Raw genomic sequence first — 56386 nt, forward strand, 5'->3', positions numbered from 1 at the left:
CCCGTCCGGCGTTTGAGGACGAGCGCGTTCAGCGCGATACGGGGGTTCGGGGGCGGAGCCCCCGAGGATGGGACGGGTAGGGGCGGCGGGGGCGAAGAAACTCAGCCCGTGCCGAGCACCTCGGTCAGGCGGTCGCCCAGCACAGGGGCGAGCGCCTCGGCGTAGGCGTCGGAGATGTGGCTGTCGTCGCGGTACACCACCGTATTGCCCACCAGCACAGGACACTCACCCCCACCCGTGCACAACCACGGCACGGGATCAATCACCACCGCCCCCGACGCCCTCGCCGCAGCAAGCGCCGCCGCCCTCCGCGAGCCATCCCGAATCGCCCCCGGCAGCCGATTCCCGCACCGGTCCAGCCGAAGCGAGTACAGCCCCGCACAATCCACCGCATCCGTCCGAGGCCACGGAGTGTCCAACAGCGCGACAACCTTCGCCCCCGAAACCCCGAGCGCCCGGTACGTCGTACGGAAACCGTCCGTCCACTGCTGGGCGACATCCCGCTCCGGCCGCAGCGGATCCCCCGCATCCGAGGACGAGACAATCACCAGGTCCGGCCTCAACGCAGCGATCCTCTCGATCGCCCGCGCCCGCCAGACATCACACTCCGCATACGGCCCGTCGAACCGCCGCAGCGTCACCTTCGCCGCCTTGCACGACGACTTCGTCCACGACACCAGCTTCCAACCCCGCTCCCGGGCAAGCCGGTTGAGCGCCGGGAACCACTGGGCCGCGTGGGAGTCGCCGAACAGGACGACGACCTTGTCGGAGGCCGGGTCGCCGTACTCGCACGGCGGCATGCTCGTGCTGTCGTACGCCACATGACAGCCGTCCCGATAGACCGCCGACCGCGCCGACTTGATCTCGGTGAGGGGCGGGGCGAGGTTGCTCGGCAGGCGATTCGACCGCGCCTCCAGGAGTTGACGCAGGCGTACTTGGGGGTCCGGTGCTTTCGCCACCTCCTCCCTCAACTCAACTGCCGCCTTACCCGAGTTGATCGGCGGCGGAAACGCGTACGCCGTCATCGCGATCACCGCAGCCCCCGCCGACAGCACCGCCCCGAGCCGCAACGCACGCCCCGGTCGGCCCCGGAACACCGAGTGGAAACGTACGGGGTTCTCCACCAGCCGCAGGGTCATCCACGCCAGCAGCAGAGCGATCGCACAGAACAGCAGGGCGAGCCAGACGCTCGTACTCTCCGGGAGTCTGCCCAGCGCCACGGGCCCGATCAGCAGCAGCGGCCAGTGCCACAGGTACCAGCCGTACGACAGGCCTCCCAGCCACACCAACGGCCGTCTGGCGAGGAGTAGTTGGGCGTCCCAGCGGGACGGGGCGCAGCCGCCCGCCAGGACCAGGACCGACCCGATCACCGGCAGGAGCGCGTAATAGCCGGGGAACGGGGTCGAGTTGCCGTAGAGGATCGCCGCCACGAGGATGCAGGCCAGGCCCGTCCAGGCCATCGGTGCCGCCAACTTCGGCGGCAGGCCGCGCAGTTGATCGGCGGACAGGGCGAGCAGCGCACCCGCACCCAGTTCCCAGAAGCGGGTGTGCGAACCGAAGTACGCCCAGGACGGGGCACTTTCCGTCACGGTCACACTCAGCCCGAACGACAGCAGACACAGCACCGCGAGCGGCACCGCCACCAGTGCGCGCCGCCGGCGCGCGAGCCGCCAACTCACCAGGAGCAGCAGCGGCCAGAGAAGGTAGAACTGCTCCTCCACCGCCAGCGACCAGAAGTGCTGGAAGGGGGACGGCGGGCTCCCCTCCGCCAGGTAGTCCGTGCCGCCCGCCGCCAACCGGAGGTTCACCGCGTAGAGCGCGCTGCTCAGCGCGTCCCCGGCGTACTCCTCGAAGCGGACCCTCGACAGGAACAGCCAGGAACCGGCGAGGGTGACGAGGACGACGAGCGTCGACGCGGGGAGGAGGCGGAGCGCGCGGCGGGCGTAGAACCTGCGGATCGATATCGCGTTGCTCGCGGCCAACTCGCGTACCAGCAGCGAGGTGATGAGGAAGCCCGAGATGACGAAGAAGACGTCGACACCGACATAGCCCCCGGCGAACCCGCGCACCCCGGCATGCCCGAGGACGACGAGCGACACGGCCACGGCCCGCAGGCCTTGGATGTCGAGCCGTAGGCCGGGGTTCTCGCTCGGCTGCGGGGTGGCCGGTCGCGTGGTCGGTCGTGTAGCTGGTCGGGTCTTCACGCTCATCAGAGACGGTCGGTCCACTCGAACGGTTGTGGCCGTTTCCGTTCGGTCACCAGAAATTTTCCGCCCGGCCGCAAGCCTGGTCCGCGAGAACATGACATAGGGGGACCCGCGGGAATTGGCCGGTCCGGCGCGTTTGCTACGCTCGCCGACGCGTCCCCTGGGGGAAGTCCGGTGAGACTCCGGCGCTGACCCGCAACGGTATGCACTCCCCCGGCAGGTGGGCGTGCGAGCCCGATTACCCAAGGTGCGCGTGCCCATGTGACCGCTCGCCGCGGACTGCGAGCCGAGGCGAAGGACGCCGCCCGTGCGCCGAATACCCGTCGTGCCGTTGGCCGTTGGGCTGATACTGCTTCTGCTCCTCTCCCTGCTGTGCGGGGTCGGTCTTGGCGCCTCCGGGATCGGCTGGGGGCAGGTCTTCCGGTTCCTCGGCGACGGGCTCACCGGGGGCACGATCCGCGCCGAGGACGTCGCCGCGTACACCATCGTCTGGGAGCTGCGGCTGCCCCGCGTGGTGCTCGCCGCGGTGGTCGGCGCCGGGCTCGCGGCCGTCGGGGTGGCCGTGCAGGCCATGGTCCGCAACGCGCTCGCCGATCCGTTCGTGCTGGGGATCTCGTCCGGTGCGGCCGTCGGCGCCAACGCCGTGATCCTGCTGGGGGCCTTCGCCGGGCTCGGCGTCTGGGCGCTGTCCGTGTCCGCCTTCGCCTCCGCGCTCGCCGCCATGGTCCTCGTGTACGCCGTCGCCCGGTCGGCCACTCACGGGCTCACGCCGCTGCGGCTGATCCTCACCGGTACGGCACTGGCGTACGGCTTCGAGGCCGTCACCACCGTGATGGTGTTCGGGGCCGCCCGGGGCGAGGCGGCGCGCTCGGCGATGATGTGGCTGCTCGGGAGCCTGGGCGGGGCGACCTGGGCGCAGGTGCCGATCGCCGCCGTGACCGTCCTCGCCGGGTGGGCGTGGCTCGCGCGGCGCGCCGAGTCGCTCAACGCCCTCGCCATGGGCGACGAGACCGCCGCCGCGCTCGGGGTCCAACCGACGCGGCTCCGGCGGGAGTTGTTCCTCGTCACCGCCGCCGTGACCGGCACGGTCGTCGCCGTCAGCGGGGCCATCGGCTTCGTCGGGCTGATGGTCCCGCATGTCGTACGGATGCTCGTCGGCGCCGATCACCGGCGGGTGCTGGCGATCGCGCCGCTCGCCGGGGCCGTACTGCTGGTGTGGGCCGACGTACTGTCCCGGCTGCTGCTCGCCCCGGCCGAACTGCCCGTAGGGGTGATCACCGCCGTGGTCGGCGTACCGGCGTTCCTGCTGCTGATGCGGCGCGGCGGCTACGCGTTCGGGGGGCGGTGACGGCATGCGGCTCGATGTGGAGGGTGTGTCGGTCGACGCGGGGGCGGTCCGGCTCGTCGAGGACATCACGATGCGGGTGGACAGCGGGGCCTTCGTGGGGCTCGTCGGGCCCAACGGGAGCGGGAAGTCGACCCTGTTGCGATGCGTGTACCGGGCGCTGCGGCCGACGGGGGGTGTGGTTCGGCTCGACGGGGACGATGTTCATGCCATGGATCCCCGGGGCGCCGCCCGGGTGCTGGCCGCGCTGCCCCAGGAGTCGTCCTCCGAGTTCGACTTCACCGTCGCGGAGGTGGTCGCGATGGGGCGGCTGCCGCATCAGGGGCGTACGGCGGCCGGGGACCGGGAGATCTGCGGCGCCGCCCTGGAGCGGACCGGCATCGCGCATCTCGCCGACCGCGGGTTCCTCGCCCTGTCCGGCGGCGAGAAGCAACGCGTGCTCATCGCACGGGCGTTGGCCCAGCGGCCCCGGGTCCTCGTCCTCGACGAACCCACCAACCACCTGGACATCGCCCACCAGTTGGACGTCCTGTCCCTGGTCCGGACGAGCGGCCTGACCGTACTGGCCGCCCTGCACGACCTCAACCTCGCCGCAGCCCACTGCGATCTGCTGTACGTCGTCGCCGGGGGCCGCCTCGTCGCGTCGGGCCCGCCGCACGAGGTGCTCCAACCGGCGCTGCTGGCGGAGGTGTTCGGGGTGCGCGCCCATCCGGTGCGGCATCCGGAGACGGGTGCAGTGCAGCTGCTCTTCGATCTGCTCCCCAAGCCGTCCTGAGCCCTGAGTCCTGAGTCCTGAGAACCTGAGGAACTACCCCCATGCGCAAGCCAGTTGTCGCCGTCGCACTCATGCCCGTACTCATGTCCCTCCTCGCCACCGGATGCGGTGCGACCGTCGAGAAGCCCTCGGCGAAGGCCACGCCGTCCTCCGCCGCCGTCACCCTCACCAACTGCGGCCAGAAGGTGACGTACGACAAGGTGCCCGAGCGGGTCGTCACCAACGACGTCGGGATCACCGAGCTGATGTTCGCGCTCGGTCTGGAGGACCGGATGGCCGGGTTCGCCATGCCCGACGACAAGGGCGATCTGACCGACGTGCCCTGGAAGGACGGCTACGCAAAGGTGAAGTGGCTGTCCAAGGACCAGCTCACCAAGGAGAACGTCCTGGACGTGCGCGGCGACTGGGTCTTCGCCGGCTGGAACTACGGCTTCCGCGACGACAACGGCTTCACCCCGGACGCGCTGAAGAAGCTCGGCATCCCCTCGTACGTCCTCACCGAGTCCTGCCGCAACGGCCGTACGAAGACCTCCCGGGGCATCATGCCGCCGCTGGACGCCCTCTACACCGACCTCACCAACCTCGGAAAGCTCTTCGGCGTCGAGCGGCGCGCGGCCACCCTGATCGCGGACTTCAAGAAGCAGGTCGCGGCGGTGGCGGCGAAGGCGCCGACGGGGAGCGCGCGTCCGAAGGTGTTCCTCTACGACAGCGGCACGGACTCGCCCTTCACCTCCGGCCGGTACGCGGCGCCCGAGGAGGTCATCGGCAAGGCCGGCGGCGTCAACATCATGAACGACCTCGCCGACTCCTGGACGACGGTCGGCTGGGAGACGGTGGTCGAGCGCGACCCCGACGTCATCGTGATCTGCGACTACGGGGACGTCAGCGCGGAACAGAAGCGCGAGTTCCTGCTGTCGTACGCCCCGCTGAGGAACGTGTCGGCCGTCAAGCACAAGCGGATCTTCGTCCTGGACTACGTGGACCTCGTCGAGAGCCCGCGCAACCCGTCGGCGATAGCGCGCCTGGGGGCATATCTGCGCTCGGTGGCAGCCGGACCCGCGTGAGATACGTGAACGCCGTCCAGGCACCCGGCGGGACGCGCTTGAGGAGGGGCGGCGGGTTGGCGGGCATGTGCCGATCGTAGGGCTGCTGTTGGCGTCGGGCATCGCCCCGGGGGATACCCCCCGGACCCCCAACAGAAAAGCGGGTTGGCGGGAGTGACCGGCACGAATGCTGCGAGGCGAGCCCAGGCCCCCTCCAGCCCGTCCGGCGCTTGAAGACAATCGCGCGGAGCCCACCCCTTCCCACCCAGCCCCCACCCAGCCCGTCCGGCGTTTGAGGACGAGCGCGTGGCGCCCACCCCTTCCCACCCAGCCCCCACCCAGCCCGTCCGGCGTTTGAGGACGAGCGCGTTCAGCGCGACAAAGGGGGTCTGGGGGCGCAGCCCCCAGGGATGGGACGGGTAGGGGCGGCGGGGGCGAGAACAATGGGTCCGCAAGACGAGAGCGGGCTTCACGGACGCAGCCGTGGACCGGCATTCGGAGGTGCGGGGGGCTACGCTTCCGGGCGCGCAGGCCGTCGTAACACCCGCACGTGCGTCCGCGCAGAGGCAGGCAAGACGGGCCACAACTTACCGACGAACCCGCCCAGTTGTGATGCATCATGACCGTCTACACCACCTTGACCTTGCCTTTGAGCTGAACGAAACGGACGGACATGGCTGCATGGTCCACCCGGGCGGCCTCCCCTGCCGATCTGCCCCGACTCCGCTCCCTGCTGGCCGATTCCTTCGAAGCGGCGGCCGTTCCGTCGTCGTCAGCGTTCCTCTCCGATGCCATCGAACGCGACCTGGTCCGAGTGGCCGAGTCCGAGGGCGAGTTGGTGGGCTGCGTCGCCGCGGAGATGCCGTCACCGGGGCACGCGCGTCTGTCGGTGATCGCGGTCCGGGCGGACGCACGTCGGCAGGGCGTGGCCTCGCGACTCCTGGCCGAGATGGTGAAGGAGCTTCCCCGGAGGTCGAGTGAGGCGCCCCTGATATCCGCCGTGGCGAGGACGGAGGAACTGGCGGTGACCCGCCTCCTGCTGGCCTGCGGCTTCATAGGAACCCGGGTCATGCGCACCGGCGGCACCGGCAGCACCCGCGACGACGCTCTCCACATCCACTATCAGCACAAGGCGCGAGTCGAGTACGTGGATCCGGACGCACGGCATCTGGTACCCGCCCACGCCCGGGAGCAGCTCACGGAGTCCCTGACGCCGTCCGACCAAGCCGTGACCGCGCTGGTGACCCTGGGCGGCAAACCCGCCTTCGAGATCGCCCGGTTCGAGCAGGACGACCCCGCGACCCTCCAGTCCGGCGAGGCCGCCGCCGGCATTGCCTTCTCCGGCTCCGTACTCGCGGCGATCACCTTCCTCCTGGGTTTCGCCTTCTCGTCGTCCCGGTTCCCCAACGACGTACGGCTGCTCCTCATCGGAGCGACGTTCAGCACCGTCCTCTCCCTGATCATCTACGCGAGCGCCTCCGGCGAGCTGGCCCGGATCCGCTCGAACGCATTCGGCAAGATCATGAAGTGGGGAAACGTACTGTCCGAGTACGGCGGTGTGTTCCCCTTCCTGATCTCGCTCCCCGTCACCTACGCACAGGCCAGCGGCGATCCGTGGTCCACGATGATCCTGGCCGTCGTGCTCAGCGCCGCCATCGGCTGGTACGAGCACTCCGAGTTCTCGATAGCCCACCGGTTCCGGCGGTCCCGGCCCGAACTCGCCCTGATGGTGCTCACGGCGGTTTCGCCGGCGGTCGGCGCGGCGCTGGTGGCGGCGGATGCCACCAGTTGGCCGTGGACCACCGCCCTGACCGCCACCCTCGCGGCCCGGACCTGGCTCTATCTCTTTCGCCGAGGCGCGGAGGCCGACATCGAGGAGCGCCGGCAGTGGCAGATCAGGGAGTAGATCCGGTAGATCCCACCGCCGTACGGATCCGCTCCGCGATCTCTCGGGCGCACCCCCACGACAGCGTCAGTCCGGCTCCGCCATGACCGTAGTTGTGCAGCAGCAGCGTGCCCGTGTCCCCGCGTCGCTCCTGCTCAAGCCTGACCTGCTTCCGTACCGGCCGCAGCCCCACCCGCTGTTCGATCACCCGGGCTCCGGCGATCGACGGCTCGATGGCGGCACAGCGGCGGATGATCTCCTGGGCCGCCGTCTCGTCGGGCCGACGTTCCCAGTTGCCCCGGTCCGCTGTTCCTCCCAGGACCAGCCAGTCGGCGTGCGGATAGATGTAGGTGAGGTCCTCGGCGCCCGGGGTGTCGTCGCAGAAGAAGGACCGGATTCCGGGATTCTCCACCACGACCAACTGCCCGCGCACCGCCTCGACCGAGGCGTCGGCCGCCAGTGAACGGGCTCCGGAACCCGTGCAGTTGACGACGACCGGCGCTTCCCGCATCGCCTCCTCAAGCGTGTCGTAACGGTGCCGGCGGATCGATCCGCCGGCCTGTTCGAGCCGTCGGACGAGGTAGTCGAGGTATCGGGGCATGTCGACGAGGGGTGCGCGGTAGTGCCACCCGGCCACGAACCCCTGCCGGAGTTCGTCCGGTGCGCACATACGCGCGCCCACCAGGCTGCCCCAAGTCGGCATGTCGCAGGGAAGTCTGGACTCCTGGGTACCTTCCACCAGCCGGATTCCGGTGTCCGCATCGGTGCTCAGCGCGGTCAGCACTGCCAGAGTCTCCCGGCTCCATCGCTCGACCAGGTGGCGGGGCTCGGCCAGATAGGGATCCCACATCGCGCCGGCGGCCGCCGAGGTCGTCGCACCGGGGAACTGATCGGCGTCCACCCGGACGTCCATTCCGGACTCCGCGAGGCACACCGCCGTGGTGAGCCCTGACACTCCGGCACCGATCACCACCGCACTGGCCGACACACTCGCCTCCGCAACGTTGTCATCCGGGACTTTCGAGGCTAGCCGAACCGGCAACCGACGAAAGACCCACCGCGTCGATCACAGGAGAGATCGTCTACGGACGTCAACGGACGTCAACGGACAGAGATCATCGACGGACACCGAACGAAAGAGAGCACAACCGTGAGATTCGAGCCGCGTCGCCGCACGGTGCTCGCGACAGCCGCCGCCACACTCGTCGCCACGGCCACCCCGGCCGCCGCCAACTCCACCGCATCCACGGTCTCCACCGTCACCGCACGCCTGCGCGCACTGGAGGAGCGGTATGGAGCGCGCTTAGGTGTGTTCGCCCACCACCTCACCACCCGGCGAACCGTCCGGCACCGCGCCGACGAACTGTTCCCGATGTGCTCCCTGTTCAAGACGCTCGCGTCCGCGGCCGTCCTGCGCGACCTCGACCGGAACGGCGAGTTCCTGGCCCGCCGTATCCACTACACGGAGGCCGACCTGCCGGCGACGGGTTCCGACCGGACCAGGGAACACCTGGCCGAGGGCATGACCGTCGCCGAACTCGCCGAGGTGGCCATCACCTACAGCGACAACGGCGCGGGCAACCTCCTTCTGCGTGAACTCGGCGGCCCCACCGCGATCACCCGCTTCGCCCACTCCCTCGGCGACCGGGTGACCCGCCTCGACCGCTGGGAGACCGACCTCAACTCGGCCGAGCCGTGGCGGAAGACGGACACGACGAGCCCGCGCGCGATCGGCCGCACCTATGCCCGTCTCGTCCTCGGCGACGCGCTGCACCGGCGCGACCGCGAACTCCTCGCCCACTGGCTGCTGAACAACACCACCAGCGGCAAACGCTTCCGCGCGGGTCTCCCGCCGACCTGGACCCTCGCCGACAAGACGGGCTCCGGCTCCTACGGCACCGCCAACGACGTGGGCATCGCCTGGACCGACACCGGCGCCCCCGTCGTCCTGTCCGTGCTCTCCACGATGCCCGACCAGGACGCGGTACGGGACGACGCACTGATCGCGGAGACGGCGGCACTACTCGCGGAAACCCTCAACTGACCGGGAGGCACCGCCTCACCGCCTCACCCGAACCCCCGCACATACCGCCGCTGCCAAGGCGTCTCCACCGCCCGCCGGTCATAGTGCCGGCGGACATACCCGACCGCCTCCCCCGCAGGCACCCCGTCCAGCACCGCAAGACACGCCAACGCCGTCCCCGTACGCCCCCGCCCACCCCCGCACGCGACCTCCACCCGCTCCCCCGCCGCCCGCTCCCACACCTCGACCAGGACCGCGCGAGCCTCCACGTGGTCCTTGGGGAGGCGGAAGTCGGGCCAGGGAAGCCAGCGGAACTCCCAAGGAACTTGCGGGGGTTGGCTACCGAGGAGATAGACGGCGTACGAGGGGACCGGCGCCGTCGGGTCGAGGGGGCGGCGCAGGCCGCGTCCCCTGATCAGGCGGCCGGAGGGCAGCCGCAGTACACCCTGGGCCCGCTCGTCCCATGACCCAGCCACCGGCTCGTCCACCCATCCATTCGAACCCGGTCCCGCCCGCCGGGCAACCGATTCCGGGGAAACGGTGGTCTGGTGGGCGAGGGGGTGCTTGATGCAGGCCGAACTAGAGGCCCAGTTCCATGATTTCGTCAGAGCGCGGTGGTCCCATCTGGTGCGTACCGCGTATCTGCTGACCGGCGACGCCCATCATGCCGAGGACCTCACGCAGACGGCGCTGGCGAAGGCGTACCGCTCCTGGCGGCGGGTCTCGCGCAGCGACAGTCCGGAGGCGTACGTCCGTCGGATGCTGGTCAGTTGCAACAGCGACCGGTTCCGCAAGCGGCGTGTCCGGGAGTCGCTCACCGACGCGCCGCCCGAGACGGCGGGCCGCGACGAGGCCGTCTCCTGGGCCGACGAGCGCAGCGCGCTGCTCGGCGCGCTCGCCCAGCTGCCGCCCAAGCAAAGGGCGGTGGTCGTTCTGCGCTACTGGGAGGACCTGTCCGAGGGAGAGGTCGCCGACACGCTCGGCTGCTCCCAGGGCACGGTCAAGAGCCAGGCTTCCAAGGGGCTGGCGAAGTTGCGTACGTATCCGGGGCTGGCGCAGGTCGTGGGCCGCCCCGAACCCAGTCACACGGCACACGTTCGGGGAGGCCTCGGATGACCGGGGAACAGCGGGAACCTGAGAAGGGATTTGAGGAGCAGTTGCGCGAGTTGATGGCTGAAGACGCCTACACGATCCGGCCCTCGGCGGTGCCGTATCCGACGATCCGCCGCCGGGGCACGATGGAACGCCGGCGGCGGGTGGCGGCGGCCGGTGCGGTCCTGGTCGCGCTGGCGGCGGCGCCCGTGGGGGCGTACGCGGTGAGCGGCAACGGAGGCACGGAACTGGCGGCGCCGCTGCCCTCCGTCAGCGCCTCGCAGCCGCCTGTGACGCCAACTCCCGTGCAGTCGACGCCCGTTGGACCGGCCGGTCCTGCGACGCCGGGGCAGCTGCTCGACGGGATCACCCTGGCGCAGGCCTCGGACGGGCTGGAGAAGTGCCTCGCGTACGACCGCGAGATGCAGAAGCACCAGAAGCCCGCGACGCGGACCGATCTGGGTGACGCCGTCGACTACCGGATCATCCTGGCGCAGAACAGCACCGGCGACTCCAACGCGCCCGGTGACGGCATCTACGTCGTCGCGGTCAAGGAACAGCCGCAGCAACCGCAGCTGACCCGGCTGATCTGCAATATCAAGGACGGCGAGGCCTCAGGCCTCAACTCCAGTGTCGGCGGCCTGACGTTCGACAACGGCGGCCCGGTGATGGCGGACGACAACGGCGGCAAGCTGTACCAGCAATCCGTTATCGACAAGGGCAACTGGAAGCTTCCGTTCCGCTGGAGCACCATCGGCCGGTTCGAGCCCTCGGTGACCAAAGTGACCGTCTCGTACGGCGGCGACACCAGCGAAGCCGCCCTGGACCACGGCTGGTTCGTGGCCTCCGGCACCCTGAACCAGCAGGTCACCCTGGCCCCGCACATCAAGGGGTACGACAGCACGGGCGCGGTCGTCTACGACTCGGACAACGACTCCGGGTACGAGAAGACGCTGCCGTAGGACAGGCCGCGACGGGGAGGTGAGCGGGGGCGCCGCACAGGGGACGGCGCCCCCGTTCACGTACACCCACCCCTCACCCCACCCCCCGGGACTCCTGCGCCGCCCGCGCCTCGATCCCCCGGAAGTGCACCGCCAGTGCCCGCTGCGCGCCCTCCACGTCATGGGCGCGCAACGCCGTGACGATGTCCCGGTGGCGGCGGGCCGTCAGTTCCGGTGCCGGGTCGTCGTGCCAGCCACGGGCGCCCGAGACACGGCGGAACACCGTCCAGAAGGCGGCGAGCAGCTGCGGCACGAGGGCGTTGCCGAGGGGGCCGTACAGCGCCTCGTGGAACTCGCGGTCGAGTTCGGGGAAGCGCCGGCCCGCGCGGCCCGCCTCCTCCATCCGGGTGACGACCGAATCCAGCCGGTCCAGTTCCGCGTCGGACAGCACGGCCGCGACCCGCCGGATCATCCCGTCCTCCAGCACCTCCCTGACCTGGAGTATCTCGGCGAGCGCGGCGCCGTCCCCGTCGTGCCGGGCGAGCGTACGGAACGTCAGTCCGTCAACCAGCGGGGTCAACGAGGCCTGTCCGACGTACGTCCCGTAGCCGTGTCTGATCTCCACGATGTCGAGGGCCTGGAGCGCCTTGAGGGCCTCGCGGACGGAGTTGCGGCTGACCCCGAGGGACGCCATCAGCTCGACCTCGGTGGGCAGCGGTGCGCCCGCCCGGAGTTTGCGGTCGAGAATCAACTGCATGACCTCGCGCTGGACCTGGCCGCTCACCCGCCGCTCGGGCCGGCGCCGCTTCCCGGACTCCTGAGACATGCGGCGCATCGTACGCTCGCCGGACATCCCACGTCCCACCTCCAGGCATATCAAAATCGAACCACCTGGAACTACTCGGAATTCGCAGCCCCCTTGATACACCGTCGGGTGAATTTCATATCGTCATTGGTCGCACCTCTGGCAGATACGCCATTCGTGTGCGATCTCTTGACCGGCCCCACCGCCCCTCTTATGGTCACGCTGCCCCCTATGACGTAGGACGTCGTATCTCCTCACCTTTTCGGACCCCACCCCGCAGGAGGAATCGTGCGCGACGTGACCCGCGGCACTGCCCGCGACGTATCGACCGCCCCACACCGTCGGTCGTTCCTGAAGTACACCGGCGCGCTGGGTGCCGCCGCCGCCATTTCCTCCTCACTGTCGGCCTGTTCCTCCGGGCCGGAGTCCACGAACGACACCGGGGGCGGCACCGGGGGCGCGAACAGCACGCTCACGGCCGTGATCGGCTACGGAAACGACGGCAGCTGGGACCCCACGCAGACGGCCTCCGCCTTCTCCATGGCCGCCAACAACCACATCTACGAGGGTCTGCTCGACACGGATCCCATCTCCCGTGAGCCGTACGCTGCGCTCGCCACAGCGGTCCCCGGGGATCTCAACAGCACCTCCTGGAAGTTCACGTTGCGGGCCGGGGCGACCTTCCACGACGGAAAGCCGGTCACCGCCGACGACGTGGTCTTCGTATTCGATCGAATCCTTGATCCGAACACGCAGACGCTCGCCAAAGGGTTTTTCGCCAGTTGGCTGAAAGAAGTGAAAAAGGTCGACGCGCAGAATGTCGAGCTGGTGCTGAAGTTCCCCTTCCCGGAAGGCGTTTCCCGGCTGACGCTCGCGAAGATCATGCCGAAGCACGTCTTCTCCCAGCCGGGTGGCTGGGACGACGCGATCAAGGGAAAGGCGATCGGCTCGGGGCCGTACCGGCAGACCGCGCACCACCCGAAGTCGAACACGACGTTCGAGGCGTTCGCGGCCTACAACGGTCCGCGCAAAGCGGCGTTCAAGAAGATGAACTGGATGACGATAGTGGATGCCGCGCCCCGCGTCGCCAAGATCTCGGGGTCCAGTGCCGGCGCGCAGATCGCCGACAACATCCCGTACGCCAATATCGAGCAGCTCAGGAGCGGGGGGATGGACGTCCAGGGCGGGGCGGGGATGAACAACCTGTTCCTGATGTTCAACACCAAGCGCAAGCCCTTCGACGACGTACGGGTCCGGCAGGCGCTGCACTACGCCATCGACACCGGGAAGATGGTCGAGGTCGCCCTCAAGGGCCACGGCAAGCCGTCCTCGTCCTTCCTCAACGAGGCCAACCCCAGCTACCGCGCGGCGAAGGTCGTCTACGACTACGACCCGGAGAAGGCGAAGGCCCTCCTCAAGGCCGCCGGGGTCAAGGGGCTGAAGATCGAGATCCTGTCCGTGAACGTCAGCTGGATCGTCGACTGCCTGCCCACCATCAAGGCGTCCTGGGACGCGATCGGCGTCGAGACGACTCTCAACCCGCAGGAAACCACCGCGGTGTTCACGAAGATGGACCAGAAGCAGGACTACCAGGTCGTGTCGGCCGCCTCGAACCCCAACCAGTTCGGCCTCGACGCGGACCTGATCATGCACTACAACTACGGCCCGCAGAACCTCTGGATGGGCTACGCCCGTTGGGCCGACAACTCCGTGGCCAAGCAGCTCTTCAAGGACATGGACCGGGCGACGCAGGAGCCGGACCCGGAGAAGAAGAAGGCGATGATCCAGGACTACATCGACATCGTCGCCGAGGAGGCCGTGCTCTATCCGGTCGTCCACAACGAGCTGATGACCGCCTGGGACCCGAAGAAGCTCGCCGGCATAAGGGCTCAGCCGTACCCGGGCATCAACCTCCTCCAGGCCAAGTGGGTCTAGCCATAGCCGCCACCAAACACCGCTAGCTGTACGGGAGTTCGTACGTGGTCGCCATCGCCAGAATCCTGGCCCGCAGGATCCTCCTGCTCGTCCCGCTGATGCTCGGCATCGTGCTGTTCGTGTTCCTCGTCATGCGGTTCTCGGACGTCGACCCGGCCTCCGCGTTCTTCCAGGGCGCCAACCCGACCCCGCAGCAGCTGCACGACTTCCGTGAACAGAATGGCCTGTTGGACCCCTTCCCCGTCCGCTACTTCCACTTCATCGGCGACCTGCTCCAGGGCGACATGGGCACCAGCGCGCTGACCCGCGCGGCAGTGCTCGACCAGGTCGCCACCGCCCTGCCGCTCACCGTCCAGCTCACCTTTCTGGGCCTGACCATCGCGGTGGTCCTGTCCCTCCTGGGCGGTGTCACGGCGGCCATCTACCGCGACCGTCTCCCCGACCAGATCATCCGCGTCGTGTCACTCACCGGGGTCGCGGCGCCCGGCTTCTGGCTGGCGCTGCTGATGATCCAGTACCTGGCCGTCGACCTGGGCTGGTTCCCGACGGGTGGCTACATCAACCCGGCCGACTCCTTCACCGGCTGGCTGAAGACGATGACGCTCCCGGCCCTCGCGCTCTCCCTCCCGGTCGCGGCGCAGCTCACGCGCATCGTCCGTACGGCGGTGGTCGAGGAGCTGGACAAGGACTACGTCCGTACGGCGATCGGCAGCGGTCTGCCGCCGAGGGTGGTGGTGGGCCGGAACGTGCTCCGCAACGCGCTCATCAACCCGCTCACGGTGCTGGGCCTGCGCGTCGGTTATCTGCTCGGCGGCGCGGTCGTCATCGAGACGATCTTCTCGCTCCCCGGGATGGGCAAGCTGATGATCGACGCTGTGAAGAACGGCGACCCGGCCGTCGTCCAGGGAGTGGTCCTGACGACGGCGACCGGTTTCGTGGTCGTGAACCTGGTCATCGACATCCTCTATCTCCTGGTCAACCCGCGATTGAGGGATGCGGCCTGATGTTCCTCCTGTTCACGTCCACGCGAACGAAGGGTGCGGCCGGATGTTCATGATGTTCGAGCGGGGGCGCCTGGCCGCCCTCCTCTCCCGCCCCGGCATCCGGCTGCGCGGCTGGCGCCGCCTCCCGGTCCTCTCCCGGATCGCGGTCTGCTTCCTGGCGCTGGTGGTGTTCGTGGCGGTCTTCGCCCCGTACATCGCCCCCCACGACCCGCTGGACCAACAGCCCCTGGTCGGCGGCACGGGAGCCCCCTCCGCCGAGCACTGGATGGGCCAGGACAGCCTCGGCCGCGACATCATGAGCCGGCTGATGTACGGCGCCCGCTGGTCCCTGGCGATCGGCCTCGGCGCGACCGCACTCGCCCTGACCGTGGGCGCGTTGATCGGCGCGATCGCTGCGACGTCCCGCAAGGCGGTCGACGAGACGCTGATGCGCTGCCTGGACGTGGTGATGGCGTTCCCGGGCATCGCGCTGGCCGCCGTACTCGTCGCGGTCTTCGGCGGCGGCATCACGGTCCTGATCTGCGCGATCGCGTTCCTGTTCACCCCGCCGGTGGCGCGGGTGGTGCGGGCGAACGTCCTGGACCAGTACGGCGAGGACTATGTGACGGCGGAACGGGTGATCGGCGCCAGAACGCCACACATCGTTCTTCGCCACGTCGCAATCAACTGCGCAGCACCCGTCCTGGTGTTCTGCACGGTCCAGGTGGCGGAGGCGATCGTCTTCGAGGCGTCGCTGTCGTTCATCGGCGCGGGCGTACGGCCGCCGGACCCGTCCTGGGGAAGCGTCATCGCGGACGGCAAGAACATGGTCCTGACGGGCGGTTGGTGGGCGACGGTCTTCCCGGGCCTGCTGATGCTGATCACGGTGTTGTCGCTGAACGTCCTCTCGGAGGGCGTGTCGGACGCCTGGGCGGCACCGGCGGCGAGAGACGTGGAGGTCCGTGAGGACGAGGACCCCCTGGAGGCCCCCGAGCCGGGCACGGGCAAGGTCCTGGAGCTGCCGGGCCTGACGGAGGCGGCGCAACGCCTTCGCTCGCGGGCCCGCCCGGTCCCAACCGGCCTGCCGATACTGGCGGTCGAGAACTTGACGATCGGCTTCGCCGCACGTCACTCGGGCGTGGACATCGTCGACGGCATCAGCTTCGAGGTCCACCCGGGCGAAGTACTGGGCCTGGTGGGCGAGTCGGGCTGCGGCAAGTCGCTGACCGCACTGACGGTGATGGGCCTGGAGCCGAAGGGCGCGCGGGTGTCCGGCCAAGTCCGCTTCAACCAGCGGGACTTGCTGACGGAGCCGATGCGCGTACGGCGCAAGCTGCTCGGCCACGAGATGGCGATGATCTACCAGGACGCGTTGTCGTCCCTGAACCCGGCGATGACGATCCGCTCGCAGCTGAAGCAGGTCGTACGACGGGGAGGCCACCGCACACCGGAGGAACTCCTGGGTCTGGTGGGCCTGGACCCCGAACGCACCCTCCGCAGCTACCCGCACGAGTTGTCGGGCGGCCAGCGCCAACGCGTGTTGATCGCGATGGCCCTGTCCCGGGACCCGAAGCTGATCGTGGCGGACGAGCCGACGACGGCGTTGGACGTGACGGTACAAGCCCAGATCATCGAGCTACTGCTGCGCCTGCGCTCGGAGCTGGACTTCGCCCTGATCCTGGTCTCGCACGACCTGGCCCTGGTGGCGGACGTGACGGACCGGGTGGTCGTGATGTACGGCGGCCAGATCGTCGAAACGGGCGTGACGGCGGACCTGGTCGGCTCCCCCTCACACCACTACACCCGGGGCCTGCTGGGCAGCGTGCTGTCGCTGGAGTCGGCGGCGATCCGCATGACCCAGATCAAGGGCACGGTCCCCTCCCCCGCCGACTTCCCCAAGGGCTGCCGTTTCGCGGACCGTTGCCCGATGGCGACGGAGGTGTGCCGCACGACGGCCCCCGATCTCCTGGGCGTACCCACGCACTTGGCGGCCTGCCACCACCCGGCGATCGACCTGACGACGCCGGAGCCGACGGGAAGCGAGATCGTGCAGTGAGCACCAGTACAGCTACGACTGTTACGTCCGTGTCGACTCCGTTGGTGGAACTGTCGGACACGCACGTGGTCCACAAGGCCCGCAGCGGCGGCCTGTTCACCCGCGACCGCGTGTACGCCCTGACAGGAGCCGACTTCAGGGTCGCGCCCGGCGAAACGGTGGGCGTGGTGGGCGAGTCGGGCTGCGGGAAGTCGACGCTGGCGAAGGTGCTGGTGGGCGTACAGCCACCGACGTACGGCCAAGTCTCCTTCCGCGGCGCCGACTTGTGGACGATGAAGCCGGCGGAGCGCAGATCAGCCATCGGCACAGGCACGGGCATGATCTTCCAGGACCCGTCGACGGCCCTGAACCGCCGCCTGACGATCCGCCAGATCCTCCGCGACCCGCTGGACGTGCACAGGCGGGGCACGCCGAAGGAACGGGAGGAGCGGGTAAGGGAGTTGATGGGCCTGGTGGGCCTGCCGAGGGCGCTGGCGGACGGCTTGCCGGGCCAACTGTCGGGCGGCCAACGCCAAAGGGTCGCCATCGCGCGGGCATTGGCACTGAACCCGGACCTCGTGGTGGCCGACGAGCCGACAAGCGCGCTCGACGTATCGGTCCGGGCCCAGATCCTGAACCTGCTCCTGGACCTGAAGGAGCGGCTGGGCCTGGCGCTCGTCTTCGTCTCGCACGACATCCAGACGGTACGGCGGATGAGCGACCGGGTGATCACGATGTACCTGGGCCGGATCGTGGAGGAGTCCCCGGCGGACGAGGTGACGGACAGGGCGCGTCACCCGTACACAAGGGCACTCTTCTCGGCGACACCGGGCCTGCTGGACCCGATCGACCCGATCCCACTGGTGGGTCCCGTCCCCTCAGCGACGCACCCCCCGTCCGGCTGCCCGTTCCGCACGCGCTGCTGGAAGGCGACGGAGGTCTGCTCGGAGGGGATGCCGGAGTTCACGGCCGCGTCAATCCCGGGACACCGTTTCCGTTGCCATCACCCTGTGGAGGAAGGCCGGGCGACAAGGGAACTGGTCGCCCAGGCGGCAACCGCCGTGCCCGAAATGGCCTCTGACACTGCCTCTCACATGGCCTCTGACGTGCAGGAAACCCCCGTAGAACCACCGAACACCCCGAAAGATCCCAGGGAGCCCTGATGACCTACCCCACCCCCCTGACCGGTGTCGTCCCTCCCGTCTGCACTCCCCTGACACCGGACCGCGGGGTGGACGTACGCTCGCTCGTCAGGCTGGTCGACCACCTGGTGGAGGCGGGCGTGGACGGCCTGTTCGTGCTCGGTTCGTCGTCGGAGGCGGCATATCTGACGGACGACCAGCGCAGGCTGGTGGTGGAGACGGTGGTGGGCCATGTCGCCGGGGCGCTACCGGTCCTGGCGGGCGCGATCGACATGACGACACCCCGGGTACTGGACCACGTACGGTCGGTCTCGGCGGCGGGCGCGGACGCGGTGGTGGTGACGGCCCCCTTCTACACGCGCACCCACCCCTCGGAGATCGCCCGCCACTTCCGCCTGGTGGCGTCGGGCAGCCCGGTCCCTGTGGTGGCGTACGACCTCCCGGCCTCGGTCCACAGCAAGCTGCCGGCCGGCCTGGTGCTGGAACTGGCGGCGGACCGTGTCCTGGCGGGCCTGAAGGATTCGAGCGGCGACATGGCGTCGTTCAGGGCGGTGGTGACGGGCGCCCGCGAACACCCCGGGATCACCGGCTTCAGCGTCCTGACGGGCAGCGAACTGCTGGTGGACTCGGCGCTGGCGATGGGGGCGGACGGGGCGGTACCGGGTCTCGCGAACGTCGACCCGGACGGGTACGTCCGCCTGTACCGGTTCTGCCGGGCCGGTGACTGGGAGCGGGCCAGGGCCGAGCAGGAACGGTTGTGCGTGCTGTTCGGGATGGTGGGGGCGGGGGATCCGGTGCGGATGGGGGGCAGCTCGGCGGGGCTGGGGGCGTTCAAGGCGGCGCTGTATTTGCGGGGGGTGATCGACTGCCCGGTTACCGCTGATCCGCAGATTCCGTTGTCGGAGGACGAGGTGGAGCGGGTGGGGAAGTTCTTGGCGGGGGCGGGGTTGTTGTAACCGCGCGGCCCCCGGGGCCGAAGCACGGGCATGCCCCGCTGCCCAGCAAGATGTCAGTCGGCGCTTCCGGCAGGGACTACCCAGTGCGTCGGCTGGCCGGTCACGCTCGTGATCATGTCGTAGTCGCCGTCGTAGTGCAGGACGGTCACGCCATTGCGTTCGGCGGTCGCCGCGATGACCAGGTCGGCGACAGACAGGGCTTTCCAATTACCGGCCGCGATGAGCCGTGTCTGTACGTCGAGTGCGCGGTCCCACGCCTCGTCGGGCGTGGGGAGCCAGTCGAAGCCCCGCATCTCGTCGCGGATGCGTTCCGCGTCCGCCTTGGAGCGGGCGCTGTGCAGAACCTCAAGCTCGACCGCTCCGCACACGGCCAGCAGACCGGCGTTGTGCAGCGGATCGATCACGGCCCGGACAGCAGGCTTCGGGTAGCGGGCAAGGGCGGACTTGTCGATGAGGAAGCGCTCGCTCATGCGGCCTGGTGCGGGTCGTCCGCGGAATGGTCGGAGTCGTCCGTGGTCTCGACCGGGCCGGTCAGATCAGGCAGGCCGCCTTCCGCGAGCCAGCCCAGGAACGACGCGCGTTTCCGGCGCTTGATCGCGTCCTCCAGGGCCGCGTTCACCGTGGCGACCTTGGTCGTGGTACCGAAGATCTCCGCGGCCTCCGCGAGCATCTCATCGTCGACATCGATGACGGTTCGTGTCATGCGTCCCTCCTCGATCCGGTTGGACTGCGATACGGCCACGATATCAAGATCGGCACCTTCCGATATCATCCGTCAACTGCTTTCGTCACTCCACATGGCCGAAGTCCTTCTTCAAGCACCCCCCGCCACGCAAGAATGCTGCGCCGAGACAGGTCATGTGCGGCGGATTGAGGCGGGGGCGGCTGGCGGGATGACGGCGACGGATGGTGCGGCGGCGGGGCGGTTCGGTGGGCGGCGGCGGTTCATGGTGCTGGGGGCGGGGGGACTCGCGGCGGTGGCCGGCGGGGTGGGGGCCTGGCAGCTCTTCGGCGGCGACGCGGAGCAGTGGCCATGGGAGGAGGTCTGGGCCCAACCGCTGGACGGGGTGTATCCCTCGGCGCTGAACGCACACGCCGGAGTCCTGTACCTGTCGGGTTTCGGCGGGGTGACCGCGCTGGACCAGTCCCGCGGCGCCAAGCGGTGGCAGGCGTTGTCGGACCTCGACAGCCAGTCCGTCCCGGCCTTCGGCGCGGGCGTCGTCTGCATCACCGGCGTCCGCACGGCCGGGCGGACGGTCGTGAACGGTGTCGAGGCGTCCTCCGGCCGCGTGCTCTGGGAGCACGAGGTCGAGGGTCTGACCGAGCACCCCCCGACACCGGCGGCCGGCGACATCATGCTCGTCGTCATCGGCAAGGACTCCGTCGCCTCGGACACCGTCGTCCACGCGTTCGACGCCAGGTCCGGCCAGGTCAGGTGGAGCACCCGGCTGCCCGCGAAGACCGTGGGACCGTCCGCGCCGGTGACCGGGAACGGCCTGGTGCACCTGACCACCGGGGTGTTCAGCGAGGGCTCGATGGCCTGGACGCTGGACCTGGAGACCGGCGCGCTGCGCTGGAAGTCCCCCTCCGAAGGCTTCCTGGGCGCCCCGGTCCTGGCCGGACGCGAACTCCACATGACCGCCAGTCCCAGCAGCGGCAGCGCCGACCAACAGCACAACGCGTTCGTCACGCTCGACGCCGTTTCCGGGAAGGACCTGCGGCGGGCGGGGAAGCTGCCGGTCGGCACCGAGCTGAGGGTCCAGCGGGTGGGCGGCACGGTGTACGCGGCGGTCCGCCGTTACGGGGACGAGTACCGCACCACCCTCGCCGCCGTCGACGTGTCGACCGGCCGCCTGCGCTGGCAGGCGGACACCGGCATCGACATCGTACGAACCTTCCGCGTCTCCGGTGACACCGTCCTGGCCGGGGGCAACGAGCCCCCGGAGACGACCGGTTCCTGTCTCGTCCAGGTCTTCGACGCCGACACGGGCCGGCGCCGCTGGACCCGCGACATGGGGACCTACGTCGGCTCGGAGGGCCCCGTCCTGGCCGGCGGCACGGTCTGTGTCCCCACCCGCGCCACGAAGGCCGGCGACCGGGGCACGCTCCACTTCCTGGACCCCGCGTCCGGCACCACCCGCTGGCGCCACTCCCTGTCCGCCAACGGCAACGCCATCACATGCCCGGACGGCCGCACGCTCTACGTCCTGGCCATGCCGTTCCCGGATCCTCCCGAGAAGACGCCGGGAGAGCGAAAAGCCCCCACGCTGTACGCGTTACGACGCGGGGATCGTGGGGATTCCGATTCCTGACTACACCGTCCCCACACCCACCCGCCGGAACTCGATCGACTCGTACGTCCCGTCGGTCCCCGTCTCGTACAGCACCCCCAGCACCCGCCGGTCCACCGGCACCAGGTCCGAGTAGGCCGCCCGACGGTTCGACAACGTCAGCACCTTGGTGAACGTCTCTCCCCCGTCCCCGCTCCGCCAGATCGCCATCGACCGCCGCGCCGTGGGCTCCGAAGGCCCCGAGAACAGCAACGCGCCCGATGCGCCCCGGAGTTGAAGCACACTCCCCTGCACGATCGGGACGTCGTTCAGGGTGGGCTGGACCGTGTACGGGCGGTCCAAGGACTCCCCGCCGTCACTGGAATAGGAATCCAGGCGATTCCCGGGCGCCACCCCGCTCTGGTCCCTCGACGAGAAGTACAGCCTGCCGTCCGGGAGTTGGGCCGCGCTCGTCTCGTTGGCGTTCTCGACACCGTCGTACGAATCGTCCACGAAGCCCAAGTGCCAGGTGCGGCCCGCGTTGTCGCTGTAGATCGCGTGGCCGCCGTAGTACTTGGACTCCTGGCCCGTGTCCGTCGAACCCGTCGGCGGGGCCACCGAGTGGTTGGACGGGATCACGATCCTGCCCGCGTGAGGGCCGCGAGTCAGATACACCGCATGGCCCGGGCCCGTCGCGTACCAACGCCAGTTCGGGAGCTTCGTCTGGGCTGTGATGTCTCTCGGGCGCGTGAAGCGGCGGCCGTCGCTCGCGCCGGTGCTCGTCTGGACGAAGACCCTGCGGCTCTGCTCCGGCGTCGCCTCGCCCCGCATGATCTGGGCCTCCGTCACCGCGCCGGAGTTGTACGACGTCACCAGCACGATCCGGCCCGTCCGTTGGTCCACCACCGGCGCCGGATTGCCCCGCGTGTCACCGTTCCCGGCCGCGACCACCGACAGCGGGCCCCAGGTGCAGCCGCCGTCCGTGGAGCGGCGCAGGACCACGTCGATGTCGCCGCTGTCCCCCGCGCCGTCGTGTCTGCCCTCGGCGAAGGCCAGGAGGGTGCCCTTGCGGGTCGTGACCGTCGCCGGGATGCGGTAGGTGTCGTAGCCGCCCTTGCCCGCGGTGTAGGGCACCGATGACGTGCAGTACGAACGGGCGGCCGCCGCCCGGGCCTTCGTCGCGGTGAGGCCGGTGCCGATTCCGGTGCCGATGATCAGGGCCGCGCCGGTGGTCGCGGCGAGCAGCGTACGGCTCAGGGGCCTCATCGCTCTCCCTTGCGGAGTGAAGTGGAGTGGGGTCGGAGCATGCGGATACCGACGTGCCGACAGTGTCGACGTGCCGGTACCACGACAACAGGAGGTGACAGTAACCCCGCTGACGATCCGTCACCACTCGTAGCACGTACGGAACATACGTACCCGCACGCCCACCACTCCCCTTTGCGCCACTCCCCGCTACGTCACTCCCCCCGGCGTCACCAACCCCGACTCGTACGCCACGATCACCAGCTGCGCCCGGTCCCGCGCGCCCAGCTTCCCCATGATCCGGCTGACGTGGGTCTTCGCGGTCAGCGGGCTCAGGCCCAGGGTCTCCGCGATCTCCGTGTTGTTGAGGCCCCGGGCGACCAGCCTCAGCACCCCGCGTTCCCGTTCGGACAGGCATTCGGGGCCGCCCGTCGTCGTCGGCGCCTCGGCGCTGCGCAGCAGACGGGCGATCAGGCTCGCCGTCGGGCCCGGGGAGAGCAGGGCCTCGCCTGCCGCCACCGTGCGGATCGCGTCCAGGAGTTCCGCCGGTTTCGTGTCCTTGACGAGGAAGCCCGACGCGCCCGCGCGCAGCGCCTCCACGACGTGCTCGTCCGTGTCGTACGTCGTCAGGACCAGCACCTTCACGCCCGCCAGATCCTCGTCGGCGGCGATCAGCCGGGTCGCCTCGATACCGTCCAGGTCGGGCATCCGGATGTCCATGACGACCAGATCGGCGCGGGCGCTGCGGGCCAGTTCGACGGCCTGCCGGCCCGTACCCGCCTGTCCTACGACCTCCATGCCCGGCGCCGACTCGACGAGCATCGCGAAGGCCGCCCGTACGAGAGTCTGGTCGTCCGCGAGCAGTACACGGATCGCGGTCATCCGGTCCCCTCCCGGTCTTCCCTGTTCACCGGCAACGGCAGTACCGCGTTCACCCTGAACCCCCCGTCCTCCCCCGGGCCGGCATCCAGCGTGCCGCCCACACTCCGCGCCCGTTCCCGCATCCCCACCAGCCCGAACCCGCGGCCTTCCCCAGGCGGGCCCACTCCAACCCCGTCGTCCGTCACCTCCACCCGCAGGGCGCCCTCACCCCCGTACAGCCGCACCCGTACCGTCAGATCCTCCCGGCTTCCGTGCCGTACGGCGTTCGTGAGCGCCTCCTGGACTATGCGGTAGGCCGCCGCGCCCACCGCCGGGGGTACGGAGTCCGCCCGTACCTCCAGTTCGACCTTCGCGCCCGCCACCCGCGCCGTCTCCGCCAGGTCGGGCAGTCCGGCCAGGCCCGGCAGCGGGCCGCGGGCGTCTCCCGCGCCCTGGCCCTCCCGCAGTACCTCCAGCGTCGTACGCAGCTCACCGCGGGCCGTTCGGCAGGTCTCGGCGATGTCGTCCAGGGCCTTGGCGACCGCCGTCCGGTCCAGGCGGTCCGGATCAGCGGCCAGGACATGGGCGGCCACCGAGGTCTGGACGCCCACCAGGGTGATGGTGTGGGCCAGCAGATCGTGCAGGTCACGGGCCACGCGGAGGCGTTCCTCCGCGACCCGGCGGCGGGCCTCCTCCTCGCGGGTTCGTTCGGCCCGTTCCGCACGCTCGACGATGGCGGACACGTACTCGCGGTAGAAGCGGAGGTCGATGCCGACGAACAGGACGGCGATGATCCAGCCGAAGATGCGCAGGAGTTCGATCGCCTGTTTGGTGTCAACGGTCAGCATGACCGACATGGAGATGGCGAGGACCGTGATGCCGGTCAGCAGCGTGCGCAGGGGGCGGCCGGTGACCGCGACCGTGTACAGGGCCACGAAGGCCGCCGGGGTCGGCGCCGAGTGGTTGTTGTCCAGGGCGTGGTAGGGCACCACCAGCGCCACCACCACCGCGAGGACCAGCATCGGGCGGCGCCTGCGCCACACCAGCGGCACCTGGAGGGCCAGCAGCAGGACCCAGCCCAGTGCGTCGGGGCGGCGGCCGTCGTCGACGAGCAGGGCCACGGCCGTACCGACGACGGCGGTCGTCAGCGCCAGCAGCGCGTCGTTGCGGGTCGCGTGCGGGGCGCTGCGCGGGTCGCGGATGATCGCCGCCATGATCCGCTCGCCCCATCCAACACGGGCCGCTCTTCCGGTAGTCGGCTGCACGGGTTCATCCTCCGCCAACGGGCGCCCCTCCGGCAGGGAGGGGCGCCCGCTCGCTCGTACGACGGACCTCATACGGGTTCCGGCTGGCGTTCCTGTCGTACGGCGTCCGGGTCCGGCTTCCGGGACAGCGCCCCCGGCCACCACACCCGCCTCCCCAGCGCCACGCTCGCGCTCGTCACCAGGTACGTCCGGACGAGGAAGGTGTCGAGGAGCACGCCGACCGCGATCACGAAGCCCAGTTCTACGAGTTGGACGAGCCCCATGTTCGTCAGCACCGCGAAGGTCGCCGCGAGGACCAGTCCGGCGGAGGCGATGACCCCGCCCGTCGTCCGCAGCGCGGTGAGCGCCGCCGCCACCGGTTCCGCGCCCCGCAGCGCCTCCTCGCGCATCCGGTGCATGAGGAAGATGCCGTAGTCGACGCCCAGCGCGACCAGGAACACGAAGGACAGCAGCCCGAGCCCGGGATCGGTGCCCTCGAAGCCGAGCAGCGGCCCGAACACCAGTCCCCCGATGCCGAGCGAGGCCCCCCACACCGCGACCACGGCGGCCACCAGCATCAGCGGCGCGACGAGCGAGCGCAGCAGCGCGACCAGGATCAGCAGCACGGACAGGAGCACGATCGGTACGACGACCCACCGGTCCCGCGCGTTGGTGTCGACCAGGTCGATCTGCTGGGCGCTCGGCCCGCCGACGTACGAGCCCTTCAGCTCGTCCCGCAGCCGCTCGATGGTCGCGGTCTCGGCGGCCGACTGGGGCGCGTCCTTCGCGAAGACGGTGATCTCGGTCCAGCCGTCTCCCGTACGTCCCTTCTGCGCGTCGCTGATCCCGTCGGCGGCCCGGATCGTCGTGAGCGTCCGGTCCGCCCGGCCGGCCGGGGTGATGACGCTGATGGGCTGGGTGCCCCGGTCGGGGTAGGCCTTCGCCAGGGTCTGCATCGCGGCGACGGCCTCCGGTTTGTCGACGAAGGCGTCCTCCTGCTTGACCGGTCCGGGCAGGTTCAGCGCGCCCAGGGCGAGCGCGCCGAGCAGGACGGCACCGCTCGCGAGGACCACCAGGGGCCGGCGCCCGGCGGAGCTGCCCATCGCGGCGAAGAGCGAGCGGCGCCGCACCTTGGGCGTGCTGCCGTACGCGGGGACGAGCGGCCAGAACACCCGGCGGCCGAGGAGTACGAGGATCGCGGGGAGCAGCGTGAGCATCGCGACCAGTGCGCACAACACGCCCACCGTGCCCAACGGGCCCATGCTGCGGCTGGAGTTGAGGTCGGCGGCGAGCAGGCACAGCACCCCGGCGGCGACCGTGCCGGAGGAGGCGAGGACGGCGGGCCCGCAGCCGCGCAGGGCGGCGAGCATCGCGTCGTACGGCCGCTCGATCCGCCGTAGTTCCTCGCGGTAGCGGGAGACGAGGAGGAGTGCGTAGTCCGTGCCCGCGCCGAAGACGAGGATCGTCATGATGCCCGAGCTCTGGCCCGAGACCGTGGTGCCGAAGGCCTGGTTGAGGCCGTAGGCGACGCCCATCGACAGGAAGTCGGCGATGCCCGCGACGACCAGCGGCACCAGCCACAGCACCGGGCTGCGGTAGATGAGGATCAGCAGGACGGCGACCACGCCGACGGTGGTGTAGAGCAGCGGTCCGCCGAGCGAGTTGTAGACCTCGGAGGCGTCCGTGGCGAGCGCGCCGGGACCGCCGACCTCGACGTCCAACCCGCCCTCGGTGTGGGCGATTTCGCGTACGTCGTTGACGAGGGCGTCCCGCTTGTCCTCGTCGGTGCCGGGCTCGTTGCTGCTCACCGGGTACATGAGGGTGGCGCCATCGGCGGACGGTACGCCCTGCGGGGCGGCCGTCAGGACGTGCTCGCCGGCGATCCGGTCGACCTGTGCGGCGGCCGTCGCCCTGTCGGCGGCGGTGAGTCCGCCGTCGCGGTGGTAGACGAGGACCAGCTGGGTGGTCTCGCCGCCGGGCAACTGGTCCTGGATCCTGGCGACTTGGGTCGAATCGGCGTTCGCCGGCAGATAGTCGGTGATCCGGTCGTGCTGCACCTCGGAGAGCTTCGCCGCGAACGGCCCCACGATCGCGAGCACCCCGACCCACAGCCCGAGCACGAGCCAGGGCACGGTTCGTCGGCGCCGGGCCCTCGTCACTGTCTTTGCGGCCTCCATGTCGAGACCCTCCCCTCGTCCGGACTTCTGGCTGACGTTCACCAGAATTCCGTCGTACGGGGGCCGATTCGTCGCGCGGGAGGGCGAGTTCGGGGCTACTGCCGGGGGTGACACGGGGGCCGGACTACTCCCCCGGGAGTACGAACCGAGCGATGGGGCACCCGGGGTCTACCCTTTGAGAGGAACCGTCCCATGCTTGGTATAGCCGCAGCAGTACTGTTCTTCGTCGCGTTCCTGATCAACGCGGCCGAGATCTCGACGAACGACGCCTTCACTTCCACGAACGTCATGCTGCTCGGCCTGATGGTCCTGGCCCTGCACGTCGCGGGGATCGGAAGTGGCTGGTCCGGCCGGTCCAGCCGCAGGCGCTGACGGAACCGGTCTTCCGCGGCACGCTTCAGGACGGCGTACGCGCCGCCGCCAGCAGCCGGGTCACATCCTCCCCGCAGATCGTCAGCGCCGCGCCGACCGTCGTCAGGACGTCGCGTTCCGCCGGGGTGTACGGGCCGTCGGCCAGGGCGATGCGGGCGCCCTGGAGCAGGATCGATTCTCGGCCGGGGGCAGCCAGGTGCGGGGCCAGTGGGTCCAGCGCCTCGTGCAGTTCTATGGCGAGGCCGGGACCGCACGGGGGCCCGAAGAGACGGCCCGTGTCGGCGGCGAGGGCCTCCACCAGGGCCGCGAGCTGGTCCTCCGTACAGTCGTCGAAGCCGGCCGCGCGGACGCCCGTCACCGCTGTCTCCAGGGTGTGGCGGGCGTGGGTGCCGCCGGCGGCGAGGACCGCGAGGGCGACCGTGTGGACCGCGTCGCGGAGCATCGCGGAGAAGCGGGTCGTGGTGGGGTGGTCGAGGACGTCCGTCCCGAAGTGCCGTTGGCAGGCCGCGCATTCGACGACCGGGCCGGTCTCGCCGCGTGGCAGGACCGGTACGCCGAGGAGTGTGAAGCGGCGGCGGCCGGTCAGACGCTGGTAGTTGCGGTCCCCGCCGCAGCCGGGGCAGAAGAACTCGCCGTCACCGACGCCTGTCCAGACCGTTCGGGAGCCCAGGACGCGTGCTGTCCGGCCTCTGCGCACGACGCGTACGCCACGACCGTCTCGGCTGCCTCGTCCCTGTCCTGGGAGCACGTCGCACCTCCGGTAGCTACCCCCCACTGCCTGTTGCAGGGCGCGGGAGGTACCCCCACCGGCAACACTGCCGCGCAGGCGTGATGTTAGCCACATTGTTGATGCGGAGTCAGTACCCAGGACCAGACCTGCCCATGACCCACCCTTGGTTTGGCCGGTATACGACGGCGGCCCCGCCCGCCACGGAGGGCGGACGGGGCCTGAAACCAACCGGTCGGGTGAGTCAGCGGCCGGCGCGGTTGACGGCGGAGACGACCGCCTTCAGGGAGGCGCGGGTCGTGTTGGCGTCGATGCCGATGCCCCACAGGACCTTGTCGTCGATGGCGACCTCGATGTAGGAGGCGGCCTGCGCGGAGGCGCCCTCGCTCATCGTGTGCTCGGAGTAGTCCAGGAGCCGCGCGTCGATGCCCAGGCCCTGCAGGGCGTGGAAGAACGCCGAGATCGGGCCGTTGCCCGTGCCCACCAGGGTGGTCTCGACACCGTCGACCTCGGCCTCGACGGTGAGGGTGTCCACGCCGTCCTTGTCGGTGGTCGACTGGTTGGTGCTGACCTGGATACGGCCCCAGGGGTTCTCGGGGTTGGGCAGGTACTCGTCCCGGAAGACCGTCCAGATGTCGGCGCCGGTGACCTCGCCGCCCTCGGCGTCCGTCTTCGCCTGGATGATCTTCGAGAACTCGATCTGCATCCGGCGCGGCAGGTCCAGCTTGTGGTCGTTCTTCAGGACGTACGCGATGCCGCCCTTGCCCGACTGGGAGTTGACCCGGATCACGGCCTCGTAGGACCGGCCGACGTCCTTCGGGTCGATCGGCAGGTACGGGACCGCCCACTCGATGTCGTCGACGGTGACGCCCTTGGCCTTCGCGTCGGCCTCCATGGCGTCGAAGCCCTTCTTGATGGCGTCCTGGTGGGAGCCGGAGAAGGACGTGTAGACCAGGTCGCCCACGTACGGGTGGCGCGGGTGGACCTCCATCTGGTTGCAGTACTCCCACGTACGACGGATCTCGTCGATGTCGGAGAAGTCGATCTGAGGGTCGACGCCCTGCGAGAACAGGTTCATGCCCAGGGTGACCAGGTCGACGTTGCCGGTGCGCTCGCCCTGGCCGAACAGACAGCCCTCGACGCGGTCGGCGCCGGCCATCAGGGCCAGTTCGGCGGCGGCGACGGCCGTACCGCGGTCGTTGTGCGGGTGGATGGAGAGGACGACGTGCTCACGGCGGGTCAGGTTGCGGCCCATCCACTCGAAGCGGTCCGCGTGCGTCGACGGGGTCGAACGCTCCACCGTGGCGGGCAGGTTGAGGATGATCTCGCGGCCCGGGCCGGGCTGCCAGACGTCCATGACCGCCTCGCAGACCTCCAGCGCGAAGTCCAGCTCGGTGTCGGTGAAGATCTCGGGGCTGTACTGGTAGCCGAACTCCGTCTCGGGGCCCAGCAGTTTCTCGGCGTACTCCATGACCAGGCGGGTGCCGTCGACGGCGATCTGCTTGATCTGGTCCTTGGAGCCGCGGAAGACGACACGGCGGAAGACGGGCGCGGTCGCGTTGTAGAGGTGGACGTTGGCGCGCTTGGCGCCCTTCAGCGACTCCACGGTCCGCTCGATCAGGTCCTCGCGGGCCTGGGTCAGTACGGAGATGGTGACGTCGTCGGGGATGACCCCCGGCTCCTCGATGATGGAGCGGACGAAGTCGAAGTCGGTCTGTCCCGAGGCCGGGAAGCCGACCTCGATCTCCTTGTAGCCCATCTTGACCAGCTGGTCGAACATCCGGCGCTTGCGCTCGGGCGACATCGGGTCGATCAGGGACTGGTTGCCGTCGCGCAGGTCGGTGGAGAGCCAGCGAGGAGCGACGGTGATCCGGTTGTCCGGCCAGGTGCGGTCGGGGATGTCGACCTGCTCGTACTCGCCGTACTTGTGGATCGGCATGGAACTGGGCTGCTGGCGATTGGCGCGGCTCTGACTGCTTGCCATGATGCGTGGGCTCCTCGTGGTGTCCTGAAGGACGGCCGACGGCGCAACGCCAGACTCCGCGGGGAGGGGGTCGGCCTCGACTTACAGGCCCTCGCCGCGGCAGCTAAGGAGGAGCAGCCCGATACGCATGATGCGAAGCATGCTAGCCGAGCCGCGCCGGGGGCGCGGGCCTGTATCACTATGCGGGACTGTCAGTATGCGGGAGCGGAGGAACGAAAGGGGCAAAAAGTGCGCCATACCACTCTGTCACCGAATCGTGGGCTCCTTATCCCGGTATTTCACCAATCATGGTTGCGGGTAGTGACAGCCCCATGACGTGGTGCAAGGGTGCCGGGCATGACGACCAACGGGGGCTTTGAGCCCGTCTTCTGCACGATCATCCCGCCGCACGTCCTCGACAAGGTGGCCCAGGCCGACGACCCGGTGCTCGCCGGTCCCGCCCGCCGCACCCTGGAGCGCGACGCCTACCAGCGCACCCACCGCCGCCTGACCACGGTCCTGGGCGCACCCGCCGTGGCCGCGGCGCCCCTGGCGGACGAGAAGCCGCTGCGGTCCATCTACGACGCCGAGCACCGCCAGGACCTGCCCGGCACGCTGGTCCGCTCCGAGGGTTCCGACCCGGGCCAGGACGCCACCGTGAACCGCGCCTACGCCGGCCTCGGTGCCACCTTCGACCTCTTCCTGAAGGTGTACGGCCGCAACTCGATCAACGGTGAGGGTCTGCCGCTGGACGCCACCGTCCACTTCGACGAGGACTACGGCAACGCCTTCTGGAACGGCGAGCAGATGGTGTTCGGCGACGGCGACGGCGAGATCTTCCTCGACTTCACCCTCCCCATCGACGTCATCGGCCACGAGCTGACCCACGGCGTCACGCAGTACACGGCCAACCTGACGTACTTCGGCCAGCCGGGCGCGCTCAACGAGTCCATGTCGGACGTCTTCGGCTCGCTCATCAAGCAGTACTCGCTCGGCCAGTCCGCCGACCAGGCCGACTGGCTGATCGGCGCGGGCCTGCTCGCCCCGCGCGTCACCGGCGAGGCCCTGCGCTCGATGAAGGCTCCGGGCACGGCGTACGACGACGACGTGCTCGGCAAGGACCCGCAGCCCGCGACGATGGACGACTACGTCCGCACCGGCCGCGACAACGGCGGTGTCCACATCAACAGCGGCATCCCCAACCACGCCTTCTACCTCGCGGCCACCACCCTCGGCGGCAACGCCTGGGAGAAGGCCGGCCAGATCTGGTACGACGTGCTGACCGGCGGCGAGCTGTACGCGCAGGCCAGTTTCGCGGACTTCGCCAAGCTGACGGTCGCGGCGGCCAAGGACCGCTTCAACGACGGCGAGGAACTCCAGGCCGTACTGAAGGCATGGGAGCAGGTCGGGGTGCCGACCCGGTAGGCCCGGCGACGGTTCCGTACTAGAAAAGAGCCATGCGTATTCAGGTACGACGCACAGGCGGATTCGCGGGCATCGAGCGGCGCGCCCAGGTGGACACCTCGGGTCGCCCCGATGCCCACGAGTGGCACGCCCTGGCCGAGAAGGCGGTCTCCGCCGGCCGGGGCGTCCGCCCGATCGGGGTGCCGGACGGCTTCAGCTACGAACTCACGGTGGACGGGAAGACGGTGTACTGCGCCGATCCCCGGCTCACGGAGGAGCAACGGAAGCTGATCTCAAGGGTGTTGAAGGAAGGGGCGTAAGGGGCGTAACGGGTGTCGAGGGTACCGGCGAGCGGCGCGTAACCGCGTGTTCACTCCCGGCCGTTGACACCCCTTACCCCCGGTACCCATGATCCGGCGCATGGCGACCAACCCGATACCCCAGTTCCCGGCCGGCTTCCTGTGGGGCGTGTCCACCTCCGCGCATCAGATCGAGGGGGCGGTGGACCAGCGTGAAGCGTCCGTGTGGGACGCCTTCACGGCCGAGCCCGGGCGTGTGAAGGACGGCTCGACGGCCGCGGTGGCCTGCGACCACTTCCACCGCTATCCCGAGGACGTGGCCCTGCTGGCCGGCCTCGGCGTGGACGCGTACCGCTTCTCCATCTCCTGGCCCCGGGTGAACTCCCCCGGCGGCCTGGACTTCTACGACCGGCTGGTGGACGAGCTGGTCGCGGCGGGCGTACGTCCCGTCCCGACCCTCTTCCACTGGGACCTGCCGACGAGCCTGGACTGGCTGGAGCGGGACACGGCGTCCCGGTTCGCCGAGTACGTGTCCGTCGTCGCGGAACGGCTCGGCGACCGCGTGAAGAAGTGGATCACGATCAACGAGCCCGCCGAACACACCCTGTTCGGGCACGCGTTGGGCGCGCACGCGCCGGGCAAGCAGCTGATGTTCGACGCGCTGCCGGCCGCCCACCACCAACTCCTGGGCCACGGTCTGGCGGTACGGGCACTGCGCGCCGCCGGTGCCACGGACATCGGGATCGCCAACTCGCACGGGCCGACCTGGCCGGCCTCGCAGGACCAACCGGACCTGGAGGCGGCCGAGTTCTACGACCTGCTCCTCAACCGGCTGTTCGCCGACCCGGTGCTGCTGGGCCAATACCCGGACGGGATCGGCGACTTGATGCCGGGCGACGTGGAGTCGGACCTCAAGATCATCGGGGAACCGCTCGACTTCTACGGCGTCAACTACTACTCGCCGACCAAGGTGGGCGCACCTCAGGGCGCCGACATCGAGTTCGGCGGGCTGACGATCCCGGCCGAACTCCCCTTCTCCGTCCAGGAGATCGAGGGCGTGCCGGTGACGGACTTCGGCTGGCCCGTCGTACCGGAGGGCCTGACCGAGCTGCTCACCACCTTCCGGGACCGCTACGGCGACCGGCTGCCGCCCGTAGTCATCACCGAGAACGGCTGCTCGTACGAGGGGCTCGACGACCAGGAGCGGATCGCGTACCTGGACGGTCATGTCCGGGCGCTGCACCGGGCGGTGGAGGCGGGCGTGGATGTGCGCGGCTACTTCGTGTGGTCGCTGCTGGACAACTTCGAGTGGGCGGAGGGGTATGCGCGGCGGTTCGGGCTGGTGCACGTGGACTTCGAGAACCCTGAGACTCTCACCCGGACGCCCAAGGCGTCGTACGCCTGGTTCAGGGACCTGTTGCGAGCGCAGAGATGACTGAGGTCTCCCCCTCCCCGGGCGCCCTCGCCGAGCCCGTCGAGCGGGTCGGGCGGGGGTGGACCGCCTCGCTGTCGCTCGCCAACGGGGCTGTCTGGGTGGGCTGGTTCGGGCCGCTGCAGATCCTGCTCGCCTCCCAGGCCGAGGACTTCGCGCCCGGCACCGGGATGTCGAAGGAGACCCTGCTGGCGTGGGTGGCGGGGGCGGGTGCCCTGGTGTCGCTGGTGGCGAACCCGTTCTTCGGTGCGCTGTCGGACCGTACGACCTCGCGGTGGGGGCGCCGTACGCCGTGGATCGTGGGCGGGGCGGCGGGCGGGGCGGTGTCGTTGCTGCTGCTCGCGGGTGCGGGCGGGCTGTGGACGATGGTGGCCGGCTGGTGTCTGGTCCAGCTGACCCTGAACGCGGCCTTCGCCGCCGTCACGGCCGCCGTCCCCGACCGGGTGCCCCGGCTCCAACGGGGCTCTGTGGGCGGCTGGTTGGGCGCGGCCCAGATTCTGGGGGTGGTGGGCGGTACGGGTCTGGCGACGGCGGCCGGAGGCGTGGGCGCGGGATATACGGCGTGCGCGGCGTTCACGCTGCTGGGTGTGCTGCCGTACGTGCTCCGGCACGGGGATCTGCGGCTCGCGGTCGAGGACCGGCCGGTGTGGGCTTGGCGGACCTTTCTCGCCGGGTTCTGGCTGAGCCCGCGTCGCTATCCGGACCTGGGCTGGGCCTGGCTGACCCGGTTCCTGATCAATCTGAGCAACGCGCTGGTGCTGCTGTACCTCCTGTACTACCTGCGCGACCGCCTCGACTACTCCGACCCCGAGCAGGGCGTGCTCATCCTGACGGCGGTGAACAGCGTGACGCTGCTCGCCACGGTCGTCGTCGGCGGGGTCTGGTCGGACCGGGTGGGCCGTCGCAAACCGTTCGTGATCTGGTCGGGAGTGCTGATGGCGGTGGCGACGGCCGCGCTGGCCGGCTGGCAGACCTGGCCGGGGGCGATCGTCGCGGCGGCGGTCCTCGGGATCGGCTTCGGGGTGTTCACGTCGGTCGACTTCGCCCTGATGACGGACGTACTGCCGAAGGCCCTGGACCGGGGCAAGGACCTGGGCGTCATCAACGTGGCCAACGCCCTGCCCCAGGTCGCGGCACCCGCCCTCGCCGCGCCGATCGTCACCTACCTGGGCGGATACCGGGTGCTGTATCTGGTGGCGGCGGTGATCGGGCTGGCGGGGGCGGTGCTGGTGGGGCGGATCAGGGGGGTCGACTAGTCCGGACGGCTCTGAGCGTTCGGACGGTTCTGAGCGTCCGGACGGCTCTGAGCGTTCGGATGGTTCTGAGCGTTCGGATGGTTCAGAGCGCGCCCGCGTCCCGGGCCGCCCAGACGGTCGGGTACAGCGGGCGGTAGCCGAGGTCTCGGCGGATGCGTTCGGTGGACATGATCCCGAACCAGGGGTCGGGGTCCGTGCGGGTGTGGGCCTCGGCGGGGAGCTCGACGCCGTTGAGCTGGTGGATCTCGAGCGTCGTGACGGGGGCGTCGTCGGCGATGTTGTAGATACGGCCCGCGACTCCGGGCGCGTGCAGGAGCCGCAGCAGGCCCTGGGCGACGTCCGCGTGGTGGGCCATCTGGAGCCGCTGGGCCGCCGCCCAGTTCGCGGCCCACACCAGGGACTGGGCCAGATGCGGATCGCCCTCGCCGTAGACGAAGGGGAGCCGGCCGACGCGTACGTCCATGTCCTCGCCGTCCAAGGCGAGCAGTTCCCGTTCGGCCTCCGCCTTGGACTCGTTGTACGCGCCCCACATCATGCCGCCGGGCCGGATCTCGTCCTCCTCGACCAACGGGCGGCCCCTGCCGGTGCCGTACACCATCCCCGTGCTGACCTGCACGAACCGTCGTACGCCGGAGGCCAGCGCCGCCCGGCCCAGTTCCACGGCCGCGTCCCGGTTGACGGCCCACGCCTCCTCGTCCGGGACCCCGCGGAAGGAGGCGGCGACGTTCACGACCGCGTCCACCCCGGCCACCGCCTTGCCGAGCGCCTCCGGGTCCCGCAGGTCGCCGAGCACGACCTCGGCGCCCAGTTCCGCGAACCGCTCCGCCCGAGCCTCGTCGCGCACCAGGATCCGTACCCGCTCCCCCGGCCGGCTCTGCGCCAGCAGCCTCGGCACGAAGCGCCGGCCGACCTGTCCCGTCGTGCCTGTCACCAACGTCAGCATGATCTGCACCTCTCGCTTGTTCTCCTTGCGGTGCCATCACTCTGGGGCGGTGGCGGGGCGACCGGGAGAGACCCGTCTTTCAGGGGATCGGCGGGCCCTGGATAAGTCGGACGGGCTCGGCCACGCTGGGGAGGAGAGGTGTGAGAGGAGCGATCTGCGTGGTGACCGACGTGGTGAACCGGGGCGAACTCGCCGACTTCCTGCGCCGTGGGCGGGCCCGGCTGGATCCCGCCGCGGTGGGGCTCGCGCCCGGCGCCCGGCGTCGTACGCCCGGTCTGCGCCGCGAGGAGGTGGCGTCGCTCGCCGGGATGTCGGTGGACTACTACACCCGCCTGGAACGGTCCCGGGGCCCGCGCCCGTCCCGCCAGATGCTGGCCGCCCTGGCCCGGGCCCTGCGCCTCACCGACGACGAACGGGACCACCTGTTCCACCTGGCCGGCCAGGAACCGCCCCGGCGCGAGAGCGTGTCCGGGCACGTACGGCCGGGGCTGCTGCTGATCCTCGACCGGCTGCACGACACCCCGGCGCAGGTGATCACCGACTGCGGTGAGGTGCTGGCGCAGAACGCGATGGCGTGCGCGTTGTCGGGGGACGTGTCGGCCCGGCCGCCCCGGGAGCGGAACCTGGTACGGCGGTTCTTCCTGGACCCGGCCGGGCGGGCGCTGGTCCCACCGGAGGACTTCGCCGAGCACGCACGCAGTCATGTGGCGAATCTGCGGGCGGTCGCGGCGGCCCGGCCCGACGATCCTGTGCCTGCGGCGCTGGTGGCCGAACTGCGGGCGGGGAGTGCGGAGTTCGCTCGGCTGTGGGAGTCGCATGAGGTGGCGGTGCGGCGGGCTGCGACGAAGCGGTTCGTGCATCCGGTGGTGGGGTTGCTGGAGCTGGACTGCGAGATCCTGCTGGCGCACGATCATCGGCAGTTGCTGATCGTGCATACGGCTCGGCCGGGGACGGAGTCGTACGAGCGGTTGCGGTTGCTGCGGGTGGTGGGGGTGCAGGATCTTTCGCGGAGCGAGGGGTGAGGGGTGAGGGGGCGGTCGAAGGGTTTTTTCGCCCCCGCCGCCCCTACCCGTCCCATCCTTCTGGGGGCTGTGCCCCCAGACCCCCCTTTGTCCTCAAACGCCGGACGGGCTGAGTGGGGGTGCCGGCCGGTGCTGAAAGACCAAGCCCCGGCCCACGCCCGAGGACAACCGCGCTCAGCCCACCCCTTTTCCCCACCCACCCACCCCCACCGCACTTCAGCACCGACCCGGGCATTCCAGCCCGTCCGGCGCTTGAGGACGGGGGGCCACCCTCCAGCCCGTCCGACGCTTGAGGACGGAGGGCCCCCTCCAGCCCGTCCGACGTTTGAGGACAGAGGGCCACCCTCCAGCCCGTCCGACGCTTGAGGACGGAGGGCCCCCTCCAGCCCGTCCGACGTTTGAGGACGAGGCCGTTCAGGCCGATGGCGGGGGTCTGGGGGCGGCAGCCCCCAGAAGGATGGGAACGGGTAGGGGCGGCGGGGGCGAGGAAATGCTCTCAGAAGCCCAGTTTGCGCAGCTGGCGTGGGTCCCTTTGCCAGTCCTTCGCGACCTTTACGTGGAGGTCCAGGAAGACCGGCGTACCCAGCAGCGCCTCGATCTGCTTCCGGCTCTTGATACCGACCTGCTTCAGCCGCTGCCCCTTCGGGCCGATGATGATGCCCTTCTGGCTGGGCCGCTCGATGTAGACGAACGCGTGGATGTCGAGGAGGGGCTTGTCGGCGGGGCGGTCCTCGCGGGGCAGCATCTCCTCGACCACGACCGCGATCGAGTGGGGCAGCTCGTCCCGTACACCCTCCAGCGCCGCCTCCCGGATCAGCTCCGCGATCATCACCTGCTCCGGCTCGTCCGTGAGGTCACCCTCCGGGTAGAGCGCCGGCCCCTCGGGGAGCAGCGGGACGAGCAGGTCGGCCAACAGGTCCACCTGCTGGTCGGCCACCGCCGACACCGGCACGATCTCCGCCCACTCGAACCCCAGCTCACGCCCGAGCTGATCGATCGCGATGAGCTGCTCGGCCAGCGCCTTGCTCTCCACCAGATCCGTCTTCGTCACGATCGCGATCTTCGGCGTCTTCTTGATCGCCGCCAGTTCCTTCGCGATGAAACGGTCACCGGGACCGAGCTTCTCGTTCGCCGGGAGACAGAACCCGATGACGTCGACCTCCGCCCACGTCGTCCGCACCACGTCGTTCAGGCGTTCGCCCAGCAGCGTGCGCGGCTTGTGCAGCCCCGGGGTGTCCACCAGGATCAGCTGCGCGTCCGGGCGGTGCACGATGCCCCGTACCGTGTGCCGCGTCGTCTGCGGCTGGTCGGCGGTGATCGCCACCTTCTGGCCGACCAGAGCGTTCGTAAGGGTGGACTTGCCCGCATTCGGGCGGCCCACGAAGCAGGCGAAGCCGGCGCGGTGCGCGCCCGATGCCTTCGACGGCACGGACGGCTCGGACGGCTCGGATGACGGGGTACGAACACTCATGGCGCCCATTGTCCCTGATCCACGGAGACCCGCCGCACGCCGAGCCCCCGCACCGGCCCCGCGACGGCCTGGGAACACACCGGCATCGGCCTTACGGCACACGCCCGGACCGGCATACGATCACGGCGTCCCGGTCCCGTCCTCCGTCGTCCCTCTCCCGCGCAGAAGGTCAAAGCCAGGCATGAAGCTCATCACCGCGATCGTCAAGCCGTACCGCCTCGACGAGGTCAAGACCGCGCTCCAGGAACTCGGGGTGCACGGTCTGACCGTGACCGAGGCCAGTGGGTACGGGCGTCAGCGCGGGCACACCGAGGTGTACCGCGGTGCCGAGTACCAGGTCGACCTCGTGCCCAAGGTCCGGATCGAGGTCGCCGTCGACGACGGGGACGCCGACGCGGCCGTCGACGCGATCGTCAAGGCTGCGCGGACGGGGAAGATCGGGGACGGCAAGGTGTGGGTGTTGCCGGTCGACTCCGTCGTGCGGGTGCGGACGGGGGAGCGCGGGCCCGACGCCCTCTGAGGCGGGCGCTCAGCTGGAAGTGGCGCTGGGGGTTGTCGGTTCGGTGGTGCGCCGTTGTGTCTGGTCGCGCAGTTCCCCGCGCCCCTTTCGGGCGCGGGCCCTCACCACCAACACCGTCCCCACCGCCCCGAACACCACCAGCACCACCGCCATCAGCCACGGCAGGGCGAAGAAGGACACGCTCGCCGACTCCCTGGTGTCCTTGGCGGACGCCGTCAACGTGATGTCGCCCCAGTCGAGTTGGGGGGCGTCGTGCCAGGGTTCGGTGAGGTGGACTCGTTGGCCGGGCAGCAGCTCGGAGGGGATTTTCGTCAGGTCGCGGGTGAGCAGTGTGCGGCCGAACAGGCCCTGGGCCCGTAGCTCCACCCGGGGGTCGAGGGTGACGTTCCCGGTGTTGTGGAGGGTGTACGAGATCGTCGCCGTGCTGTCGCCGAGGCCCGGGACGAGCGGCTGGTCGTGGCTGATGCGGACCTTCTCGACGGCTAGCGCGGAGACGGCCGGACCGCTCACCCGCAGATAGAGCCGCGCCCCGACCGCCCGCCGCACCCCGAGGGCCAGCGAACCGTCGCCCGCGTCGATCCGTTCGTCGAGGGCGACCAACGCGCCCACGTGGTCGCCGGGTTCGGCCCGTTCGGGCACCCGGAGGGTGAAGGGCACGGTGACCGACTTGTGCGGGGGCACGGTGACCCGGGACTTCGCGGGCCGCGCCCAGGCGCCGACGCCGCGCTGCTTCTCGTCGAGGGTGCGTACCGCGAACCCGCCGTCGCGGGCGGTGTTGTAGGCGTCGGCCGCGTACAGCCGGAAGGTGAGCGGCTTGTCCGTCTTGTTGGCGATGGTGACCTTGTCTTCGACGGCCGTACCGGGATCGGCGGAGAGATAGAAGTACGGGCGCTGCGCCACGGCCGACGCGGCGGGGAAGACCGACCAGCTGCCGTTGTCGGCGGCGCGGGCGGGCGCGGGCGTCAGGAGTGACGTACCGAGCACCGCCATCAGGAGTGCGAGAAGGGCGTACGGCTTGCTGCGTATCGGGAGCGACATCGGGAGCAACATGGGTGCGGACCCCCCACGGACGGGACGGCCGGAGCGGTCGGGCGGGTGCGCGCCCGGCCACCGGATGACGAACAGCCGTTCAGGCGAACGTTGTTCAGGTGAGCGTGAGGGTGAGTACGCCCGAGTACGTGCCCGGCGGGGTGAACGCCGGTACGTTCAGGGACAGTCCGGCGTCGACGGTGAACTCACCGCCGGTGAGCGTGCCGTCGGGTGCGGAGGCCAGGGTGGCTCCCGAACTCCCCACGGCACCGGCGGAACCGGCCTGGCAGGTGCTCGGACTTCCGGCCTTGGTCGCACACGCCGGGGTCCAACTCAGCTTGCCCGCCTCGATCTTGGCGCCGGGACCGGTGAAGTCGGTGACCTTGCCCGTCAGCGACCAGCCCGCGGGGCCGCCGCGGAAGTCCTGGACGGTCACCGTCTGCAGGGCTCCGGTGGAGGCCCCGCCGCTGCCGAAGTTGACCGCCGACAGTTGGACGGCGTCTCCGGCCTGGGTCATGGACAGCTTGCCCGCCTTGACCGTGGTGGTGAGCTTCTGGCTGTTGTCGGGAATGGGTGTGTCGTCGATGACGACGTAGGCGGCGGGCGGGGAGCCCTTGGTGTCGCTCCACGCACTGCCCTCGTACGCCACGACCCCGGTCGTCGTCTTGTCGTTGACGGTGAGGGTGCCGCTGAAGGCGCCCGCGGAGTCGGCGGTCACCGTCGCGGTGTCGGCGGTCTGGGTGGCCCCGGACCGGCCGGCGAGCGTGACCGTGGCGCCGGGGGTGAAGTTGGCGCCGTTCACGGTGACCCCGGCGCCCGGTGCCCCGGAGGCCGAACCCAGCGTGATGGCACGGGTGTTGGTCTGGGTCCCGTCCGTGGCCGTGATCGTCTCGGAGACGGGCGCGGGCGGGGTGACGAGCGTGCACGGGATGTCCAGCTCAAGGATGTAGCTGGTGTGGATGTTGTAGTCGCCGGGCGAGAGGGTGATCGCGCCGGGCGCGGTGACCGTGAAGGTGCCGGTCATCTCGAAGGACGAGAAGGTTCCCTTACCGGGAACGGGGTCGTTCTTCTTGGGCCCCACGACGGTGAAGTCGCCTGTCTGCGCTCCGCCCAGGGTGACCTTTCCGGTGGGCGTCATGATGTCGGCGGGCAGCGGGAGATCGGTGGGGTTGCTGGCGGCCGGCTTGACCACCGTGTACTTCACGGTGACGGTGTCGCCGACCTTGGGCGTGGTGTTGTCCACCGTGATCTGCGCGGTGGTGGTGCCGTCGATCGGCGGAAGGCCCGTGATCGGCGGCGGTACGCAGTGCGTGGCGAAGTCCACGGCGGCGGACGCCGTGGTGATCGCGTCGGCCGGGACGGCCAGCGCACCGCCCGTGGTGACCGCGAGTGCGGTCGCCCCGAGCAGCGCGGCCCAGCGTCGTCTTCGGCCGGTCGAACCCATGGTTGCCTTGGTGGCCATGGTTGCCCCCTCTGAGGGATGCGGGCGCAGCGGCTCGTCTGCGCCGACCGGGGGCCATTGATGTGCAGGTTGTGTGAGAAGTCAATGCAATCTCACCAAATAACGGGCCGCCCTGGAAAGTGAACTGACGGACCATCAGTTCGCTGTCGGGCACCCGTGCGTTCCCAGTCGGAAACGGCCGACGCCGCCGCGAGGCGAGCGACGCCGGCCGCTGTGTGGAACGGTGCGGGGAGGCGGACCGTCACTCGTAGACGAACGGTCCCGGTGCCTGGTTGCCGGTCGGCGTGCAGGTCACGGTGATGCCGAAGAGCACCAGCGTGAGGGTGCCGCCGCCCGCTTCCAGGCTGTCGCCGGAGGCAACGGTGCCGGTCAGCGGGCCGACGGTGACCGTGGCACCGGTGGCCGTGGCCGGGTTCTTGTTACCGGTGAAGGCGGTGGTACCGCCGGTCGCCTTCGCCAGGGTCAGCGTGGAGGCGATCGAGTCGGCCGCGAGGGGAAGCGGCGCGGTGATACTCGAACTGACGGTGATGGTGGCCGAGGTGCCGTCCTGAGTGGCGGTGAGCACGGTCGAGCCACCGCCGAACAGACCGCAGCTGTAGGTGACCGTCGCGGAGGTGGGGGCCACTGCCGCGGCGGCGGGCGCGAACGCCAGTCCGGTGGTGGCGAGCGAGCCCGCCGCGAGTACCGCACCGATACCGAGCCGTCTGCGTGCGGACGGACGTGCTGTCTTGCTGGTCATCGATCGGATTCCCTTCCCTGGTACGGGAATTGCCATGTGGGGAATTGCGATGTGGGGGGTCGACGGGCGGGTGCGGTCAACCGCGGGGCGGGTGCGGGGCGCCGCGCGGTGGAATCTGACGGTCCGTCGGAAGAACGGGTTCCATTGATGCGTGGGTTGCTCGCGATTGCAAGAGATGCTCTACGGGTTCTTCCAAGGGGCCGTAAAAGTGGCCGAAGACAGACCCTCGGCGTCAGGCTCCGCCGAGGGCACCCCGAACTCACCTCATCCCGCGGCCACCGTCACGCGAACCACCCCGTCCGGCGCGGCCAGGTGCACCGGGGTCTCGGGCCCGCCCAAGTCCCGTACAGCGGCCAGGTCCTCCGCCGGAACGCCGTCGGCAACGCTCACGACGGCCGCCGCCTCCAGCGACTTCGCCCCGGATGCCACCGCCATGGCCACCGCGGTCCGCAGCGCGCTCAGCTTCAGCGAGTCGAGGTCGACGGTCCCGGCGACATACGTACGTCCGGTCTCGTCCCGTACGGCCGCCCCCTCGGGAACGCCGTTGCGGGCCCGGGCGGAGCGGGCGAGGGTGACGATCTTGCGGTCCTCGGGGTCGAGGTCGGGCGCGTTGCTGTCGGTCATGCCACGAGCATACTTAGGGGTTTGTCCCGACCCGGGCGTGCCTGCAACAAGGAAGTCACACAAGAAGAGGTATCAGGCACGGGCGATCAGGGCATGACCCAGGAACCGCGAGCCATGAGGAGGCGTTATGAACCGCCAGACCCGCATCCGCGTCACCCGTCGGCCCAGCGCTCCTTCGCCCCGCGACCTCCCCATCGACCGCAGGACGCCCTCGGGCCGCATCCTGCCGTACTAGGACCAGCGCTGTGCCTCGTCCCGGGCACGACCGCGCCCCCGGGCATCCGTGCAGGACGGAGACCTCGGGGGCGAGGGGATCGGGCGGGGTCGATCGGTCAGCAGCCCGGGATGCCGGGCGCCGGGTCGGCCCCCACGTTCACATTGCCGCCCCACATCCACACGTTGCTGTAGATGTGGCCGATGTCGTAGTCGATGACCGTGCCGAAGTACCAGACGTCGGTGCCGTAGTTGCCGACCTTCACGTACTGGCCGCGCGTGTAGCACTCGACGCCTGCCTCGGTCTCCCGCGTCGTGGTGCCCCAGATCCGGCTGCCGGTGTTGGGGGCGGCGCGCAGGTTGCTGTTCGCCTGCACGGTCGTCGGGTAGGCGTTGGTGCCGGTGGGTGCGGCCTCGGCGGTCCCGGCGGTGCCGAGCAGGGAGAGGGCCGCGCCGAGCGCGAGCCCGGCGGCCGCGGTCGACACACTTCGCTTGGTCATGAGTGCGCTCCTCTGTTCGGTTGCGGAATCAGCGGAATCAGCAGGGCTCGACCTCGGGGGACGGGTCGGCACCCACGTTGACGTTGCCGCCCCACATCCACACGTTGAGGTAGGCGTGCGCCGGTGACGCGTCGTCGTCGAAGGCGTTGCCGAAGTACCAGACGTTGGTGCCGTAGTTGCCGACCTTCACGTACTGGCCGCGCGTGTAGCACCTGATGTACGCCACGCTCTCGAACTGGGTGGTGCCGACGAGCCGGCTGTTCGTGGTGGCGGCCTCACGGATGTTGCTGTGGGCCTGGACCGTGGTGTTCACGGCCTGCGCGGCGGCCTCCGCACTGCCCGCGGTGCCGAGGAGGGAGAGAGCCGCGCCGAGCGCCAGCCCCGTCGCCGCCAGCCTGGTGGACCGCTTCGCCATTGTTTTCCCCTTCGCCGTGGATGTTTCCTGTTCGGCTCTACGACGGAAGGGGAGGCGCGTCCGTATGACAGTGGCGGGGGCCGCCTTCGCAAATTTCTTCGGTCAGAACTCGTAGTCACTGACGTGTGCCAGGTGCTCGTCCCCCGTGATGTACATGGACCTCCGTGAAGTCCATCGCCGCGGCCTCGACCGCGACGGGCCGCGCGTTCGCCGCACCGTGCACCTCGGCGACGGGAGGTGGTCGCCCCTCGTATGACTACCGGGCCGAATCGCTCGCCGCGCGGGCCGGCGTTTCCAGCGCCTCACGGCTGCCGAGTCGGCGGAAGCCGTCAAACGCCTCCTCTTCGAGCTCCCGCCCTGCCGCTGTCTCGCCCCGGGCCAGCGCGGCGTGGGCCAGGTCCCGCAGGGTACGGGCGCGCCACAGCGGCAGTTGGAGCTTGTCCCACAGGGCGAGAGCCTGGCGCAGGGTCTCGGTCGCGGTCTCCCAGTCGGACCCGGCGAGGTACCACTCGCCGAGGGTGCGCAGGACGAGGGCCTCGCCGAACATGTCCTGCCGCTCGCGGGTGATCTCCAGACACCGGTCGAGACGCTGCCGGGCCTCGGCCGGCCTGCCCTGCCGGATCTCGACCTTGGCGAGGGACTGGCTGGCGTACATGACGCCGAAGACGTCGTCCGTCTCCTCGAAGATGCCGAGGGCCTGCCGCAGCAGGGTCTCCGCGCCCGGCAGTTCACCCCGCGCGCGGAGGCACAGGCCCAGTGAGCGCAGCGCGAGCGCCTCGCCGTGCCGGTCCCTGGCGGTCACGTACAGACGCCGTGCGCGGGAGAGGGCTTCCCATGCCTCGTCGTCGCGGCCCTGTTCCCGGTGCACGGATCCGATGCCGTACAGCACATGGGCCATGGACGCGCTGTCCTCCGGCTCCCGGTACTGTCCGAGCGCCGAGGTCAGCAGGGTCATTGCCTCGTCGAAGCGGGCCTGTTCGCGGCGGGCCGCGCCCATACCGGCCCACGCGTCCGCGCGGCCGGTTCGTACGGACCGCTCCTCGAACAGTCGCAGTGCCGCCGCGAAGAACGCGTGGGCCTCGTCGAAGCGGTCCTGCTCCAGGCGGAGTTGGCCGAGACCGTTCAGCAGCCGGGCCTCGCCCTCGACATCCCCGCCCCGGCGCACCGCCGCCAGGGCCACGTCGTGGGAGCGGGACCAGGCGTCGAACTGGTTGTAGAGCGCCACGGAGGCGGCCATGAGGGTCGCGGCGAGTTCGCGGGCGGCGTCGAACATCCCGTGCTCCGCGCAGTGGGTGACCGCGGCCAGCAGACACTGCTGTTCGGCCGCGAACCACGCGGCCGGCTCGCCCGTCAGGTAGATCAGCGGCTCCGTCGGTGACACCGACTCGGCCGAGGCCGAGGCCTGTGCCGACCCGTCCGTCGTGTTGACCGGGAGGAACCGCGACGCGCCGCCCGGCCCGTAGGCCGCCGCGCTGCGTGCCATGCCCAGCCAGCGGTCGACCAGTCTGCGGACCGCCGTCTCCCGTTCCTCCCGGGCCTCGTCGGCCAGACAGCGCTCCCGGGCGTACTCGCGCGCCAGGTCGTGGATGCGGTAGCGCGTGCTGCCCGTCTCGTCGGTGCCCACGACCTCCACGAAGTGGCAGTCCACGAGCTGTTCGACCGCGTCCTCCGCGTCGTCCTCGCTCACGTCGAGGAGCGGCCCGGCGACCCAGGCGGCGAAGTCGGGCAGATCCATCAGGGCCAGCCGGCGCAGGGCTCGCTGCTCCTGCTTGTCCAGGTCCGCGTAGCCGAGTCCGAGGCTCGCGCGCACCTCCAGATCGCCCGCCTGAAGTTCGTCCAGGCGGCGGCGCTCGTCCCGGAGGCGCGACGCGAGCCGCGCCGGTGTCCAGTGGGGGCGGGCGGCGAGACGGGCGCCGGCGACACGGACGGCGAGCGGGAGCCGACCGCACAGCGCGACGATCTCGGCGGCCCGGTCGGGCTCGATGGCGGGCCGCGTCGGGCCGGCCACGCGGGCCAGCAGGTCCACCGCCTCCGTCTCGGACGGCACACCCAGGTCGAGGTGGGAGGCGCCCTCCAGGGCGATGAGCCGACGGCGGCCGGTGATCAGCACGGCCGAGCCGCCGCCCGGCGGGAGCAGCGGGCGCAGCAGGGCCTCGCTGACGGCGTTGTCGAGGATGAGCAGGACCCGGCGGCGCGCGATGTGCGTGCGGTACAGGCCGAGGAGGTCCTCCTCGTCGTACGCCGGGGTCTCCGGGTCCACGCCGAGGGCGCGCAGCAGCCGGGCCAGGGCGTCCGCGGTGCGTACCGGCTCGGAGTCCGAGGCACGCAGGTCCACGAAGAGCTGTCCGTCGGGGAAGAGCGCGGCGGTGCGATGGCCCACGTGGACGGCCAGGGCGGTCTTGCCGGTGCCCGAACGGCCGGAGATCACCCCGATGGGCGGCGCGGTGCGCAGCGGGTTCCGCACCTCCTCCAGCAGGGCGGTCGCCCAGGCCGTCTGTTCGGTGCGGCCGATGAAGTCGGCGACGTCGGGAGGGAGTTGGGTGGGCGCCGGACGGCCTGTGCCGTCGTGGGACCGCTCGGAAATGTGGGACTGCCCGGACCGGTGGGACTGCTCGGGACGGTGGTCGTGCGACGGCGTGTCCTCGTCCGGGCGCGAGGGAGCCGCCTCCGCGCGCGCGGGTACGGGTGTCTCCCTCGCGGGCGCGGCCCTTCGGGGAGCCGGCGCCCCCAGCACCGTCGTGTCCGCGCGGAGCAGGGCCTGGTGCAGGGCTCGCAGTTCCGGGCCGGGGTCCACGCCCAGTTCCGTACGGAGCAGCCGGCGGCCCTCGTCGTAGCAGCGCAGCGCGTCGGGCATCCGGCCGGTGCGGAACAGGGCGGTCATCAGCTGACCGCGCGGGCGCTCCCTGAGGGGGTGGGCGGCGACGTGTGCGACGAGTTCGGAGACGAGATCCGTGCGGCGGTCCAGGTCCAGCTCGGCGGAGAAACGGAACTCCTTCGCCTCCAGCCGGAGTTCCGTCAGGCGCATGGCCTCGACGCGGGCGAAGGACTGGCCGAGCCCTTCCAGGGCGTCCCGGCCACGCCACAGGCGCGACGCCGCCCGCAGGAGGTCGACGGCTTCCTCGGCCCGCCCCTCGACGGCCGCTTTCCGGCCTGCCGCGAACGCCTCCTCGAAGCGCCGTGCGTCCACGGCGGAGGGCGGGAACTCGGCGACGTAACCCGGGGAGCGGGTGCGGATGGCGTCGCCGCCCTCCGTACCGGCCAGGGCCCGGCGCAGTCCGGAGACGTGCGAGGCGACGAGCGCCCGCGCGGTGGCGGGCGGCTCCTCCTCCCACGTCAGATCGACCAGCCGCTCGGCGGACAGCACCTCACCGAGATGGACGACGAGAGCCGCGAGGATCGCCGTCGGTTTGGCGCCGTTCAACGCGATCCGGTGTCCCCCGCTCGACACCTCGACCGGACCCAGAAGGCAGACGTCCACCGTGTCCCCCGATTTTCACGTCCCCGCAGTCGGGGACAACCTACCGGCACCCGCCGACAGTCATACCCGACACCGGACCTCCCCTTTTTCACGGCAGACCGGTGTGGAGTACGGGTTGGCCGGAACCCGCCGGGTCTCCGCTGCGGGTGGCTCGTTCCGGGCGCTGCATGCGTCCTGCAGAGGATCTGCATCGATCCTGCAGAGCCCGCGTCCACGCTGTGAACGTGACGGACATCATCCTGCTTTCGGACCCCCGGGTCGCCTCCACGCATGTCACCGAGAACGGTGAACCCCTGGTCGACGCCCGGGAGGTCGCCGCGCTGCGGGTCGACACGCGGAAGGCCGACAACGACGGCTCGTACGCCCATCTGCGAGCCGACGTCCTGCGCCGGCTCCTGCTCGCGCAGGACGCGCTGCCCCCGGGCATCCGCCTGCTGATGGTGGAGGGCTTCCGGCCGCCCGCGCTGCAGCGCCGCTACTTCGAGGAGTACGCGGCGACGCTGCGCACGGCCCATCCGGACGCCGGCCCGGACCGGATACGCGAGCTGGCCAGCGCGTACATCTCGCCCCCGGAGGTCGCCCCGCACGTCAGCGGCGGCGCGGTGGACCTGACGCTGTGCACCGAGGACGGTGCCGAGCTGTTCCTCGGTACGGAGGTCAACGCCACCCCCGAGGAGAGCGAGGGCGGCTGCCGCACCGCCGCGGCCAACATCGACGCCGAGGCCCGGGCCAACCGCGCGGCGATGGGCCGGGCCATGGCGGCGGCGGGGTTCGTCAACTACCCGACCGAGTGGTGGCACTGGTCGTACGGAGACCGGTACTGGGCGCTCCTGACCAAGGCGCCGACGGCGAAGTACGGACCCGCCTCGCTGAGCCCAAGCAGAGTCTGAGACAGCCGGATCCCGGGGGGAAAACCGTGGAGAACACCTGCATCACGACATCGACGAAGATGACGAAGACGGCAAAGACGACGCTGACCACGTCGTCCAAGACCGCCGCAACCACCACCACGACTACGACCGTCTTCACCGACCACATGACCGCGGCCGAGTTCGACGAGGCCTTCACCGCCGTGATGCCGAGACTGCGGCGTCGGCTGCTGGCCCTGACCGGCAATCCGCACGACGCCGACGACCTCCTCCAGGAGACGTACCTGAGACTCTCCCGCCGGGCGCGTGCCCACACCCTGACGCGTCAGCAGCAGCCGTACGCCTACACCTGCGCGGCGGCGCTGAACCTGCTGCGCGACCTGTGGCGGCATCCGTCGCGCCAGGAGCGCTGCACCGACCGGCTGCCGGAACGCGGCTGGGACGGCGGCTTCGCGAGCCGGGAGGCCGAGGCGGTGACGGCCGCGCTGCTGCGCGGACTGTCCCCCAAGGAGGCGGCGGCCGTGATCCTGGTCGACATCGAGGGCCTGACCCACGACATGGCGGGGGAACAGCTCGGCGCGCACCGCGGCACGGTGCAGCGCAACCGGATGCGCGGTCTCGCCAAGATCCGCGCCGCACTCGACACGTAGGAACCGGCCGCCGCGCCGATCTCCTCGAAGACGGCGGCCACCGGATCCACGACGGCACGCACGACGACGGCACGAGGCAGTCCGACCAACTGCCGAATGCCGGACGCCGGACGCCGATCACCCGTAACAGCACTTGCGCACATCGCGCCGACCACACAAGGGGGAACCACATGCGTCGCACGAACCGCACACTCGCGCTCGCGGGAGGACTGCTCCTCGCCACCACGCTGACCTGTACCGGTACGGCGATGGCCGCCGCGTCGCCGACCGCCTCGGAGACCGTCGCCGCCGCCGACTGCCGTCCCCTGGCGAACGCGTCCGCCCAGGCACAGGCGATCGTCAACGCCGCGTGCTCGCAGCTCGGGGTGCCGTACTCGTGGGGCGGCGGCTCCATCCACGGGCCGACGTTCGGCCAGGACTACCCCGGCGGCGGTCCCGGCGCCCACGACAGCCAGGTGAAGGGCTTCGACTGCTCGCACCTGGTGCAGTACGCGGCCTGGCAGGGAGCGGGCATCGCCCTGCCCGAGGGGTCGTGGAACCAGGCCCAGTGGAGCGGCGCCACCGCCCGGTTCAGCCGCGCCCAGGGGATCGCTCCGTTGCAGCCGGGCGACCTGCTGCTGTGGGGGACCGACCCGGCCAACCTCGGCAGCGTCCACCACATCGCGGTCTACCTCGGCAACGGCAAGATGGTCGAGGCCCGGGAGTCCGGGACGCTCGTGATGGTCAGTGACGTACGGCTGAACTCGCAGTACGCGGGCGCCCTGCGCATCGCCGGCACCGAGCAGCCGCCCGCGGGCACAAAGCGGTTCATGACCTGGGGCACCAATGTGGCCCTCCGTCCGGATCCCGGCACCCAGCGGCCTCCCGTGACCCGGCTGCCCGGCCCCACGGCCGTGGACGTGCTCTGCCAGGTGCACGGCGAGCGGGTCAGCGCCGAGGGCTACATCAACGACGCCTGGTCCTACCTGCCGAAGTACAAGGCGTGGATCTCGAACATCTTCATCGACGACCCGGCGGCCTGGCTGCCCAGCGTGCCCAACTGCTAGTCAGCCGCTTCCCTCTCACCCCTTTCATTCCGCTCATTCCTCATTTCCCTCACACAGGAGATCTCGCCATGCGCGCACTCAAGCGCTCCAAGTCCATCGGCCTGCTCGTCGCCACGGTCGCCGCGGCCGGGCTGGTCCCGCTCGCGGCCGGCACGGCCGACGCCGCCCCGGTCGCCGCAGCCGCGGCCACCGGTTCCTGCCCGGCCGCCGGCACGGTGACCCAGTGGTGGCACTCCGGTCACGACGGCGTCGACATCGCCAACAGCCGCGGTACGGCGATCTACGCCACCGGGGCGGGCACCGTCATCGCCTCCGGCCCCGCCAGCGGCTACGGCCAGTGGATCCGCATCAAGCACGACGACGGCACCATCACCGAGTACGGCCACATGTACGAGCGTCTCGTCTCCGTGAACCAGCGGGTGAGCGCCGGTCAGCACATCGCGCGCATGGGCTCCGAGGGCGACTCCACCGGCAACCACCTGCACCTCAGGACGTACGCTTCGGCGTCCGCCAGCCGGGGCATCAACCCTGTCGACTACCTGTCGGCGCGCGGTGTGGGTCTGCCGTGCACCCCGGGCGGCGGTGGCGAAACGCCGGGGACCAACTTCACCACCTGGGGCACATCGGTCCGAGTGCGTCAGGACGCCCGGCTGAACGCGGCGGTCGTCCGCACCCTGACCGGGCCGACACCGGTCTACGTGGAGTGCCAGAAGCACGGCGACTCGGTCACCGCCGAGGGGTACACCAACGACGCCTGGTCCTACATCCCGGCGCTCGGCGGCTACATCACCAACATCTACATCGACCACCCCGCCGCCTGGCTGCCGGGGGTCCGCGAATGCTGACCGACACCCTGAGCCGTCTCCGCATCGGTACGAGAGGTGTCGCGGCGGTCGCTCTGGCCGCCGGGCTGCTCCTCTCCCCCGGCCTCACCTCGTCCGCGAAGGCCGCCGACTCGGCGCCCTGCACCCCCGACCCGGACTACCCGGGAACGTACCGGTGCCCGATCTGGGGGTCGAACGTCAATCTGCGCTCCGCCCCCAATCAGCAGGCCCCGGTCATCGCGACGTCACCCGACGACGGCTTCCTCAGAGTGCTGTGCCAGACCCAGGGCGGCCGTTCGACCTACGGCGGCTACTGGCACACCTGGTGGGTCAAGACCCCGGCGGTGGGCATGGCCCCGTCCGCGTACATGAGCGAGATCTTCCTCGTCGGAGGCGGCGACAACGAGCCGGACACGGGTCTGCCGACCTGCTGAACGACGGCTCGCGCAACGCCGGATGCCCCTGGGACCCCAACAGGCCCAGGGGCATCCGGCGCTCGGGTTCCCATACAGGTCCTCACTCGGGTCCTCATACGACACGGGACTCGCTCCCGTCCTACCAGTAGTGCGAGCGACGCACGTCCACCTCTCCCTCTACCGATCCCGAGGACGACCATGATGACCTTGAGCCGCGCACGGGGCGCGATGCGGGCGGGCGTGCTGGCCGCCGCCCTCGCCGCGCTCGTGTGCACCACCGCGACCGCCGTATCCGTCGCCTCCGCCGAGTCCCCCTCGACGCGCGCGACGGTCCAGGCCGATGTGCCGGCCGGGGTGACGGCCGGCGTCGCCGTCTTCGACCGCCAGACCGGCACGTTCACCGAACAGCTGAACAGCGCCGGGCAGTTCAGGTCCGCGTCCGTGGTGAAGCTGCTGATCGCCCTGGACGTGCTCTGGAACCGCAGCCCCGATGCCCTCCCGGCCGCCGACCGGGCCCGGATCGACACCATGCTGCGCGGCAGCGACGACACGGCGGCGAGCACCTTCTGGGCGAACAACGGCTCGGGGGCGATCGTCGACCGGATGGTCACCCGGCTCGGTCTGACGGACACCGCCCGGCCGCCGTCGACCCACCCCGGCTACTGGGGCTACACGGCTCTCTCGGCCCGTGACACCGTGAAGATCTACCGCCACCTGCTGGACTCCGCTCCGGCGGCGACCCGCGACTACGTCCTCGGCGATCTGCGGCAGTCCACCCGCTGCGCCACCGACGGCTACGACCAGCACTTCGGCATCGCCGGCTCCTTCAACCGCCCCTGGGCCGTCAAGCAGGGCTGGTCGGGCTTCAGTTCCGGCGGCTGCACGGCACCGGGCTCGGCGGTCGCGAAGACCACTATCGCGGCGAAGGAACCGGCGGGAACGGCCGTACGGACGGCGGCGGGCGTCGACGCCGTGGACCTCTCCCGTCCCGCACTGCACACGACGGGTGTGGTGGGCCAGGGCGACCGTTCCATCGTGGCGGTCTTCACCCTGCACCCCAGCGGAACGTCCTACGGCAAGGCCTACACGGACATCGGCCGGCTGACCCGTTCCCTGGACGTCCCCGGCGCCTCCCGCCCGTCCGGCACCTGGATCGGCACCTGGGGCAGCGGGGTCCGCGTCCGCACCCAGGCGACGACGGCCTCCGGCGCGATCACGACACTGCCCGCCGGCGTCGAGGTCCTGGTCGGCTGCCAGAAGCGCGGCCAGCAGGTCAGCGAGCCGCCCTACGTCAACGACTGGTGGGCCCAACTGCCGCAGTACGGCGGCTACATGACCAACATCTATCTCAGCGTGCCGGAGAACCAGGTGCCCGGGGTGCCGGTCTGCTGACCCGCCGTCCCTGGTGCAAGACGACCCTCGAAGTCGCAAGACGACCCTCGAACAAAACGGAGAACTGTGATGAACAAGCGCGCACTTGGAACCCTGGCCGCGGTGGCGGCGTTCGCCGGAGTGCTGGGGACGGCGCCGACGGCCTCGGCCGAGCCGAACCCGGCGGGCTGCGGCAAGGGCAACTTCTGCATCTACGCGGGTGAGTACTCGACGGGCCAGCTCGTCCTGAAGTCGGGCGGCAACTGGTCGGGCAGAGTGACCGGCCGGTCCATCTTCAACAACGGCACACCGCTTCCCGGCCTCGACCACATCCAGGTCGAGTTCGAGATCGACGGCGACGCCGAATCGACCTGCCTGCACTACAACCCCGGCCCGGGCAACTACGGCCTCAACAGCTTCCACCCGCTTGTCTTTACCAAGGTGACCTGGCGCGGCGAGTGCTAGAGCGGCCCTAGGACCGGTCGAGCCGCAACCGTTCCGCGCGCGGCAGGCCGGCCACCACCAGGTCGTAGGAGTCCTCGATCAGCTCGCGCACGAGCTGATCGGGCAACTCCCCGTCGACCGTCACGGTGTTCCAGTGCCGCTTGTTCATGTGGTACCCGGGGATGATCAGCCCCGGGTGCTCGGCGCGCAGCCGGATCGCGTCCTCCGGGCCGCACTTGAGATTGACCTTCAGGGGCCGGTCGTCCACCCAGGACAGGGCGAACATCTTGCCCAGCACCTTGAAGACCGAGATCTCGGGGCTGAACGGGAAGTCCTCCACAGCGGAGTTGAAGGACAGACAGAAACCACGCAGTTCCTGCGGAGTCACGCGTCCTCCCCCTGCTTCTCGTCCTCCGGTGACTTCTCGTCCTCCGGGGACCCGGCGTGGTCGGCAGGCTCGACGAGCACCGTCACGATCTTGTTCCGCCGTCCGGCCGCCGCCTCCGCCGTGAGCCGCAGTTCGCGCCCGTCGGGCAGTTCCACGACTGCCGAGGCGCCGGCGATCGGGACGCGGCCCAGCGCCTTCGCCAGCAGCCCGCCCACCGTCTCCACGTCCTCGTCGTCGTACTCCTCAAGCCCGTACAGCTCGCCGAGGTCGGTGATGTCGAGGCGGGCCGTCACGCGGTGACGTTCGTCGCCCAGCTCCTCCACGGGCGGGAGTTCACGGTCGTACTCGTCGGTGATCTCGCCGACGATCTCCTCCAGGATGTCCTCGATGGTCACGATGCCGGCCGTGCCGCCGTACTCGTCGATGACGACGGCGACATGGTTGCGGTCGCGCTGCATCTCGCGGAGCAGATCACCGGCGTTCTTCGTGTCGGGCACGAAGGCGGCGGGCCGCATCGCGGTCGACACCAGCTCGCTCTCCGCGTCCCGGCTGATGTGCGTCTTGCGGACGAGGTCCTTCAGGTACACGATCCCGACGACGTCGTCCTCGCTCTCCCCGGTGACCGGAATGCGCGAGAACCCGGAGCGCAGCGCGAGGGTGAGGGCCTGCCGGATCGTCTTGTACCGCTCGATGACGACCAGGTCCGTACGCGGGACCATGACCTCCCGTACGAGGGTGTCGCCCAGTTCGAAGACGGAGTGCACCATGCGGCGCTCGTCGTCCTCGATGAGGGACTCGGCCTCGGCCAGGTCGACCAGCGCGCGCAGCTCCGCCTCGGAGGCGAACGGCCCGCGCCGGAAGCCCTTGCCGGGCGTGAGCGCGTTGCCGATGAGGATGAGGAGCGACGGGATCGGCCCCATGATCCGGGCGAGCGGCAACAGGACGTACGCCGCCGCCGTGGCCGTGTTGAGCGGGTGCTGACGCCCGATGGTCCGCGGCGAGACCCCCACCGCGACGTACGAGACGAGCACCATGACCCCGATGGCGACGGCGAGGGCCTGCCAGGTCTTGTCGAACTCCTTGAGGCAGGCGTACGTGACGAGCGCGGCGGCGGCCATCTCGCAGGCCACGCGCACCAGGAGCGCCACGTTGAGATAGCGGGTCGGGTCGGCGGCGATCTGCGCGAGCTTGGCGCTCCCGCGCCGGCCGCTGCGTACGGCTTCCTCCGCGCGGAAGCTGGAGACGCGCGCGAGGCCCGCCTCCGCGCAGGCGGCGAGCCAGGCGACGACGACCAGCGCTATGGCACCGGTGACGAGTTGAGGGTTCATGACACGGTCGGGGCGGGTGACGGACCGGTCATCCCCTGCTCGCCGCGCCAGCCGTCGACGATGGCGGCCTGGAGGCCGAACATCTCGGCCTTCTCGTCCGCCTCCTCGTGGTCGTACCCGAGGAGATGCAGCACCCCATGGACGGTGAGGAGTTGGAGCTCCTCGTCCATGGAGTGCTGTGTCTCGGCCTCCTTGCCCTGCTTCTCGGCGACCTCGGGACAGAGCACGATGTCACCGAGAAGCCCCTGCGGCGGCTCGTCGTCGTCCTTCGACGGCGGACGCAGTTCGTCCATCGGGAAGGACATGACGTCGGTCGGACCGGGCAGGTCCATCCACTGGATGTGGAGCTGCTCCATGGCGTCGGCGTCCACGACGATCACCGAGAGTTCGGAGAGCGGGTGGATGCGCATCCGTGCGAGCGCGTAGCGGGCGATGTCGAGGATCGCCTGCTCGTCGACCTCGGTTCCGGACTCGTTGTTGACGTCGATCGACATGGTGCTGGCTTGTCTACTTCCGCTTGTTCCGGACGCCCTTGTGGGTGCCGTTCTCCGTACCGTTCTCGCTGTCGTACTTCTCGTACGCGTCGACGATACGGCCGACCAGCTTGTGCCGGACGACATCGTGGGAGGTGAGCCGTGAGAAGTGGACGTCCTCCAGGCCTTCGAGGATCTCCTGCACCTGCCGCAGACCGGACTTGGTCCCCGTCGGAAGGTCGACCTGCGTCACATCACCCGTGATCACGATCTTCGACTCGAAGCCGAGGCGGGTGAGGAACATCTTCATCTGCTCGGCGGAGGTGTTCTGAGCCTCGTCCAGAATGATGAAAGCATCATTCAAGGTCCGCCCCCGCATGTACGCCAGCGGCGCGACCTCGATCGTCCCCGAAGCCATCAGCTTCGGAATCGAGTCGGGGTCGAGCATGTCGTGCAGCGCGTCGTACAGCGGGCGCAGATACGGGTCGATCTTGTCGTACAGCGTGCCCGGGAGGAAGCCGAGCCGCTCGCCCGCCTCCACCGCGGGGCGGGTCAGGATGATCCGGCTGACCTGCTTGGCCTGGAGCGCCTGCACGGCCTTGGCCATCGCCAGATACGTCTTGCCGGTACCGGCCGGGCCGATGCCGAAGACGATGGTGTGCTTGTCGATGGCGTCGACATAGCGCTTCTGGTTGAGGGTCTTGGCCCGGATGGTGCGGCCTCGCGAGGACAGGATGTTCTGGGTGAGGACCTCGGCCGGGGTCTCCTGGCCGTCACCCTCCCCGTTCCCGCTCGCTCTGAGCATGGCGATCGAGCGTTCCACGGCGTCCTCCGTCATCGGCTGTCCGGTGCGGAGCACCAGCATCATCTCGTCGAACAGCCGCTGGACGAGGGCGACCTCGACCGCTTCGCCAACGGCGTTGACTTCATTGCCCCGGACATGGATGTCGACCGCCGGGAAGGCCTTCTCGATCACGCGCAGGAGGGAGTCGCCGGAACCGAGGACGGTCACCATGGGGTGCGCGGCCGGGACGGTGAACTGCGCTCGTGCCTGCCCCCGCGCAGGGGGCTGAGCTGTGGGTGTCTGAGTCATGGGCCGGCTCGTAGGCCTGCACGACCTCCTCAATGAGGCTCGCTTACCACGTGGGTAGCCTTCCGCTCCCAGCCTACGACGGTGCACTGACAACGCCGTAGGGGTTTTGCTCACGGTCCGGTGTACGTGTGCGAGTGCGGGTGGGTGTGGGCGCTCACGCCGATCTGCCGAAGCCGATCGTCGGCACCGCCCGCCGCAGCGGCCAGGGGCGGGGTCTCGCGGTCCTGGGCACCAGGTCCGCCAGGAACGCGTACCGGCGCAGCGCCGCCGGGTCCTGGTGCTCGTACGACTGGATCTCGCGCCACCAGGCCCCGACCTCGGACCAGCCGGGCGCGGAGAGGGAGCCGCCGAAGTCCTGGACGGAGAGGGCGGCGGTGAGGCCGGCGAAGGCGAGGCGGTCGGCGAGCGGCCAGTCTGCGAGGGTGCCGGTGACGAAGCCCGCGACGAAGACATCGCCGGCGCCCGTCGGGTCGAGGGCCTCCACGGCGATGGCGGGCACCTCGGCCGTCTCCCCGGTCCGCCCGTCCACCGCGTACGCGCCCTCCGCACCGAGGGTGACGACGGCGAGCGGTACGTGATCGGTGAGGGCGCGGGCGGCCTTGCGGGGGCAGTCGGTGCCGGTGTAGCGCATCGCCTCCTCCGCGTTGGGCA

Annotated in this window: 53 protein-coding genes and 1 riboswitch (1 of these 54 cut by a window edge); of the genes, 27 read left to right on the forward strand and 26 right to left on the reverse strand. The window is 70.2% G+C overall.

Translation table 11 applies throughout. The features are described from left to right. Window positions 1-101: 101 nt before the first annotated feature. Window positions 102-2210 carry an acyltransferase family protein gene (locus ACFYXF_RS50135; RefSeq protein WP_389360796.1) on the reverse strand — a complete coding sequence of 703 codons (2109 nt, stop codon included), beginning with the start codon at window positions 2208-2210 and terminating at the stop codon, window positions 102-104. Between the two features lie 160 nt (window positions 2211-2370). Then, window positions 2371-2451: riboswitch (cobalamin riboswitch) on the forward strand. 63 nt (window positions 2452-2514) lie between these two features. On the opposite strand from ACFYXF_RS50135, the gene ACFYXF_RS50140 reads away from it, so the two are divergent. The 4 genes from ACFYXF_RS50140 to ACFYXF_RS50155 all read left to right on the forward strand — a co-directional run bounded on the left by ACFYXF_RS50140 (window position 2515) and on the right by ACFYXF_RS50155 (window position 7276). Next, window positions 2515-3555: a FecCD family ABC transporter permease gene (locus ACFYXF_RS50140; RefSeq protein WP_389360798.1), complete on the forward strand. Its 1041-nt coding sequence runs from the start codon at window positions 2515-2517 to the stop codon at window positions 3553-3555. A gap of 4 nt (window positions 3556-3559) precedes the next feature. Next, window positions 3560-4327: an ABC transporter ATP-binding protein gene (locus tag ACFYXF_RS50145; protein ID WP_389360800.1), complete on the forward strand. Its 768-nt coding sequence runs from the start codon at window positions 3560-3562 to the stop codon at window positions 4325-4327. A gap of 41 nt (window positions 4328-4368) precedes the next feature. After that, entirely contained in the window at window positions 4369-5391 is a 1023-nt protein-coding gene (locus tag ACFYXF_RS50150; RefSeq protein WP_389360802.1) for an ABC transporter substrate-binding protein, read from the forward strand. 652 nt (window positions 5392-6043) lie between these two features. Further along, complete coding sequence (locus tag ACFYXF_RS50155; protein WP_389360804.1) at window positions 6044-7276, forward strand: GNAT family N-acetyltransferase; 1233 nt, start codon at window positions 6044-6046, stop codon at window positions 7274-7276. Here ACFYXF_RS50155 and ACFYXF_RS50160 read toward each other — a convergent pair. Beyond that, window positions 7266-8243: an FAD-dependent oxidoreductase gene (locus ACFYXF_RS50160; RefSeq protein WP_389360806.1), complete on the reverse strand. Its 978-nt coding sequence runs from the start codon at window positions 8241-8243 to the stop codon at window positions 7266-7268. The two genes, ACFYXF_RS50155 and ACFYXF_RS50160, sit on opposite strands and share 11 nt — an antisense overlap. Before the next feature lie 162 nt (window positions 8244-8405). Between ACFYXF_RS50160 and bla the strand changes: the two genes are divergently transcribed. Further along, window positions 8406-9299, forward strand: coding sequence for a class A beta-lactamase (gene bla / locus ACFYXF_RS50165; RefSeq protein ID WP_389360808.1), 894 nt, complete (start codon window positions 8406-8408; stop codon window positions 9297-9299). Between the two features lie 23 nt (window positions 9300-9322). On the opposite strand, the gene ACFYXF_RS50170 is transcribed toward bla, so the two are convergent. After that, window positions 9323-9766, reverse strand: coding sequence for a protein-tyrosine phosphatase family protein (locus tag ACFYXF_RS50170; protein ID WP_389360810.1), 444 nt, complete (start codon window positions 9764-9766; stop codon window positions 9323-9325). A 79-nt stretch (window positions 9767-9845) separates the two neighbouring features. Here ACFYXF_RS50170 and ACFYXF_RS50175 point away from each other — a divergent pair, with 79 nt between their 5' ends. Beyond that, window positions 9846-10394 (forward strand): SigE family RNA polymerase sigma factor, encoded by a 549-nt coding sequence (locus ACFYXF_RS50175; RefSeq protein ID WP_369036642.1) that lies wholly within the window; start codon window positions 9846-9848, stop codon window positions 10392-10394. Then, window positions 10391-11332, forward strand: coding sequence for a hypothetical protein (locus ACFYXF_RS50180; protein ID WP_389360813.1), 942 nt, complete (start codon window positions 10391-10393; stop codon window positions 11330-11332). Before ACFYXF_RS50175 ends, ACFYXF_RS50180 begins: the two co-directional genes overlap by 4 nt. A 73-nt stretch (window positions 11333-11405) precedes the next feature. On the opposite strand, the gene ACFYXF_RS50185 is transcribed toward ACFYXF_RS50180, so the two are convergent. Continuing rightward, window positions 11406-12137 carry a FadR/GntR family transcriptional regulator gene (locus ACFYXF_RS50185; RefSeq protein ID WP_389360815.1) on the reverse strand — a complete coding sequence of 244 codons (732 nt, stop codon included), beginning with the start codon at window positions 12135-12137 and terminating at the stop codon, window positions 11406-11408. A 267-nt stretch (window positions 12138-12404) separates the two neighbouring features. Here ACFYXF_RS50185 and ACFYXF_RS50190 point away from each other — a divergent pair, with 267 nt between their 5' ends. Genes ACFYXF_RS50190 through ACFYXF_RS50210 form a run of 5 tightly spaced genes read left to right on the forward strand, consistent with a single transcriptional unit; the run spans window position 12405 to window position 19167 of the window. Beyond that, window positions 12405-14051, forward strand: coding sequence for an ABC transporter substrate-binding protein (locus tag ACFYXF_RS50190; protein ID WP_389360817.1), 1647 nt, complete (start codon window positions 12405-12407; stop codon window positions 14049-14051). A gap of 44 nt (window positions 14052-14095) precedes the next feature. After that, window positions 14096-15055, forward strand: a complete 960-nt coding sequence (locus ACFYXF_RS50195; RefSeq protein ID WP_389360819.1) for an ABC transporter permease — start codon at window positions 14096-14098, stop codon at window positions 15053-15055. Window positions 15056-15107: 52 nt separating this feature from the next. Further along, the gene (locus tag ACFYXF_RS50200; RefSeq protein WP_389360908.1) at window positions 15108-17090 is read left to right on the forward strand and encodes a dipeptide/oligopeptide/nickel ABC transporter permease/ATP-binding protein; all 1983 of its coding nucleotides are present in this window, start codon (window positions 15108-15110) and stop codon (window positions 17088-17090) included. A 29-nt stretch (window positions 17091-17119) separates the two neighbouring features. After that, window positions 17120-18232, forward strand: coding sequence for an ABC transporter ATP-binding protein (locus ACFYXF_RS50205; protein ID WP_389360821.1), 1113 nt, complete (start codon window positions 17120-17122; stop codon window positions 18230-18232). Next, window positions 18232-19167 carry a dihydrodipicolinate synthase family protein gene (locus ACFYXF_RS50210; RefSeq protein ID WP_389360823.1) on the forward strand — a complete coding sequence of 312 codons (936 nt, stop codon included), beginning with the start codon at window positions 18232-18234 and terminating at the stop codon, window positions 19165-19167. The genes ACFYXF_RS50205 and ACFYXF_RS50210 overlap by 1 nt, the downstream gene beginning before the upstream one ends. A gap of 53 nt (window positions 19168-19220) precedes the next feature. Here ACFYXF_RS50210 and ACFYXF_RS50215 read toward each other — a convergent pair whose 3' ends face one another. Together ACFYXF_RS50215 and ACFYXF_RS50220 are read right to left on the reverse strand one after the other, a co-directional pair. Continuing rightward, window positions 19221-19637, reverse strand: coding sequence for a PIN domain nuclease (locus ACFYXF_RS50215; RefSeq protein WP_389360825.1), 417 nt, complete (start codon window positions 19635-19637; stop codon window positions 19221-19223). Beyond that, window positions 19634-19870, reverse strand: coding sequence for a type II toxin-antitoxin system VapB family antitoxin (locus ACFYXF_RS50220; RefSeq protein ID WP_389360827.1), 237 nt, complete (start codon window positions 19868-19870; stop codon window positions 19634-19636). The genes ACFYXF_RS50215 and ACFYXF_RS50220 overlap by 4 nt, the downstream gene beginning before the upstream one ends. Before the next feature lie 190 nt (window positions 19871-20060). Here ACFYXF_RS50220 and ACFYXF_RS50225 point away from each other — a divergent pair, with 190 nt between their 5' ends. Continuing rightward, window positions 20061-21479 carry a PQQ-binding-like beta-propeller repeat protein gene (locus ACFYXF_RS50225; RefSeq protein ID WP_389360829.1) on the forward strand — a complete coding sequence of 473 codons (1419 nt, stop codon included), beginning with the start codon at window positions 20061-20063 and terminating at the stop codon, window positions 21477-21479. Here ACFYXF_RS50225 and ACFYXF_RS50230 read toward each other — a convergent pair whose 3' ends face one another. The 4 genes from ACFYXF_RS50230 to ACFYXF_RS50245 all read right to left on the reverse strand — a co-directional run bounded on the left by ACFYXF_RS50230 (window position 21480) and on the right by ACFYXF_RS50245 (window position 26964). Next, window positions 21480-22703 carry an exo-alpha-sialidase gene (locus tag ACFYXF_RS50230; protein WP_389360831.1) on the reverse strand — a complete coding sequence of 408 codons (1224 nt, stop codon included), beginning with the start codon at window positions 22701-22703 and terminating at the stop codon, window positions 21480-21482. Between the two features lie 189 nt (window positions 22704-22892). Then, window positions 22893-23564, reverse strand: coding sequence for a response regulator (locus ACFYXF_RS50235; RefSeq protein ID WP_389360833.1), 672 nt, complete (start codon window positions 23562-23564; stop codon window positions 22893-22895). Further along, window positions 23561-24757, reverse strand: coding sequence for a sensor histidine kinase (locus tag ACFYXF_RS50240; protein ID WP_389360835.1), 1197 nt, complete (start codon window positions 24755-24757; stop codon window positions 23561-23563). The genes ACFYXF_RS50235 and ACFYXF_RS50240 overlap by 4 nt, the downstream gene beginning before the upstream one ends. 119 nt (window positions 24758-24876) lie before the next feature. After that, window positions 24877-26964, reverse strand: a complete 2088-nt coding sequence (locus tag ACFYXF_RS50245) for an MMPL family transporter (RefSeq protein WP_389360910.1) — start codon at window positions 26962-26964, stop codon at window positions 24877-24879. A gap of 192 nt (window positions 26965-27156) precedes the next feature. On the opposite strand from ACFYXF_RS50245, the gene ACFYXF_RS50250 reads away from it, so the two are divergent. Next, entirely contained in the window at window positions 27157-27336 is a 180-nt protein-coding gene (locus ACFYXF_RS50250; protein ID WP_389360837.1) for a hypothetical protein, read from the forward strand. A gap of 25 nt (window positions 27337-27361) precedes the next feature. Here the strand turns inward: ACFYXF_RS50250 and ACFYXF_RS50255 are convergent, their stop codons facing one another. Then, the gene (locus tag ACFYXF_RS50255; RefSeq protein ID WP_389360839.1) at window positions 27362-28084 is read right to left on the reverse strand and encodes a TerB family tellurite resistance protein; all 723 of its coding nucleotides are present in this window, start codon (window positions 28082-28084) and stop codon (window positions 27362-27364) included. A 223-nt stretch (window positions 28085-28307) separates the two neighbouring features. Further along, window positions 28308-30047 (reverse strand): 2-isopropylmalate synthase, encoded by a 1740-nt coding sequence (gene leuA, locus ACFYXF_RS50260; protein WP_389360841.1) that lies wholly within the window; start codon window positions 30045-30047, stop codon window positions 28308-28310. 336 nt (window positions 30048-30383) lie between these two features. Between leuA and ACFYXF_RS50265 the strand changes: the two genes are divergently transcribed. From ACFYXF_RS50265 to ACFYXF_RS50280, 4 genes are all read left to right on the forward strand, one after another. Further along, entirely contained in the window at window positions 30384-31451 is a 1068-nt protein-coding gene (locus tag ACFYXF_RS50265) for a M4 family metallopeptidase (protein ID WP_389360843.1), read from the forward strand. 32 nt (window positions 31452-31483) lie between these two features. Next, window positions 31484-31750, forward strand: a complete 267-nt coding sequence (locus ACFYXF_RS50270; RefSeq protein WP_389360845.1) for a protealysin inhibitor emfourin — start codon at window positions 31484-31486, stop codon at window positions 31748-31750. Window positions 31751-31838: 88 nt separating this feature from the next. Next, window positions 31839-33164, forward strand: a complete 1326-nt coding sequence (locus tag ACFYXF_RS50275) for a GH1 family beta-glucosidase (RefSeq protein WP_389360847.1) — start codon at window positions 31839-31841, stop codon at window positions 33162-33164. Next, window positions 33161-34417, forward strand: a complete 1257-nt coding sequence (locus tag ACFYXF_RS50280; protein ID WP_389360850.1) for an MFS transporter — start codon at window positions 33161-33163, stop codon at window positions 34415-34417. The genes ACFYXF_RS50275 and ACFYXF_RS50280 overlap by 4 nt, the downstream gene beginning before the upstream one ends. A gap of 82 nt (window positions 34418-34499) precedes the next feature. On the opposite strand, the gene ACFYXF_RS50285 is transcribed toward ACFYXF_RS50280, so the two are convergent. Next, complete coding sequence (locus tag ACFYXF_RS50285; protein ID WP_389360852.1) at window positions 34500-35360, reverse strand: NAD-dependent epimerase/dehydratase family protein; 861 nt, start codon at window positions 35358-35360, stop codon at window positions 34500-34502. 173 nt (window positions 35361-35533) lie between these two features. Here ACFYXF_RS50285 and ACFYXF_RS50290 point away from each other — a divergent pair, with 173 nt between their 5' ends. Further along, entirely contained in the window at window positions 35534-36382 is an 849-nt protein-coding gene (locus tag ACFYXF_RS50290) for a helix-turn-helix transcriptional regulator (protein ID WP_389360912.1), read from the forward strand. A gap of 496 nt (window positions 36383-36878) precedes the next feature. Here the strand turns inward: ACFYXF_RS50290 and era are convergent, their stop codons facing one another. Beyond that, entirely contained in the window at window positions 36879-37862 is a 984-nt protein-coding gene (gene era, locus ACFYXF_RS50295; RefSeq protein WP_369037567.1) for a GTPase Era, read from the reverse strand. A gap of 172 nt (window positions 37863-38034) precedes the next feature. Here era and ACFYXF_RS50300 point away from each other — a divergent pair, with 172 nt between their 5' ends. Then, window positions 38035-38373: a P-II family nitrogen regulator gene (locus tag ACFYXF_RS50300; RefSeq protein WP_389360855.1), complete on the forward strand. Its 339-nt coding sequence runs from the start codon at window positions 38035-38037 to the stop codon at window positions 38371-38373. A 9-nt stretch (window positions 38374-38382) separates the two neighbouring features. Here the strand turns inward: ACFYXF_RS50300 and ACFYXF_RS50305 are convergent, their stop codons facing one another. The 7 genes from ACFYXF_RS50305 to ACFYXF_RS50335 all read right to left on the reverse strand — a co-directional run bounded on the left by ACFYXF_RS50305 (window position 38383) and on the right by ACFYXF_RS50335 (window position 46833). Beyond that, window positions 38383-39363 carry a WxL protein peptidoglycan domain-containing protein gene (locus ACFYXF_RS50305; RefSeq protein ID WP_389360914.1) on the reverse strand — a complete coding sequence of 327 codons (981 nt, stop codon included), beginning with the start codon at window positions 39361-39363 and terminating at the stop codon, window positions 38383-38385. A 154-nt stretch (window positions 39364-39517) separates the two neighbouring features. Then, entirely contained in the window at window positions 39518-40846 is a 1329-nt protein-coding gene (locus ACFYXF_RS50310) for a beta-xylosidase (protein WP_389360916.1), read from the reverse strand. Window positions 40847-41105: 259 nt separating this feature from the next. Beyond that, window positions 41106-41603, reverse strand: a complete 498-nt coding sequence (locus tag ACFYXF_RS50315; RefSeq protein ID WP_389360857.1) for a hypothetical protein — start codon at window positions 41601-41603, stop codon at window positions 41106-41108. A 264-nt stretch (window positions 41604-41867) separates the two neighbouring features. Continuing rightward, entirely contained in the window at window positions 41868-42227 is a 360-nt protein-coding gene (locus tag ACFYXF_RS50320) for a cytidine deaminase (protein ID WP_389360859.1), read from the reverse strand. A gap of 332 nt (window positions 42228-42559) precedes the next feature. Next, window positions 42560-42940 (reverse strand): hypothetical protein, encoded by a 381-nt coding sequence (locus ACFYXF_RS50325; RefSeq protein WP_389360861.1) that lies wholly within the window; start codon window positions 42938-42940, stop codon window positions 42560-42562. Window positions 42941-42977: 37 nt separating this feature from the next. Beyond that, window positions 42978-43355 (reverse strand): hypothetical protein, encoded by a 378-nt coding sequence (locus ACFYXF_RS50330; protein WP_389360863.1) that lies wholly within the window; start codon window positions 43353-43355, stop codon window positions 42978-42980. Between the two features lie 256 nt (window positions 43356-43611). Next, entirely contained in the window at window positions 43612-46833 is a 3222-nt protein-coding gene (locus tag ACFYXF_RS50335; protein WP_389360865.1) for a BTAD domain-containing putative transcriptional regulator, read from the reverse strand. 224 nt (window positions 46834-47057) lie between these two features. Here ACFYXF_RS50335 and ACFYXF_RS50340 point away from each other — a divergent pair, with 224 nt between their 5' ends. The 7 genes from ACFYXF_RS50340 (at window position 47058) to ACFYXF_RS50370 (ending at window position 52474) form a co-directional block, all read left to right on the forward strand. Next, entirely contained in the window at window positions 47058-47723 is a 666-nt protein-coding gene (locus tag ACFYXF_RS50340; RefSeq protein ID WP_389360867.1) for a M15 family metallopeptidase, read from the forward strand. Between the two features lie 146 nt (window positions 47724-47869). Then, window positions 47870-48352 carry an RNA polymerase sigma factor gene (locus tag ACFYXF_RS50345; protein ID WP_389360918.1) on the forward strand — a complete coding sequence of 161 codons (483 nt, stop codon included), beginning with the start codon at window positions 47870-47872 and terminating at the stop codon, window positions 48350-48352. Window positions 48353-48522: 170 nt separating this feature from the next. After that, window positions 48523-49398: a C40 family peptidase gene (locus ACFYXF_RS50350; protein ID WP_389360869.1), complete on the forward strand. Its 876-nt coding sequence runs from the start codon at window positions 48523-48525 to the stop codon at window positions 49396-49398. A 68-nt stretch (window positions 49399-49466) separates the two neighbouring features. After that, window positions 49467-50243 (forward strand): M23 family metallopeptidase, encoded by a 777-nt coding sequence (locus tag ACFYXF_RS50355; RefSeq protein WP_389360871.1) that lies wholly within the window; start codon window positions 49467-49469, stop codon window positions 50241-50243. Beyond that, complete coding sequence (locus tag ACFYXF_RS50360) at window positions 50237-50656, forward strand: hypothetical protein (RefSeq protein WP_389360873.1); 420 nt, start codon at window positions 50237-50239, stop codon at window positions 50654-50656. Before ACFYXF_RS50355 ends, ACFYXF_RS50360 begins: the two co-directional genes overlap by 7 nt. 183 nt (window positions 50657-50839) lie before the next feature. Further along, a complete protein-coding gene (locus ACFYXF_RS50365; protein ID WP_389360920.1) occupies window positions 50840-52030 on the forward strand; it encodes a hypothetical protein in 1191 nt (396 codons plus the stop codon). A gap of 69 nt (window positions 52031-52099) precedes the next feature. Next, a complete protein-coding gene (locus ACFYXF_RS50370; protein WP_389360875.1) occupies window positions 52100-52474 on the forward strand; it encodes a hypothetical protein in 375 nt (124 codons plus the stop codon). A gap of 7 nt (window positions 52475-52481) precedes the next feature. Here the strand turns inward: ACFYXF_RS50370 and ACFYXF_RS50375 are convergent, their stop codons facing one another. From ACFYXF_RS50375 to ACFYXF_RS50395, 5 genes are all read right to left on the reverse strand, one after another. Then, window positions 52482-52841: an MmcQ/YjbR family DNA-binding protein gene (locus ACFYXF_RS50375; RefSeq protein ID WP_389360877.1), complete on the reverse strand. Its 360-nt coding sequence runs from the start codon at window positions 52839-52841 to the stop codon at window positions 52482-52484. Then, window positions 52838-54169, reverse strand: a complete 1332-nt coding sequence (locus ACFYXF_RS50380) for a hemolysin family protein (protein ID WP_389360879.1) — start codon at window positions 54167-54169, stop codon at window positions 52838-52840. The genes ACFYXF_RS50375 and ACFYXF_RS50380 overlap by 4 nt, the downstream gene beginning before the upstream one ends. Then, on the reverse strand, window positions 54166-54663 hold the full coding sequence (gene ybeY / locus ACFYXF_RS50385; RefSeq protein ID WP_389360881.1) for an rRNA maturation RNase YbeY: 498 nt from the start codon (window positions 54661-54663) through the stop codon (window positions 54166-54168). The genes ACFYXF_RS50380 and ybeY overlap by 4 nt, the downstream gene beginning before the upstream one ends. 13 nt (window positions 54664-54676) lie before the next feature. Then, window positions 54677-55735, reverse strand: coding sequence for a PhoH family protein (locus tag ACFYXF_RS50390; RefSeq protein WP_389360883.1), 1059 nt, complete (start codon window positions 55733-55735; stop codon window positions 54677-54679). Window positions 55736-55889: 154 nt separating this feature from the next. Next, window positions 55890-56386, reverse strand: partial view of a carbohydrate kinase family protein gene (locus tag ACFYXF_RS50395; RefSeq protein WP_389360922.1) — the 3' end only. The gene runs 631 nt beyond the window's last position; the window shows 497 of its 1128 coding nt (coding positions 632-1128); its start codon lies off the right edge, out of view; its stop codon occupies window positions 55890-55892.

It is taken from the genome of Streptomyces sp. NPDC002680 (assembly GCF_042889145.1).
Lineage (GTDB): Bacteria > Actinomycetota > Actinomycetes > Streptomycetales > Streptomycetaceae > Streptomyces > Streptomyces adonidis.

Excerpts from the sequence above, each read along its gene's own strand:
- ACFYXF_RS50315 (WP_389360857.1), bottom strand. The coding sequence starts at position 41,603 with ATGACCAGCAAGACAGCACGTCCGTCCGCACGCAGACGGCTCGGTATC.
- ACFYXF_RS50370 (WP_389360875.1), top strand. The coding sequence starts at position 52,100 with ATGAACAAGCGCGCACTTGGAACCCTGGCCGCGGTGGCGGCGTTCGCC.
- ACFYXF_RS50380 (WP_389360879.1), bottom strand. The coding sequence starts at position 54,169 with ATGAACCCTCAACTCGTCACCGGTGCCATAGCGCTGGTCGTCGTCGCC.
- ACFYXF_RS50250 (WP_389360837.1), top strand. The coding sequence starts at position 27,157 with ATGCTTGGTATAGCCGCAGCAGTACTGTTCTTCGTCGCGTTCCTGATC.
- ACFYXF_RS50155 (WP_389360804.1), top strand. The coding sequence starts at position 6,044 with ATGGCTGCATGGTCCACCCGGGCGGCCTCCCCTGCCGATCTGCCCCGA.
- ACFYXF_RS50210 (WP_389360823.1), top strand. The coding sequence starts at position 18,232 with ATGACCTACCCCACCCCCCTGACCGGTGTCGTCCCTCCCGTCTGCACT.
- ACFYXF_RS50225 (WP_389360829.1), top strand. The coding sequence starts at position 20,061 with ATGACGGCGACGGATGGTGCGGCGGCGGGGCGGTTCGGTGGGCGGCGG.
- ACFYXF_RS50175 (WP_369036642.1), top strand. The coding sequence starts at position 9,846 with ATGCAGGCCGAACTAGAGGCCCAGTTCCATGATTTCGTCAGAGCGCGG.
- ACFYXF_RS50325 (WP_389360861.1), bottom strand. The coding sequence starts at position 42,940 with ATGACCAAGCGAAGTGTGTCGACCGCGGCCGCCGGGCTCGCGCTCGGC.
- ACFYXF_RS50355 (WP_389360871.1), top strand. The coding sequence starts at position 49,467 with ATGCGCGCACTCAAGCGCTCCAAGTCCATCGGCCTGCTCGTCGCCACG.
- ACFYXF_RS50270 (WP_389360845.1), top strand. The coding sequence starts at position 31,484 with ATGCGTATTCAGGTACGACGCACAGGCGGATTCGCGGGCATCGAGCGG.
- ACFYXF_RS50150 (WP_389360802.1), top strand. The coding sequence starts at position 4,369 with ATGCGCAAGCCAGTTGTCGCCGTCGCACTCATGCCCGTACTCATGTCC.
- ACFYXF_RS50135 (WP_389360796.1), bottom strand. The coding sequence starts at position 2,210 with ATGAGCGTGAAGACCCGACCAGCTACACGACCGACCACGCGACCGGCC.
- ACFYXF_RS50345 (WP_389360918.1), top strand. The coding sequence starts at position 47,870 with ATGACCGCGGCCGAGTTCGACGAGGCCTTCACCGCCGTGATGCCGAGA.
- ACFYXF_RS50360 (WP_389360873.1), top strand. The coding sequence starts at position 50,237 with ATGCTGACCGACACCCTGAGCCGTCTCCGCATCGGTACGAGAGGTGTC.
- ACFYXF_RS50310 (WP_389360916.1), bottom strand. The coding sequence starts at position 40,846 with ATGGGTTCGACCGGCCGAAGACGACGCTGGGCCGCGCTGCTCGGGGCG.
- ybeY (WP_389360881.1), bottom strand. The coding sequence starts at position 54,663 with ATGTCGATCGACGTCAACAACGAGTCCGGAACCGAGGTCGACGAGCAG.
- ACFYXF_RS50390 (WP_389360883.1), bottom strand. The coding sequence starts at position 55,735 with ATGACTCAGACACCCACAGCTCAGCCCCCTGCGCGGGGGCAGGCACGA.
- ACFYXF_RS50350 (WP_389360869.1), top strand. The coding sequence starts at position 48,523 with ATGCGTCGCACGAACCGCACACTCGCGCTCGCGGGAGGACTGCTCCTC.
- ACFYXF_RS50240 (WP_389360835.1), bottom strand. The coding sequence starts at position 24,757 with ATGGCGGCGATCATCCGCGACCCGCGCAGCGCCCCGCACGCGACCCGC.
- ACFYXF_RS50235 (WP_389360833.1), bottom strand. The coding sequence starts at position 23,564 with ATGACCGCGATCCGTGTACTGCTCGCGGACGACCAGACTCTCGTACGG.
- ACFYXF_RS50285 (WP_389360852.1), bottom strand. The coding sequence starts at position 35,360 with ATGCTGACGTTGGTGACAGGCACGACGGGACAGGTCGGCCGGCGCTTC.
- ACFYXF_RS50215 (WP_389360825.1), bottom strand. The coding sequence starts at position 19,637 with ATGAGCGAGCGCTTCCTCATCGACAAGTCCGCCCTTGCCCGCTACCCG.
- ACFYXF_RS50245 (WP_389360910.1), bottom strand. The coding sequence starts at position 26,964 with ATGGAGGCCGCAAAGACAGTGACGAGGGCCCGGCGCCGACGAACCGTG.
- leuA (WP_389360841.1), bottom strand. The coding sequence starts at position 30,047 with ATGGCAAGCAGTCAGAGCCGCGCCAATCGCCAGCAGCCCAGTTCCATG.
- ACFYXF_RS50200 (WP_389360908.1), top strand. The coding sequence starts at position 15,108 with ATGTTCGAGCGGGGGCGCCTGGCCGCCCTCCTCTCCCGCCCCGGCATC.
- ACFYXF_RS50320 (WP_389360859.1), bottom strand. The coding sequence starts at position 42,227 with ATGACCGACAGCAACGCGCCCGACCTCGACCCCGAGGACCGCAAGATC.
- ACFYXF_RS50275 (WP_389360847.1), top strand. The coding sequence starts at position 31,839 with ATGATCCGGCGCATGGCGACCAACCCGATACCCCAGTTCCCGGCCGGC.
- ACFYXF_RS50265 (WP_389360843.1), top strand. The coding sequence starts at position 30,384 with ATGACGACCAACGGGGGCTTTGAGCCCGTCTTCTGCACGATCATCCCG.
- ACFYXF_RS50330 (WP_389360863.1), bottom strand. The coding sequence starts at position 43,355 with ATGGCGAAGCGGTCCACCAGGCTGGCGGCGACGGGGCTGGCGCTCGGC.
- ACFYXF_RS50145 (WP_389360800.1), top strand. The coding sequence starts at position 3,560 with ATGCGGCTCGATGTGGAGGGTGTGTCGGTCGACGCGGGGGCGGTCCGG.
- ACFYXF_RS50185 (WP_389360815.1), bottom strand. The coding sequence starts at position 12,137 with ATGTCTCAGGAGTCCGGGAAGCGGCGCCGGCCCGAGCGGCGGGTGAGC.
- ACFYXF_RS50180 (WP_389360813.1), top strand. The coding sequence starts at position 10,391 with ATGACCGGGGAACAGCGGGAACCTGAGAAGGGATTTGAGGAGCAGTTG.
- ACFYXF_RS50305 (WP_389360914.1), bottom strand. The coding sequence starts at position 39,363 with ATGGCGGTGCTCGGTACGTCACTCCTGACGCCCGCGCCCGCCCGCGCC.
- ACFYXF_RS50300 (WP_389360855.1), top strand. The coding sequence starts at position 38,035 with ATGAAGCTCATCACCGCGATCGTCAAGCCGTACCGCCTCGACGAGGTC.
- ACFYXF_RS50220 (WP_389360827.1), bottom strand. The coding sequence starts at position 19,870 with ATGACACGAACCGTCATCGATGTCGACGATGAGATGCTCGCGGAGGCC.
- ACFYXF_RS50280 (WP_389360850.1), top strand. The coding sequence starts at position 33,161 with ATGACTGAGGTCTCCCCCTCCCCGGGCGCCCTCGCCGAGCCCGTCGAG.
- ACFYXF_RS50230 (WP_389360831.1), bottom strand. The coding sequence starts at position 22,703 with ATGAGGCCCCTGAGCCGTACGCTGCTCGCCGCGACCACCGGCGCGGCC.
- ACFYXF_RS50365 (WP_389360920.1), top strand. The coding sequence starts at position 50,840 with ATGACCTTGAGCCGCGCACGGGGCGCGATGCGGGCGGGCGTGCTGGCC.
- era (WP_369037567.1), bottom strand. The coding sequence starts at position 37,862 with ATGGGCGCCATGAGTGTTCGTACCCCGTCATCCGAGCCGTCCGAGCCG.